We start from the raw sequence: 56,018 nt of genomic DNA on the forward strand, positions 1-56,018 counted from the left end.
TATCATAGTACGCGTCCATGATCGCTTCCTGATCGAGACCCAGCGCATACAGCAGGGTTGTCACAGGCAGCTTACGGCGACGGTCAATCCGCGAGAACACGATGTCTTTGGCGTCAAATTCAAAATCGAGCCAGGAGCCGCGATAGGGAATGATGCGGCAAGCGAACAGCAATTTGCCCGAAGAGTGGGTTTTGCCTTTGTCGTGGTCAAAGAACACGCCGGGCGACCGGTGCATCTGGGAAACGATGACCCGCTCGGTGCCGTTCACGACAAAGGTGCCGTTCGGCGTCATCAGGGGCATGTCGCCCATGAACACGTCTTGTTCCTTGATATCCTTAACGGATTTCGCGCCAGTATCTTCGTCGATATCAAACACGATCAAACGCAGCGTCACCTTGAGCGGCGCAGCGTAGGTCAGATCACGTTGCTGACATTCTTCAACGTCGAACTTCGGCTTTTCCAGCGCGTAGTCAACGAATTCGAGAACCGCAGTCTCGTTGAAGTCTTTGATCGGAAAAACCGACTGGAAGACACCTTTGATGCCTTCGCCGTCCATCGGTTCCAGCTGATCGCCGGACTTCAGGAACAGGTCATACGACGATTTCTGAACTTCGATGAGGTTCGGCATTGCCAGAACTTCACGGATTTTGCCGTAGTACCGGCGAAGACGTTTCTGGCCAAGGAAGCTTTGCGCCATGAGGGGAGTGCCCTTTCGATTTTCTCTGCCTGAACGCGCGCAGTGCCGGGGCTGCAACGGCGCATTCTCGTCAGTGACGGCGTGAAACGGATCCATTCTCGGCGCGCGTCCCACCGCGTGCCACTCGATCCCTGTTTCCCTGCCTTGGAAAACCCCCGCGATGTGGGGCTTGCCAAGATGGGCAACGCGACTGGACCTAATCTTTTGTCTGATGAGGTCCGGATATGGGGGTTTGATACGATTACTTCACTGCGCGGAAACCACCTCATATTCGGAACGAAAAAGCACGGGTTCGAATCGGTCGAACCCGCGGGAGACTTCCGAATATTCGGTGACAGGCGCGAAGGCAAGACCCCTTTAGGAGGGTATTGCGCTTTCGTGATCTCAGACGACTTTGACAAAATCTGCGGCGTTGGTCAAGCCGCGAGGGAGATATGAGATTTCCAACCCGACCGATGTTGCCAAAAAACGTGCACGCATAAGGGCCTAGGCGGCCATGGCGCAGCTTAAAAACGCAACAAGCGCCCCCGATTGGGAGCGCTTGCCGTAATCCAGCCATCGCAGCGAGAGAGCCGAGCGCAAGCCCGAAACACCCGCCCCGATGCGGGAATTACTTGAGTTCGACTTCGGCGCCAGCCGCTTCGAGCTTTTTCTTGATCTCTTCAGCTTCGTCTTTGGAGACTTGCTCTTTGACCGCTTTGCCACCAGCTTCAACAAGCTCTTTGGCTTCTTTGAGGCCCAGGCCGGTGATGCCACGGACTTCTTTGATGACGTTGATCTTTTTGTCGCCAGCGGCTTTCAGGATCACGTCAAATTCAGTCTGCTCTTCAGCAGCTGCTGCGCCAGCACCGTCTGCGGGGCCAGCCATCATCACTGCGCCGCCAGCTGCGGGCTCGATGCCATACTCGTCTTTGAGGATGGTTTTCAGTTCTTGTGCTTCGAGCAGGGTCAGACCAACGATGTCTTCTGCCAGTTTTTTCAGATCAGCCATTTTTGACTCTTTCCGTAATTAGATGTGTTCCAACGTGTAAGCGAATGCCCCACGAAAGTTTCTCGGTTTGCCTTACGCCGCTTCGGCCTTTTCCTCGATAGTCGAGAGGATGGAAGCGATGTTCGAAGCAGGTGCGCCAATGGCCCCGGCAATGTTCGAAGCAGGTGCGCCGAGACAGCCAACGATCGAAGCAATAAGCTCATCACGCGACGGCATTTTCGACACGGCCTCAACTCCGGCCCGGTCCAGTGCGGTTTCACCCATTGCACCGCCAAGGATTTCGAACTTTTTGTTCTCCTTGGCGAAGTCTTCGGCCACCTTGGCTGCTGCCACGGGGTCCTCGGAATAGGTGAGCACGGTCATACCCGAAAGGAAGTCAGCAATGCTTGCGCAGGGCTTTCCCTCAAGGGCGATCTTGGCGAGCCTGTTCTTGGCGACACGTACAGAGCCACCCGCTTCGCGCGCACGCGAACGGAGGTCTTGCATCTCGGCAACCGTGAGACCTTCGTAGTGGGATACCACCACGACGCCAGAGCTTTCGAAGATCTGGCCGAGCTCTTCGACCAATTTCTCTTTCTGGGCTCTATCCACAGTTTCACTCCAAATTTGGGGGTTGCCCCCCGGCTCGTTTTTGCCGGGCTGGTGCCCGACACTCAGGTCCTTTTTTACGGGGGTCCGCCAAGAGCGCCCGAGGTGCAAAAGCCCCCGGTCAATCTGGTCTTCTCCCGTCTCAGGCAGGGAATTAAGGAGCAAGGCTCCACCCACCGTCTTGGACGAAATGCACCACAGCCGCGAATCGAGGATGTGATACAGGTAGGGTCACTATGCCGGATCGGGGTCAGGATCAAGGGCAGTGTTGCTGCGATACGGCGGCGTTTGCCGTGTGCCTTGTTGCGGACGCTCTTTACTCCGACCGGGCTCCGCCTATTTGCCAGTCTACGCTGCGCTGTCCGCCCCATTCATTGCCGTGAGGATCGATTTTGGAACCTGTTAAAATTCTCATGGGCCAGCTTAACGCCATCGCGCGGTCTTCGATTGCCCTGCTGCCGCAGATTGCGGTCGCTGTGCTGGTGCTTGTCCTGACGTGGTTGCTGGCGATGGCCGCCAATGCGCTGCTGTCGCGGACCCTGCGGCGCACAAAGCTGCGGCCGAGCCTGAAAGAGCTGTTCACCCTGCTGATGTCGATCTTTGTCTGGACGCTGGGCATCATGGTGGCGGCCGTCATCGTCTTTCCCGGCCTCACACCGGCGAGCATTCTGGCGGGGCTTGGCATCGGCTCAGTCGCAATCGGTTTTGCGTTCAAAGACGTGTTCGAGAATTTCCTCGCCGGGATCATCATCCTGTTTCGCCGCGAAATGCGGATTGGCGATTACATCGAATGCGAAGGGATCGAGGGCAAAGTCTCGCGCATTGCCATTCGGGAAAGCCACATCCGCCAGACGGATGGCCAGCTGGTGATTGTGCCGAACTCGATCCTGTTCAAGAACCCGGTGATCATCCGCACCGATCTTGATCTGCGCCGGGTGACGGTGATCTGTGGCGTCGCTTATGACGTGGATGTTGATGCCGCGCGCACGGTGATCACCGATGCGGTGGCGGGCTGCTCGACAGTGGCGCAAGACAACAAACCGATTCAGGTCTTTGCTCAGGAATTCGCCTCGTCCTCGATCAATTTCGAGGTGACATGGTGGACCACATCCAAGCCAGTCGATGTGCGCCAATCCAAGGATCAAGTCGTCTCGGCGGTGAAGCGGGCGCTTGACGATGCGGGCATCGAAATCCCGTTCCCCTATCGCACGCTGACCTTCAAGGAGCCGCTGCCGATTGCCGGACGGACCAGCCCGGCGACGGACGACGCATAACCGGGCGAGACGGCAAGGCCCCCTGCCCCAATCGAACCTGCCCCAAACGAAAAAGGCGGACCGCAAGGCCCGCCTTTCCCACATCCAACGATGTCAGCAGATCACTCGGCGTTGGCCGAATCCACTGCAACCGACACGCCCGGGCCCATTGTGGAGCTGAGCGAGATCTTTTTCATGTAGGAGCCTTTGGCGCCCGCAGGCTTGGCTTTCGACACGGCACCAACAAAGGCACGGATGTTTTCAACCAGCTTGTCGGCGTCGAACGAGGCTTTGCCCACACCGGCGTGAACCACACCAGCTTTTTCGACCTTGAACTGAACTTCGCCGCCTTTGGCCGCTTTCACGGCCTCGGCCACGTCCATTGTCACTGTACCGACTTTGGGGTTCGGCATCAGGTTACGCGGGCCGAGAACTTTACCCAGACGGCCAACGATCGGCATCATGTCCGGGGTCGCAATGCAGCGATCGAATTCGATCTTGCCGCCTTGCACGATTTCCATCAGGTCCTCTGCGCCAACGATGTCCGCACCAGCGGCCTGGGCTTCTTCGGCTTTGGCGCCACGCGCAAACACAGCAACGCGCACGTTTTTGCCGGTGCCGTTGGGCAGGCCGACAACGCCGCGAACCATTTGGTCTGCGTGACGGGGATCAACACCAAGGTTCAGCGCGATTTCAACGGTTTCGTCGAATTTCGCATTGGCGTTGGACTTGATCAGTGCAACAGCGTCCTCAACGGTGAGGTTGGTTTTGCCAGCAAAGGCTTCACGGGCGGAGCGGGTGCGTTTTCCAAGATTTGCCATCTTACTTCACCTCGATGCCCATAGAGTTGGCGGAGCCAACAATGATTTTCATCGCCGCTTCGATATCGTTGGCGTTCAGGTCTTTCATCTTCGCTTCGGCGATTTCACGCACCTGCTTGACGGTCACCGAACCCACAACTTCACGCGAAGGGGTCTTGGCGCCGGATGTCAGCTTAGCCGCTTTTTTCAGGTAATAAGACGCGGGGGGCGTCTTGATTTCCATCGTGAACGACTTGTCCTGATAATAGGTAATCACGGTCGGGCACGGCGCGCCGGGCTCCAATTCCTGCGTCTTGGCGTTGAACGCCTTGCAGAATTCCATGATGTTGATGCCGCGCTGGCCCAGTGCGGGGCCGACGGGGGGGGACGGGTTTGCCTTCCCGGCGGGAACTTGCAGCTTCATGCTGCCTACGAGCTTCTTGGCCATTGGCCTTCTCCTTTGTCATCGGTGTGCCCTGCGGCGCACCCTATGAGACCGAAACGCGTTCCGGCCTCTTTCCTAGCGTGGTGTGGCTTTGGCGCGCGTGCCTCTGCCTCCCACAAACGAACGGACCTCTCGGCCCGCGGGGTGCGCATTTACAGCGCACCGTTCTCTCACATCTGCTTGGCGACCTGAGTGAATTCCAGTTCGACCGGAGTTTCGCGCCCAAAGATGGACACCGAAACCTTGAGCCGTTGGTTGTCTTCGTCGACCTCTTCAATCAACCCGTCGAAATCCTCGAACGGACCATCCGAGACCTTCACCCGTTCGCCGACCTCGAAATGGATCAGCGTGCGCGGTGTTTCTTCGCCCTCGGCCACACGGCCCAGGATCGCCTCGACTTCGGCATCACGCATCGGCATCGGGCGCCCCTGTGGACCCAAAAAGCCGGTGACGCGGTTGATCGAGTTGATCAGGTGATAGCCCTGATCCGACATTTCCATCCGCACCAGAACGTAACCGGGCATAAAGCGCCGCTCGGTCGAGACCTTCTTGCCGCGACGGACCTCGATCACTTCCTCGGTCGGCACCATGACCTCTTCGATCTGATCCTCGAGGCCCTGTTCTTCCACCGATTGCTTGATCTGTTCGGCAATTTTCTTCTCGAAGTTCGAGAGAACACTGACCGAATACCACCGCTTTGCCATCTGGCGCTTACCTTCGTTCTGCCCGGCTTCGCTGAACGAAAACCGCGAATTTACGCTTCTCGACTGACGCTCTGTCAGTCACTCCTACCCAGTCGCTCCAAAATACAAAAGCGGCGCGCAACCGATTCGCCACACGCCTTATATCTTGGGATTAGGCGCGTCTTTACCGCCCGACCTGCCCAAGTTCAAGGGGCTTCTGGCGCTGGGCTTCCTCTGACCCTTCGGGCCTACTTCAGGCCGAACCGATGCAGGATGGCCGCGACACGCTCTTTGCGCCGCCACATCTCACCCGCCTCAATCCGGCGCATGCCTGCGTCCGAAATCTTCCACGTCGCAAAGCTCGCCCGGTTCTTGGCCGCTGGCAGCTGCACAACATGCGAAAAATGCGCGTTGATGCGGGCCATCCACCATTCCGGCGGCTGCACCGTGGCATGGGCATTCTCGCCGCTGGCCAGAACTTTCGACGCCGGCGCCGTGGCAATGTTGAAATAGGCGTGATCGGTCAGCCCGCGCACATCCGACAACAGCAATTCGACTTCGTTTTCGTCAAGATGCTCAAGCACATCGGTGTTCATCACGATGTCGGCCTTGTCGACCGGCAGCGTTTCACGCCCCGGAATCGCCGGGTCATACAGGTAATGCGTGATGCCCAGCTTCTTGGCCACGCGCTCGGCGGCCTGCGATTTGCCGCAACCGAAATCCAGCAAGGTCTGCGGCTTCCAGTTGGAATCCGTGGCCTGCCCGGCCCGCACCGCATCCGCAATCAGCCCAACAAGCTTTTGCGACGACCGGCCATAGCGCGCGTCAGAGCGGTGGATCTCGCGATATTCATCGAGATTGCGTGTGCCCGAACTCTTTAATTCAGCCATGATTCCCCCGGTAAATTTCTTTCTGGATAATATTATTGCATTTTGCAAAGTCATCGGCAGATTTCGCGTGCGGTCAGAGCAACCCGCCGCACCGCGCCCAAGACACTGTCCGCAAGGGCAGGTCTGTAATCAGAACATGCCCAGAACGGCCTGAAGCCCGCCCCGGATCAGCAGATCGACAATCGCGAAAAAGATCGCGGTCAGCGTCGCCATGATGAACACCATCACCGTGGTCAACAACACCTCGCGACGGGTCGGCCAAACGACCTTAGAGATCTCGGCGCGCACCTGCTGGATGAACTGAATGGGGTTGGTCGTTGCCATGTCGGTAGTCCTTGAAAGGGTCAGAGGGGCAAATACGCGCCGCGGGCACAGAAATCAAGACCCGGCGCTCTGGCCTGCGCGATGGGAAGTGCTCATTATTCAGGCATACCCCGGAAAGTGCACCACGATTGTGCATGCCACCTGTGGCACCCGCCCGGAACCCGACTTATCGTGGGATCATGACACAGCCTTTGCCCCTGCTCATCTTCTCCGATCTCGACGGCACATTGCTCGATCATGAGACCTATTCTTTCGCCGCCGCCAAGCCTGCATTGGCAGCACTGGGTACGATGGGCGCAGGTGTCATCCTCGCCACCAGCAAGACCGCCGCCGAAGTTGGCCCCCTTCGGGCCAAGATGGGGCTGGCGCAATGGCCCGCGATTGTCGAGAACGGCGCCGGGCTGCTAGAGCCGGGCAAAGACACCGCATTCGACGACAGCCAATATCACCACCTCCGCCAAATTTTGCAGGACTTGCCGCAGGCCGGCGCGTTCCAGGGCTTTGGCGACATGACCGACACTGACATCATCGCCATCACCGGGCTGAACCGCACGCAAGCCGCGCTGGCCCGCCGTCGCGCCTTTAGCGAACCGGGGTTGTGGAGCGGCAGCGAGACCCAGCTTGAGGATTTCCGTGCCGCCGCCCAAGCCGCTGGGCTGCACGCACGGCGCGGTGGGCGGTTCCTGACCTTCTCGCTCGGTCAGACCAAGGCCGACCAGATGGCGGCTCTGATCACCCGGTTGCGCCCGGGTGTGACCATGGCCTTGGGGGATGCGCCGAATGACACCGAAATGCTGGAAACCGCGGATTGCGGCATTATCATTCCCAATCCGCACAGCCGCCCCCTGCCCCGCCTCCCCGGCGAAAACTCTGGCCGCATTCGGCGCGAAGACAGGCCGGGACCGGAGGGCTGGAACGCTGCCGTGCTGGCACTGGTCCAAGACCTCTCACTGAAGACCCCCGAATAGACACTGACTGACACGACTGACACTGACTGATAAAGGCGCACCCCGATGGCTGATTTTCACCAGAACGGCAATATCACCACGCTGCACAATCTGCGCACCCGCGGTCTTGATGATCTCGAATACGAACTCACAACTTACGCGCAGACCCGGCGCATCTCGCTGATCCTGCCCTCGCTGTTTTCTGAACTGGAGGGCGAGGCGCTGCCCAATATCCTGAGCGAGTTGGGAAAGGTGCCCTATCTGCACCGGATCATCATTGGCCTCGACCGGGCCGACGAAGCGCAGTATCGCCACGCCCGCAAGTTCTTTGCCGCCCTGCCGCAAAACCACACTGTGATCTGGAACGACAGCCCCCGGATGCAGGAGCTTGGTGCCAGGCTGGAACGGCGCGGGCTGGCCCCGCAGGAACCGGGCAAGGGCAAGAACGTCTGGACCTCGATCGGCTATCTTTTGGCCTGCGCTGACAGTGCGGTGCTGGCGCTACACGATTGCGATATCATCACCTATGAGCGCGAAATGCTGGCGCGGCTGGTCTATCCGGTGGCCAACCCGTCTTTCCCCTATCAAATGTCCAAGGGCTATTATCCGCGCATCGGCGACGGCAAACTGAATGGCCGGGTGACGCGGCTGTTGGTGTCGCCGCTGCTGATCGCGCTGAAAAAGGTGATCGGCGACCGCGATTACCTCGATTATCTGCGCTCGTTCCGATATCCGCTGTCGGGCGAATTTGCCATGCGCACGCCGGTCTTGCCGGACCTGCGAATCCCGTCGGATTGGGGGCTGGAGATCGGCACCCTGTCCGAAGCCTGGCGCAACCTCGCCCCGAAATCCGTCTGTCAGGTCGAGATTTCGGACGCCTACGATCACAAGCATCAGGTGCTGTCCCCCGAGGACGCCTCGCAAGGGCTTAGCCGGATGTCGACGGACATCTGCAAGGCGATCTTCCGCAAGCTGGCCGCAGATGGCACGGTGTTCACCCCGAATGTGTTCCGCACGCTGAAAGCCACCTATTACCGCTCGGCGCTCGACCTGCTCGAAGGCTATTACAACGATGCCAAGATGAACGGCTTGGCGCTCGACCGCCACCGCGAGGAGAAATCCATCGAGCTGTTTGCGGAAAACATCATTCGCGCCGGGCAGGTCTTTCTCGACAACCCACATGAGACGCCATTTATCCCGACGTGGAACCGGGTGCATGCGGCCGAACCGGAGTTCCTGACCGACCTCAAAGCAGCGGTCGCGGCGGATGAAAAAGACTTCGGGTTCGACTAACTAGGTTCAACGAGACGGGTTCAACGAGACGGGGGAAAAGTCATCAATGACTTTTCAAAAATCCATCAATGGATTTTCCCCCACCCCGCCCAAAGCCCAGCACAACCGCGCAAACAAACCACACCGCCCCCACACAAGCGACCAAAAGTCATCAATGACTTTTGCAAAATCCATCAATGGATTTTCCTCCGCTACAGCGCAGGCCGGTTCGTGATCCACCGACATTGGTAGGGCGCGAACCGGATGTCCGCGTCCGCCGCATCGATCCGCTCTCCAGACAACAGATCCACCCAGTCCTCCCCCTCGATCAGGTTCACCTCGGACGGCGCAATATGCACCTCATCCGCGCTCACATTGTGCAGCGCAAAAATCGATTGCGCCCGGTCAAGGCTCTGGCGCCAAAGGCCAAAGATCCTGTCATCCAGCCGCAGCGTGAACTGTGTCGCATTGGGGTGGAACGCCGTCTGCCGCGCCCGCAGCTTCAGCCGCGCCGACATATGCGCCAACACCTGCGCCTGGTCGCTCTCGGGATCGGCCAGATGCGCAATCAGCGAAGGATAATCCAAACGGTGCCGATTGATCGCCCGGTTCATACCGCGCCGCTCGACCCCGGCATGATCGTTGGGCGTGGCCAGCATCGAGTGGATGTAAAACGCCGGAATACCCTCAAGCGACATCACAATCGTCTGCGAACACAGGAACCGCTCGATATGATGCGCATCCGCCCCATCAAACGTATGCCGCACCGCCTCAAAGAACGCACAGTTCAGCTCATACGGCTCTTCCCCGCCCCCCGGCAAAGACCGCATCGACACCAATCCGCCGGCCTCTTGCACCGTGGCAATCATCCGCGCCTTTTCCTCGGGCGGCAGCACACCATCGGCGGGCCGCATCCCGATACCATCATGCGAGGCGGTAAAGTTGAGATAGGCACAACCCAGCTGCGCCGGAGGCATCGCCGTCTGCCAGCGGTGCAGATACCGCACCGACCCCGACTGCATCGCATGCAGGATCAGCGGCGGCAGCGGAAAATTGTAAACGATATGCGCTTCGTTGCGATTGCCGAAATAGCTCAGGTTCTCGGTCCGGGGCACATTGGTTTCGGTCAAAAGCACCACGGTCTCGGTCGCAAAATCACACAGCAGCCGCATCAACTGCACCACGGCATGGGTCTCGGGCAGATGGATGCAGGAGGTGCCGAACTCTTTCCACAAAAACGCCACCGCATCGAGCCGCAGAATACGCACACCATTGTCGACATGCAGCCGGATGATCCGCAACATCTCGAGCAACACCTCGGGATTGCGGAAATCAAGATCCACCTGATCGTGGCTAAAGGTACACCAAACATGGCGCGCGCCCGAGGGCGTCTCGATCTCCTGCAACAGCGGCGTGGTCCGTGGCCGCACAACCTCCCCCACGTCATCCTCGGGCGAGGCCTCAAAGAAGAACCGGTCATAAGGCGCCTGCCCCTGCCGATAGGCATTAAACCACGGCCCCTGCGACGACACATGGTTCAGCACCAGATCCGACATCAGGTGAAATTCCCCCGCGATCCGCTGGATATCGGCCCAGTCGCCCAGCTCGGGATTGACCGCGCGGTAATCGGTGACGGCAAAGCCATCGTCCGACGTAAAGGGAAAGAACGGCAGGATATGCACACCGTTCACCACCCCCTTCATATGCCGCAGCAGGAAATCATGCAGCAAATCCAGCGGCTTATGCGCCCCATCCACGATCGAATTGCCATAGGTGATCAGCACCGCATCCTGCTCTGACCACAAATTGTTCGACGGCGGCCGCCCACGTTTTCGGCGCGCGCCTTCGTCGGGCCAAAACGCCTCGATGATCTGGCTCGACAGGATATCTGCGTCGAGATCGGGATAAATGGTGCGCACCAGATTGGTCAGCCGGGTGCTAAATGCCGCGGACAAATGGGCCATGTGCTGCGTCCTTATTCCTGTCGACAGCGGTCGCCCCTGCCAGTTCAGGATCAGTTCACGTCAGCCCCGGCGTGCTGTCAAACCCAAGACCGATGCCATCGTCCGAGATCCGGGAAATCGTTGCACAAAACCCGGTCGCTGCCCGAAAAACCGGCGCTGGCCGCGCCAAACCCCGCGCATTCAGCAGGGTCACATCAGGGCCCGAGGCCAAGCCACTGGGCGCATAAAAGCGCCCGAGCACTGTGCCAAGAGTTCACAGTGGCCAGAACGTCCGACGTTCAAAAAAGTATCGATTTGAAAGTGGTGCGGGCGGGGGGACTCGAACCCCCACGGGCATACGCCCCTCAGATTTTAAGTCTGGTATGTCTACCATTCCATCACGCCCGCACTGGCGCGTCGGGGTGCCAAAGCACTCCGCGCCGCGACCATATGCCGAGGCGGCAGGCGAGAAAACCGCAAAATGATCCGCAGGCGGCAATGTCCGCACTTTTAAGCTCAATCCCGGTTATTCATGTTTATTAACATACGTTTACGTCTTACCCGCGGGTAAGGTTTTCGGCGGCAACGCTAAAGTTCGGTCTCGTCCACATCCGGCGCAAGCTGAGGCAGAAATCGCCGCTCGGGCACCCACGGATTAAGCGCCATCGCCGCCAACAGATCGGCCCGCGCCGCGCCATCACGGCCCATAGCCATGAACGTCAGTGCCCGCCCCGAAAGCGCCCCAATATGGCGCGGGCTCAGGGCGATCACCCGGTCGAGATCACGCAACGCCGCGGTGTAATCCTGCTGGATAAACCGGATAAAGCCGCGCTGGTTGTACCCCTCGGCGTAGTCCGGACAATACCCAATCAGCACCTCAAAGTCCTGCAAAGCCCCAACAAAATCGTAAGACGCCCGCCGCCTAAGGCCCCGGTCAAGCACCTCTTGCGCTCGTGCATCGGGCGCGTCGGCCCAAAGCTCCCACATCCGGTTGACAACGGGTTGGGCGGCGGCTTCGCTCGGGGCCGCAGTCACCTCTGCAAACAAGGTGTCGAACGTGGCGGCGTGATTGGGCGCAGCAGGACAGGTTTCGGCTCCGGCCTCAAGCGGCAAGAGCAGGGCGACGGCGGAAAGGGTCAGGCGCAACATACCCCCATCGTGCCACGCCCTCCACACAGATCAAGTCACATCGCCGAGACCGCTCTCCTTGATCGCCTGCATCGCCACATAGGTCGAGGTGTTAGAGACATGCGGCAAGGTCGATATTTTCTCGGCCAACACCTGCCGATAGGCGCGCATATCACTGGTGCGCACCTTCATCAGATAGTCGAAATTGCCAGCAATAAGATGACATTGCTCGATCTCCGGTATCCGCGCCACCGCCTTGGCAAAGGCGGCCAGCGCGGCCTCGCGGGTGTCATCCAGCCGCACCTCGACAAAGGCCACGTGATCCAGCCCCAGCCGGATCGGATCAAGCAGCGCGCGATAACCGCGGATCACCCCCGCCTCTTCAAGCCGCCTAAGCCGCGCCTGGGTCGGCGATTTTGACAGCCCGATACGCTTGGCAAGGTCGGTGATCGAGATCCGGCCATCCTCGGCCAGAACGGTCACAATAGAGCGGTCAAACCGGTCAAGTTCAATCTGATCAAGTTGCACTGTCAAATCCTGAAAAATCAATTCGTTTGACTGGCAGTATCCCCGCAATCGGGAGATATGACCAGTGCATTAAGGATACAGTGGGAACAATGGTAAGTGAGGAATCGCATGACACTGGATCGGGCAACGGCGCTGCGTGCGCAGATCGATGAAATGACCTATGCCGATGAGGCCGAGAATGTCATGAATTTGATCAAGACGGCAAGACTTTCGAAAGAAGATCGTGCGAGAATTTCGGCGTCAGGCGCTGAGCTTGTCCGGCGGATCAGAGACAATTCCGATCCCGGTTTGATGGAGGTTTTTCTCGCCGAGTATGGCCTGTCGACCGATGAAGGCGTGGCGCTGATGTGTCTGGCCGAGGCGCTGTTGCGCGTGCCCGATCCCGAAACCATAGACGCCCTGATTGAGGACAAGATCGCGTCGTCCGATTGGGGCCGTCACATGGGGCATTCGACCTCGCCGCTGGTGAATGCCTCGACTTGGGCCCTGATGCTGACCGGTCGCGTGTTGCGCGAAGAGGCCGAGCCGGGCCCGGTGGGGCATCTGCGCGCCGCGGTCAAACGGCTGGGCGAACCGGTGATCCGCACCGCCGTTGGCCGCGCGATGAAAGAGATGGGGCGGCAGTTTGTGCTGGGCGAGGATATTCGCGCGGCGATGAAACGCGCGAGCGGCATGGAGGCCAAGGGCTTTACCTACAGCTACGATATGCTGGGCGAAGCCGCGCGCACCGACGCTGACGCGATGCGCTATCACGCCGCGTATGGCCGCGCGATCGAGGCGATTGGCAAGGGCTGCGTGCATGACGATGTGCGCCGAAATCCGGGCATTTCGGTCAAGCTTTCGGCGCTGCATCCGCGCTATGAAGAGGCGCAAAAAGATCGGGTGATGACCGAGCTTTACCCCCGTCTGCGCGATCTGGCGCTGATGGCGCGTGGCCGCAAGATGGGCCTGAACATTGATGCGGAAGAGGCCGACCGACTGTCGATCTCGATCGATCTGATCGAGAAACTGATGCACGATCCGGCGCTTGCCGGCTGGGATGGCTTGGGCGTTGTGGTGCAGGCCTTCGGCCACCGCTGTGGCGCGGTGCTCGAGCACCTCTATGCGCTCGCCGATGAGGCCGACCGCAAGATTTCCGCGCGGCTGGTTAAAGGCGCCTATTGGGACACCGAGATCAAATTGGCGCAGGTCGAGGGCTTGGAAAGTTTCCCGGTGTTCACCTCCAAACCCGCGACCGATGTGAGCTATATCGCCAATGCGCGGCGTTTGTTGGGCATGACCGACCGGATTTATCCGCAGTTCGCCACCCACAACGCGCATACCGTCGCGGCGATCCTCGATATGGCCGAGGACAAGGAAGCGTTTGAATTCCAGCGCTTGCACGGCATGGGCGAGGCGCTGCACACTATGGTGCTTAAGGACAACGGCACCCGCTGCCGGATCTATGCCCCCGTCGGCGCGCACAAGGATTTGCTGGCGTATCTGGTGCGGCGGCTGTTGGAAAACGGCGCGAACTCGTCGTTCGTGAACCAGATCGTTGATGAAGATGTGGCCCCCGAAATCGTGGCGCGCGATCCGTTTGAGGCCCTGAACGACACCAAGCCATTCTTGCCCACCGGACCAGAGCTGTACCAGCCCGAGCGGGTGAATTCGCGCGGCTGGGATTTGGCGCATCGTCCGACATTGGCGGCGATTGACACGGCGCGCGCGCCTTGGCGCGACCATCAATGGGACGCCGGGCCGTTGCTCGCCAAAGACGCTAATCCGGAAACGGCCACTGCGATACGCAACCCTGCGCGCACAGACGACACTGTGGGCACAGTCAGATTTGCCAGCGCCGCCGATTGCGACACCGCGCTGGCCCGCGCCAAGCCGTGGACCGCGACGCCCGCCGAGCGTGGCGCGATTCTAAGCAAAGCCGCCGACCTTTACGAAGCCAACTACGGCGAATTGTTCGCTTTGCTGGCGCGCGAGCCGGGCAAGACGCTGCCCGATGCAGTGGCGGAACTGCGCGAAGCGGTTGATTTCCTGCGCTATTACGCGGCCAACGCCCCGGAAAAGGCTCCCGTAGGCGTGTTCACCTGCATCAGCCCGTGGAACTTTCCGCTGGCGATTTTCACGGGCCAGGTCTCGGCCGCGCTGGCGGCGGGCAACGCTGTGCTGGCCAAACCAGCGGAACAGACGCCCCTGATCGCGGCGCGGGCTGTTGCGCTTTTGCATGAGGCTGGCGTGCCGCGCGAGGTGCTCCAGTACCTGCCGGGTGCGGGCGGCGTGGGTGCCGCGCTCACCTCGGATGCGCGCGTCGGCGGGGTGGCCTTTACCGGTTCGACCGACACCGCGATGATCATCCGCCGCGCGATGGCCGAAAACCTCGCCCCCGGCGCGCCTTTGCTGGCGGAAACCGGCGGGCTGAATGCGATGATCGTCGACAGCACCGCGCTGCCGGAACAGGCTGTCGCCTCGATCGTGGAAAGCGCGTTTCAATCGGCGGGCCAGCGCTGCTCGGCCCTGCGCTGCCTGTATGTGCAACGCGACATTGCCGGGCATTTCGTCGAGATGCTGATCGGCGCGATGGAGGCGTTGCGGCCCGGACAGCCGTGGGATCTGTCGACCGATCTGGGGCCGGTGATTGATGCCGAGGCGCAAAGCAGCATTGCCGCGTATATCGCCAAGGCCCGCGCCGACGGCCGCGTGATCAAACAGACCAGCGTGCCGAAACAGGGGCATTTCATTGCGCCAACGCTGCTGCGGGTGAATGGCATCAACGAGATGGAGCGCGAGATTTTCGGGCCCGTCCTGCATCTCGCGACCTTTGAGGCCGATGAGTTGGACAAGGTGATCGATACGATCAACGCCACCGGCTTTGGCCTGACGTTTGGCCTGCACACCCGGATCGACGACCGGGTGCAGCATGTCTCGGAGCGTATTCACGCGGGCAATATTTACGTCAACCGCAACCAGATCGGCGCGATTGTCGGTTCGCAACCCTTTGGCGGCGAGGGGCTTTCCGGCACCGGACCCAAGGCGGGCGGGCCGAATTACCTCGCGCGGTTTGGCAGCCATCCGGCAGAGGCATCGCGTGAGGCCCCCGGCGCGCAGGTCGATCCGCTCGCCCTGCAAGAGGCGCTGAAGGCACGCGAGTTGCCGCAACCGCAAGCGCCACTGTCGCTGCCCGGCCCGACCGGCGAATCAAACCGGCTGACGGCGCTGCCGCGTCCGCCTGTGCTGTGCCTTGGCCCCGGCGACGGCGCGGCGCAGGCGCAGAAAGAGGCGGTCGAACGGCTTGGCGGTGTTGGCGTGCGTGTCGGCGGCGCGCTCGAGCCCGAGGCGCTGACCACGCTCAGCCAGATCTCAGGCGCGCTTTGGTGGGGCGACGCGGCGACGGCGCGCCGCTATGCGCAGGCGCTGTCCAACCGCAAAGGTCCGATTTTGCCGCTGATCACCGGGATGCCGGACAAGGGCCATGTCACCCACGAACGCCACGTCTGCGTTGATACCACGGCGTCGGGCGGCAATGCGGCGCTGTTGTCGGGGATGTCCTGACCAATCAGTGACTTGACGTTCCGGGGGAAAGCAACAAGCTTTCCCCCATGTTTCCAATCCGCGATCATAACCCCTCGGGCCGCACGCCCTATGTCACCTACGCGCTCATGGCGATCAACATCGTCGTGTTCCTGCATTCCGTCGGGCTCGAGGATCGGGCGCTGTCGTATTATTACTGGGAGTATGCGCTGCTTCCCGGGCGGGTCAGCGCGGGTGAGGGCTATCTTGGGATCCTGACCTCGATGTTCCTGCATGGCGGGTTCATGCATATCGCCGGTAACATGCTGTTTCTGTTCATCTTCGGCGACAATATCGAGGATGAGATGGGCCACGGCCCTTACCTTGTGTTCTACCTCGCCTGTGGTCTTGCCGCATCGCTGTTGCAATGGGCCAGCGCGCCAGAGTCCATGGTGCCGGTGGTCGGAGCTTCGGGGGCGATTGCCGGGGTGATGGGCGGGTATCTGCTGCTGTATCCCAAGGCCAAGGTCGATATCCTGATCATCTTTATCGTGTTTTTCAAGGTCTTGCCGCTGCCCGCGTGGATCATGCTGGGTCTGTGGTTTGGCCTTCAGCTTTTCGGCGGATTTGGCACCACAGGTGACGAAGGCGGCGTGGCCTATTGGGCGCATGCCGGGGGCTTTATTGCCGGGATGGTACTGTGTGTGCCGTTATGGATGCGGCTCGGCGGGGTCCGGTTTTGGACCAGAACCGACGGCCATCCGCCCCACCCCGATGCCACATATACCCTGACGCGCAGCTCTATTCCCCGCGCCGGGCGGCGGCGCTGATTAGGTGAGCGCGCGGGTGATCATCACGCCCGACCACGCGGCAAAGCCGGTCAGAACAGTGCCCCACGTGAGATCGGTCAGGACCATCGGCCAGGACCAGCCCTTGAGCGTTGCGAGATTGGTGAATTCATAGGTGCCATAGGCCAGCGCGCCGAAAAACGCCCCGCCCAGCGCCGCCTGCATCGGGGCGTTGGCCTTAAGCGCGGGCAGGCTCACGAACCAGAGCACGCCGACGATGTAGAACAGGTAAAACAACAGCGCCGGGACAAAGCGGAAGCTGTCGACCAGCAGATTGCCAACATGGCGTTCAAACACCGGACGGATGAGAAAGCGCAGCCCGATGACATCAAGGCCAAGGAACACGACGGCGGTGGCGATATAAAGCACGATCATTTGCATGCCGGGTTAGCTAGCGTCTTTCTCCGACAAAGCCAGTATATCCGCCCACAAAGCCTCGGGCACCGCGACCGGATCGCGCTGTGCCTTGCGCTGCCCGGGCAGCCGCGTGCCGGGATCGCTCGCCACCGCCTCGGCCAATGCGGCCATGCGCGCGGCAAAATCGGGCGCGGTGGAAGGGTCGATCAGGATGTAATATTGCCCAAGGTCATGCGGCGCGCCTTCGGGCGCTTTCAGTGGTTTGACGTCACGCGAAAACACTGACCCGGTGAGCGCCGCGGCCAGCACTTCGGCCATCACACCAAAGCCCCAGCCCTTGTGCCCACCCGCAGACACCAGTGACCCGGCCAAGGCGGCCTCGGGGTCGGTCGTTGGATTGCCATCGCTGTCAAGCGCCCAGCCCTCGGGGATCTTTTCGCCTGCCGCCTTGGCCATGGTGATCCGGCCCAGCGCCACGGCGGTGGTGGATTGATCGAATTGCACCGCAACGCCGCCCTGTCCGTCGGGCACCGCAAAGGCGATGGGATTGGTGCCAATCACGCGGGCCTTGCCGCCCGGTGCCGCGACGATGGGCGAGGCATTGGTAAACCCAAGGCCGATCATGCCCTGCTGCGCGATCTGTTCGGTAAAGAACCCCAGCGCCGTGCAAGTATGCGCATGCGACACCGCCAGCGTGGCCACCCCCGCGTTGCGCGCCGCCGCCAGCGCAGGTGCCAGCCCGGCGGCAAAGGCCGGCTGGGCAAAGCCAAATCGCGCGTCGACCTGCACCAAGCCGGGGCGCGGCGTCGTGACCAAAGGCAGCGCCGTGCCATCAACCCGACCGGTCAGCAACTGCTGGCAGTAACTCTCAACATAGTAGAGGCCGCAAATGCGGTTGCCATAGCCTTCGGCGCGACGCACGGCACGGGCCACATGCTCGGCCACTTCGCTTGTGGCCCCATGCACAGACAGCGCCCTCGCGGTCACGGCTTCAATTTGGTCCAATGAAATCTCAGTCACCACGGGCCTCCAACAGCGCCACAGGCAGGGCCTCGGCAAAGATATCCAGCATCTCCGGCGGTCCGGCGCTGATCCTGATGCAGCGGTTCTCGGGCGCAACAAACGGCATCCGCACGAACACCCCCGCCGCCTGCAACCGCATCAGAACGGCGCGGGCATAGGCCCCATCCCGACCGCAATCCACCGCAACGAAGTTGGTGGCCGAGGGCAGCGCGCGCAGCCCATTGTCGCGTGCAATCCCGGTAATCCGGTCGCGCGCACGGGCCACTTCGCCCTGCACATGCGCCAGCCAGTCTTGATCACGCCAAGCCGCCAGCGCCCCGATCTGCGCGGTGCGGTTCATGCCGAAATGGTTGCGCACCTTTTCATAGGCCGCAATCACCTCCGGGTGCCCAAGCGCATAGCCCACCCGCGCCCCGGCCATGCCATGCGCCTTGGAAAAGGTGCGAAACCGCAGCACCGCCCGGTCGGTCATATCCAACGCCGGGATCGCGTCGGCAGGCGCAAACTCGGCATAGGCCTCGTCTAGCACCAGCACACAGCCCGCGGGCAAATCGGCACTCATCGCCTCGATCCGCGCGGCGCTGTGCCACGTGCCCATCGGATTGTCAGGATTGGCCAGATAGACCAGCTTCGCCCCGACCTCATGCGCCTTGGTCAACAGCGCCTCAAGGTCTTCGTGATCGTCGCGATAGGGCACCTTGTGCAGCGTGCCACCATAGCCCGACACATGATAATTGAACGTGGGATAGGCCCCGTCCGAGGTCACAACAGGGTCGCCCGGCCCAACCATCAGCCGCACGGTGGAATTCAACAGCCCGTCGATCCCGGCCCCGACAACGATGCACTCCGGCGCGATCCCCAGATCCTCGGCCAAGGCATGGCGCAGATCGTAACTGGTGCTGTCGCCGTATTTCCAGATCTCAGCCGCCGCCCCCTGCATCGCGGCAATCGCGGCGGGGGATGGGCCAAAGACGCTTTCGTTCGCACCAAGACGGGCGCGAAACGGGGCACCCCGGTCACGCTCCATCTGTTCGGGGCCAATAAAGGGCACCGTGGGCGGCAGGGCATCGACTATCGGGGTGAAAAGGGGTCCTCTCATGGGGCGCACTATGGCAGAGCCGCGATCCGATGCAAGCACCCGAACCACGCCGCGCGCCAACGCGTGAGAGGATACGTCACCGCGCCACTTGCTGAAACTCAGCGCGCGGAAGCGCTCATTTTGGAAACCTCTGCGTTAAAAGGACAGCGCGATCCGCGAGCAGGCACGCGCCGATCACATCATTGTTGCAAAGGGCGCTTGACCCGCCCTGCCCCAATGCGCACTTTCCGCGCGAAACAAGGAAAGCCGATGAGCAGAGCCACCCCCCGCCCCCAAACGCGCCCACATACGCGCCCCCAGCCCCGCACTCCGGCCCCTTTTGCGGCTTTTGAGTGGATGATTGCTTGGCGGTACCTCCGGGCCAAACGCGCCGAAGGCGGGGTCAGCGTCATGACCTGGATCAGCCTGGTCGGCATCACGTTGGCGGTCTTTGCGCTGATCGCGACGCTCGCCGTGCGCTCGGGCTTTCGTGAGGAGTTTGTCGACACGATTGTCGGCACCAACGCCCATGTCACCGTGTATTATCAGGCCGATGTGAACGAATTTGGCCAGCTTGATCGCACCGTCGGTGATTTTGAGGCCCTGCGCGACCGCATTGACAGCCTCGGCTTTGTCACCCGCGCCGCGCCTTTGGTCAAAGGTCAGGTCATGGCCACCGCCAATGGCCGCAATTCGGGGGTTGAGGTGTTTGGCATCACCGCCGCCGATCTCTCGACCATCCCGCGCATCGCCAATCCCGAGGAAAAACAAGGCGATCTGCGTCGGTTTGACGAGGGTATCGCCATCGGCTCTGGCATCGCGCGCGAGTTGGGTGTGACCGTGGGCGACAGGCTCAAGCTGATCTCACCCGATGGGGTCAAAACGCCGTTCGGCACCTCGCCCCGCGTGCAGGCGTTTGAAGTCACTTATGTTTTCACCGCCGGACGTTATGACATCGACCGCACGCGGATCTACATGCCCTTCACCGAGGCGCAGGTTTACTTCAACCGCGAAGGCGTGGCTGATGAGCTTGAAGTCATGGTTGATGATCCCGACGCCGTTGACAGCTATGCCCTGCCCCTGCTGCAAGCGGCGGGCGAGCGGGCCTTGGTCTGGACCTGGCGGGATGCGAGCGGATCGTTCCTGCGCGCTTTGGAAATCGAGGACAACGTGATGTTCATCATCCTGTCGATCCTCGTGCTGATCGCGGCGATGAACATCGTCTCGGGTCTGATCATGCTGGTCAAGAACAAGGGCCGCGACATTGGCATTCTGCGCACCATGGGCCTGTCGGAAGGCTCGGTTTTGCGGGTGTTTTTCATCTGCGGCGCCTTCACCGGGCTGATCGGTACGGCGCTGGGCGTGGCGCTGGGCTGCCTGTTTGCGATCTACATCGATACGATCTTTTCCGTGGTGAACTATGTCGCCGGTGGCGGCGTCTGGGATCCGTCTATCCGGGGGCTCTATTCGGTGCCGGCCAAGCTTGAGCTGGGCGATGTGCTCTCGGCGGTGGCCTTGTCGCTGGGGCTGTCCTTCATTGTCACGATCTTTCCGGCCCGCCGCGCGGCGCGGCTAAACCCGGTGGAGGCCCTGCGGTATGAGTGATCCGGTGCTGGCGCTGGAAGGCGTGCAAAAAGCCTATGAAAAGGGCCGTCACAATGAAGTGGCGGTGCTGAAAGGCATCGATCTCAGCCTTGCTGCGGGCGAGGTTGTCGCGCTGGTCGCCCCCTCGGGCGCGGGGAAATCCACGCTTTTGCACATCGCGGGGCTGCTTGATACAGCCGACTCCGGCTCGGTTCGGATCGATGGGCAAGAGATGACCCGCCTGAGCGACCGCAAGCGCACCGCCGCGCGGCGACGCGATGTGGGGTTTGTCTATCAGTTTCACCACCTGCTGCCCGAGTTCACCGCCGCCGAGAATGTGGTTCTGCCGCAGCTTGCCAATGGCACAGCGCGCGGTGCGGCGGATGCGCGAGCGCAGGCGCTTCTGGCCTCGGTCGGGCTTGCGGATCGCGCCAGCCACCGCCCCGGTGCCTTGTCGGGTGGCGAACAGCAGCGTGTGGCGTTTTGCCGGGCGCTGGCCAACCAGCCGCGTATCTTGTTGGCGGATGAGCCGACCGGCAACCTTGACCCCGCCACCTCGGACACGGTGTTTGACGCGTTGATGCAGCTGGTGCGCGACACCGGCCTGTCGGCGCTGATTGCCACCCACAATCCGGAGCTTGCCGCCCGGATGGACCGGCGCGTGGCGCTTCTGGATGGGCATCTTACCGCGATGTAGGGCGGCCCGCCAAAGCCTGTCCCGGAAACTTTACCTGACATTCATCCCCTCTGCGCTATCTTTACGCAGAGGACCGTTTCAGGTGAGGTGTCTCATGTATGATCGTGCCAATGACCGCCCCGTGGGCCGCGCGCCCAATTACACCGCCGCCTGCGTGGTGATGTTTGGCGTCAATCTGCTTTGGGTTCTGATCGCGCTCTTGGCCACCTTTGGCCTCGCGGCGGTACTGCTCGCGGGCGTCGCATTGAACGGCTGGATCAACTGGCTGGCGTCGCGGCCGCGCTGATCACTCGGGTTGCCGCCTGAATGCCGCCCGGCTGGTGCGGGATATCTAGGGCTGCAAGCCCGGCCTCGATTGACGCCAAAACCCCCAGAATCATGTGCGTGTTGACGTGCCCCATGTGGCCGATCCGGAAAAACCCGTGCCGCTCTTCGCTGTCGGGCGGGGCCATACCGAGCCCGATGCCCAGCGTCACGCCGGCATTCTGCTCACACCAGTCGCGCAACCGTTGGCCATGCGGCGCACCAATCGCGAGCGCGGTTACTGCGTGGCTGCGATAGGCCGGATCAGCGATATTGAGGTGAAGCGGCCCCTCCTGACCCCAATGTTCGACCGCCGCCCAGATCGCGCGGGCCAGCGTTTCATGACGATGCCAGATCGCCTCACGGCCCTCGGCGCGCATCATGTCTAGCGCGGCGCGCAGCCCATGCAGATGGTGGGTCGGCGCGGTGCCACCGAAGTATTGATAAAACATCCCCGGATTGGCGCGCGGCTGCCAATCCCAATAGCGCGACACGCGCGATGGGCGATGCGCGGCGGCCTTGGGATTGAAGAACACAAAGCCCATGCCCGGCGGCACCATCAGCCCCTTTTGGCTGCCCGTCACCATCACATCCACGCCCCAGGCGTCCATATCGAACCGGTCACAGCCCAATGAGGCCACGCAATCGGCCATCAACAGCGCCGGGTGGCCCGCCGCAGCCATCGCCGCCCGCAGGCCGGCAATGTCGCTGCGCACCGAGGTTGCGGTGTCGACCTGAACCGCCAGTACCGCCTTGATCTGATGCTCGGTGTCGGCGCGCAAACGGGCCTCGACATCGGCGGGGTCAAATGGGCTTTTCAATCCGTATTCGATGATCTCGGATTCGATGCCTAGCCCTTCGGCCATCTCGGTCCAGCCGTGGGAAAACCGCCCGGTGGCGGGCACAAGCACCCGGTCGCCGGCCTCGAGCACATTGGCCAGCGCGGCCTCCCATGCGCCGTGGCCGTTGCAGATATACATCGCGACGTTATGCGCGGTGCCCGCAATCCAGCGCAAATCGGGGATCAGGCTTTCGGTCAGATCGAATAGATCGCCTTCGTAAATATTCACAGAAGACCGGTGCATGGCACGCTGTACGTCGTCCGGGGTCTCGGATGGGCCGGGGATCGCCCGGTATGTGCGGCCATTTGCGAGGGACATAAATCATACTCCAGAGATTGCAGTGCAGCTAACCCCGGCAATGTGTCGCCGTCAATTGCCACCCCGAAACCTTGCCAGCACCGCAGCACTCGCCTAAACCCGGCAAGCGAAACCCTTGGGGCGGCAAGGACCGGTGTTCCATGTTCAAAGCGATAATGACCTGGCTTGAAGACCGCAATCGGCAGTTCAGCCGCTCGTTCGGGAAGGATATTACAACGCCGAAAGGCCGATTCATGGGGGCGGTGCATTCCCACGTGGTCGATCACGCCTTTCTGCGCATCCTGTGGACCAACTTCTTTGAAATCGCGCCCGGTGTGTACCGGTCGAACCATCCCAGCCCACGGCGGCTTGCCCGCTATAAGGCGCTGGGGATCAAGACGGTTGTGACCCTGCGCGGTGAAGAGAAGTTTGCCCATTTCAAATTCGAGAAAGAAGCCTGCGAGGCGCTGGGGCTGGAATTCCGCGTCACCAAGCTTTGGGCGCGCAATGCCACCAAGCGCGAGCGGCTGATTTCAGTGCTCGACACCTTTCGCGATATTGAAAAGCCGTTTGTGTTTCATTGCAAATCCGGGGCCGACCGGGCCGGCGTTGTAGCGGCGATGTACCTGATGGTGTTTGAAGGCGTGCCGGTGGAAGAGGCCCGCGCGCAATTGGGCATGAAGTATCTGCACATGAAATGGACCAAGACCGGGGTGCAGGATTACATCCTTGATGTCTATGAGGCACGCAAGAACGCCGATCCCATCGACTTTGAGACCTGGCTGCGGACCGAATATCGCGCCGCACGTTTGAATGACGGCTGGGATGCCGGGGCCACCCCGGCCGAAACCGCCGAGATGCTGCGTGCGCGTGCGCTATCCGACGCTGCCGAGGCTGCCGACGGCGAGACAGAGGCGTGAGCAAGAGCGCCCCTCCCGTTACAGACCCGCAACAGCGCGGGTTGGCGGTATGGCTGTGGCGCAAATACCTTAAGCGCCACACCGGCCTGCTGCTTGTCGCGCTGTTTTTCATGTCGCTCGAAGGGGCGATGTACGGCGCGATCAGCTATATGATGAAGCCGATGTTCGACAAGATCTTTATCGGCGGTCAGGGTGACATGCTGATCTGGGTCGGGTTGGCGATCCTTGGCATTTTCGCGCTGCGCGCCTCGGCGTCGGTGATCCAGAAGGTGCTGCTCACGCGGTTGGCGCAGGTGGCTTCGGGGCATATCCGCAAAGACCTTGTGACCCATCTGATGACGCTGGAAGGCCAGTTCCACCAGTCCCATTCGCCCGGCATTTTGATGCAGCGGATCGAGGGCGATGTCGGGTCGATCAATAAGGTGTGGAAGACCATCGTGACCGGCACGGGCCGCGATGTTGTGGCACTGGTGTCGCTGTTTGGCGTGGCGCTGGGGATTGATTGGCGCTGGACCTTGGTGGCCCTGATCGGGGTGCCGGTGATGGTGGTGCCGGTGGTGATTCTGCAACGCTATGTGCGGCGCAATGCGCGGGTGGCGCGGGACGTGGCCGCCGGGCTTTCAGTGCGACTCAACGAGATTTTTCACGGCATCGTGCCGATCAAGCTCAACCGGCTGGAGCGTTATCAATCCGACCGTTACAGCGAGCTGACCGACAAGCGGATCAACGTCGAGATCAAATCGGCGCTGGGCCAGTCGCTTATTCCGGGGTTGGTTGACCTGATGGCGGGCATCGGGTTTTTCGGCGTGCTGATTTACGGCGGGCGCGAGATCATCGACGGCACCAAGACCGTTGGCGATTTCATGGCGTTTTTCACCGCGCTCGCCCTTGCCTTTGAACCGCTGCGCCGGCTTGGCGCGGTGTCGGGCGTTTGGCAGGTGGCGGCGGCGGCGATTGAGCGTATCCGCGAATTGCTCGAGACCGAGCCGGGGCTGAAATCCCCGGCCAAGCCGAAGCCCGCCCCCACCGGCGCGCCGGAAATCGTGCTTGAGGATGTGCAGCTCGCCTATGGCGACGCGCCGATTTTGCGCGGCACATCGCTGGTGGCCGAAGCGGGCAAGACCACCGCGCTGGTCGGGGCGTCGGGGGCCGGTAAATCGACCGTGTTCAACCTGATCACCCGGTTGGTGGATGTGCAATCAGGCCGCGTGACCATCGGCGGCACCGATGTGCGCGAGATGGCGGTGGCAGACGTGCGCGGGCTGTATTCTGTGGTCAGCCAAGAGGCGCTGCTGTTTGACGAAACGCTGCGCGACAATATCGTGCTCGACGCCCGCGAGGTGAGCGACGAGAAGCTTGAGGCGGCGCTTAAGGCGGCGCATGTGGCGGACTTCCTGCCGCGCTTGGCGAACGGCCTCGACAGTCCTGCCGGTCCGCGTGGATCGAACCTGTCGGGCGGTCAGCGGCAGCGGGTGGCGATTGCCCGCGCAGTGCTGCGTGACCGGCCGATATTGCTTTTGGACGAGGCGACTTCGGCGCTCGACACAGCCTCGGAGGCGCTGGTGCAAGAGGCGCTGGACACTTTGGCCGAGGGCCGCACGACGCTGGTGATTGCGCACCGGCTGTCGACCGTGCGCAATGCCGACAAGATCGTGGTGATGGACCAGGGCCGTGTGGTTGAAGAAGGCACACATGATGCGCTTTTGGCCGCCGGTGGGGTCTATGCCGGGCTGTATCGGATGCAAGACAGCACCGCCTGAGGCAGGCGGCGTTTGGGGGCTCCGCCCCCGTCCTTTGGACTCCCCCGAGGTATTTTTAAACAGAAGAAGATCAGGACCGCGATTTGTTGTAGCGCTGCGCGAGCTTTTGCGGCGGCGTTCCAGCAAGGTAGCGCAGCAGCAGCGTGAGATTGCCCGCGCCGCGCCGGAGCCAGCCGTCGCGCTGGTAGCGGTCTGGCGAGGTCACGGCCTGCGCCGGAAGCTGGATGATCCGGCCACTGAGCGCGCGCGCGAGGGCCACATCCTCCATCAGCGGCTGATCGGGATAGCCCCCGACCGCGTCGTAAAGGTCGCGCGTGATCAACAGGCCCTGATCGCCATACGGGAGGTCGAACACCCGGCTGCGCACATTGGCCCAGCCCGCCGTGAGCCGCGCCATCGGGTGGCGGCTGGCGAAGGCCAGGCGAAAACAGGCCGCGGTGTCGTTGGTGAGGTGGCGGAGCACCGGAGCGGTCCAGTCCGGAGCCAGTTGCGTATCGGCGTGGAGGAACAGCAGCCACTGGCCCTCGGCCAGGTCGGCCCCGCGGCGCAACTGCTCGCCGCGTGAGGGCGCGCCTTCGATGATCCGTGCGCCGGCTGCGCGGGCCGTGGCCAGTGTGGTGTCGGTTGACCCACCGTCAGACACAATCAATTCGCGGATCAGCCCCTCTTGCAGCCCTTCGCCCAAGGCCAACAGGCAGCCGGGGAGCGCCTCGCCTGCGTTTAGAGTGGGTATTATGACCGAAATCGGCGCGCGCATCTTGCCCCTTCAGCTTGCTGCTGCGAGGTCTATATGTGACGCAGGTGCGGGAAGGAAACACGAAATGAACACTTACTCCGAGAACCGCCGCGTTCTCCGGCTGATGGGCGGCGATGTCCGCGATTTTCTGCAAGGGCTTGTGACCAACGATCTGGCACGGCTTGCGCAGGGGCTGGCCTATACCGCGATGCTGACGCCGCAGGGCAAGCTAATTGCGGACTTCTTTCTGCAGGCCGAGGGGGATGCGGTTTTGCTCGACACGCATGTTGATCTGGCCGAGGGGCTGGCGCGGCGTTTGGGGATGTACAAGCTGCGCGCCGATGTGACGATCGAGGCCACCGATCTGGCCGTGTCGCGTGGGCAAAGTTCTGCTCCGGACGGTGCGCTGAACGATCCGCGTGACGCGCGGCTGGGCTGGCGTTTGATTGCGGCGGAGGCGCGGCCCGAGGACGGAACCGATTGGGACGCCGAGCATGTGGCTGCGATGGTGCCGCGCTGGGGGCGTGAGTTGGGGCCAGACAGCTATATCCTTGAGATGGGGTTTGAGCGGTTGGCGGGCGTGGATTTTCGCAAGGGCTGTTACGTCGGTCAGGAAGTGACCGCGCGGATGAAGCACAAGACCGAGCTGCGCAAGGGGCTGGCGCGGGTGACGATTGAGGGCACGGCACCGCTTGGCACCGAGATCACCGCCAATGGCAAGCCGGTGGGTGTGTTGGGCACGCAGGCGGGGAACGCGGCGCTGGCGTATCTGCGGTTTGATCGCGCCGGGGACGAGATGCAGGCCGGGTCGGCGCGCGTGTCCCTTATCCCGAGCTAGCAGCATTTATGGCGGCAGACGCCGACGCAAGCGCGCGTCGATACCGCGACGGCGCCAACCGGGGGCGACGTAGAGCCGCTCGATCACCGGCGCGCCCTCGGTGCCGCGTGACCACAGAAGATAGCCGCGCAGCACGCCTTCGGTCCGATAGCTCAGCAATTCTGCGCCCTGCGCTAGGCGGTGGGCGATGGCGTCGCTGCGGCTGCGGTCTTCTGGGTGAAGGGCGGCGATGGCGGGCAGATCCGGGTGGGGTACAAGCATCAAAAAGGCCTCCTGGCAGTTATGCCGGAGGCCTTTCAATCATGTCATATGCGCCCCCGGGGAAATCGGGGGATATGCGCGCGGGCCCCGTGGTCAGGCGCGCTCGGAATAGTCCATGGTTTCGGTGTTGACGATGATCATCTCGTCCTGGCCGACAAACGGCGGCACCATGACCTTGACGCCACAGTCCAGAACCGCAGGCTTGAAGCTGTTGGCCGCGGTCTGGCCCTTGACCACCGGCTCGGTCTCGACAACCTGGCAGGTGACTTTTTGCGGCAGGGTGGCGTTGAGCGCCTCGGTGTCGTGGAATTCCACCAGAATGGTCATGCCGTCCTGCAGGAACGGGCGGCGTTCGCCCAGAATATCGGCGGGCAGCTCGACCTGATCGTAGGTTTCCGTGTCCATAAAGACCAGCATGCCGTCATTTTCGTACAGGAACTGCATGTCCTTTTGCTCGAGCCGAACGCGCTCTACCTTATCGGCAGACCGGAAGCGTTCGTTCAATTTAGAGCCATTTCGCAGGTTCTTCATCTCAACCTGAGCGAAGGCACCGCCTTTGCCCGGCTTTACGTGATCGACCTTTACGGCAGCCCATAGGCCACCATTGTGCTCCAATACGTTACCGGGGCGGATTTCGTTTCCGTTGATCTTGGGCATTGTGGCAAAACCATGTCAAAAGGTTGCAGAACGTTTGACCGCCCCTATATATCGCGTTCCGGCCCACTGCAAGCTTACCATATCTCGTAGTGCAGGTGCAGAGAGCTATGCGAATTGTGCATAAGTGCTATGCATATGTAGGGTATCCGAATCACGAAAAACCAGCCATAAGGGCCTTCACGCCGGAAACACAAGAGCAAGAACAAAGGACGCTACATGAAAGATTTCGTTGACGGTACAGCTTTTAATAGTGAACAGGGGAGCCGCGCCCGCAAGCTTTTTGCAGCGGTAGTTCTGGCTGCTCTCGACGATGCCATCGCCGACGACAAGAAGTATGGCAATGGTCCTGAACAGATTGCACGCTGGGCACGCTCGCGTGATGGACGCGAAGTGTTGTCCTGTGCCGGGATCGACCCGAACGAACGGGTTGTGAATGGCCTGATGGAATTCGTGGGTAAAGGGGTGCGTACCTCTGTTGCCCTGTCGCGTGAAGAAAGCGAGCGCCGCAATGCGGCCGCCGCTGCCGATCGTGCCGAAGCCGCCTAAACTTTTACTGTACACTCAGAACGTTACTGACGCGCCCCTCCGTGGGGCGCGTTTTTTATTGGGCAGCGCTTTAGTCGAGCTCGTGGCTGGCCAAAGCGCGATGAATCTCGCGGCGGACCAACCGGCGGACATTGCGGGTGATCCGCTCGCCGAGTGCGCCCTGAAGCTCTTCGCGGACGATATCCACGACCATTTGGCGCAGAACCGACTCGTCAATTGAGTGGTCTTCCTCCCTGCCAGGCAGAACTGCCTCATCTTCCTCCGCGTCCTCCGGACCCGGTCGCGCCTCGGCCAATGCGATGACGGGCCGCTGGATCTTGGGGGACGGAGATGCGGCGGGTGCCTCGTCTACATGATCCGAGAGGTCGGCGGCAAAATCCTCAGCAATTTCGGCCTGAGGTGGCACGTCTTCAGGCGCGTGTGCCTCTTCTGCGGCGTCAAGACCGGCCTGCTCATCCTCCAAGCCAGCCTCTGCTATCGCCGTGTCATGAACAGCAGCCGCGTCTTGCGGGGCTTCGGACGTGTCGGCTTCAGGAAGGTGATCTTCCCACTCCTGCGCCGTCTCTGCCTCATGCGCTGCTGAAGGCTGCTGTACAGCGGCTTCATTGCGGCCAGCAATCAAGGCTTCGAGCGCCGTCAGCTTTGATTCCAGCGTTTCCGCTGCGGCGGGCGGTTCGGGGAGATCATCATCCCGCGCGATGTGGGCAGCCGGTTCGGCCACAGACGGTTCAGACGCAACCTCTGCCGTGTCCGGCACGCTGTTGTTCATTGTCTCAGTGCTGTGGTCGACGGCTTCAGGTTCTTCGTCTGCGTCCTCTGGCGCATCATATTCAGCAGCCTCCGGCGCATCATACTCATCGGTGTCTGGCTTTGGCGTGGTGTCCGCGACGGGATCGATGGCCGCGGCAACCTGCGCCTCGGCCTCTTCCTCAACCACATCAGCCACCACGTTCATCACGGCGTCGCGCAGCGCGTCAGGCTCTCTCGCCACACGCCCAACCTCGGCTTCATCGCGCGACAGCCCGCCTGAATGCACCCGCAACGCAGGTGTCAGGACAAGCGCATCCGCTTCGGGGGTCTTTTCGCGGACCCGCTCTGGAACATTGGCAGGCGCCTTGGGGGCGTCGTTGCGCCGCGCCTGTTTATCACTTCTCGCCTCTTCCGAGACCAACCTGCGAATCGACGACAGGACATCCTCGATTTCCGAGGATTTGACAGGATCTGACATTTATTTCACCACTTTGCCTCAGCCACAGGATAACCTGCGGCGGCTGACCGCACAACCGATAGAGACAATTGTGCGGGCTTTGTGGCTTTTGCGCGGGTCTTATTCGCCTATGCTGCGAAGCACACGGTCAAGCTTGCTGCCCTGAAGGCTCTTTGCCGGTGCGTTCTTGATCAGGCGGTAATATTCTGCCGGATCATAGAGTTGCACGTTCAGACCAAGATGCTTGGCCGTCAAGAGCCCCATCGAGGACAGCACCTGATAGGCGGCAAAGGTCCGGTCCGCGACCGAGGAGGTATAGGCGGTCTCGGCATCGAGCAGGTCCTGCTCGGCGGTCAGCACGTCCAGCGTGGTGCGCTGGCCAAGGCTGGCCTCTTCGCGCACGCCCTGAAAGGCAACACGCGCGGCGCGGATCTGGCGTTGGTTGGCATCGATCGAGGCAACCGCCACCCGCAGCGTTGCCAGCGCAGAGCCGACATCCTGCGAGACGGAATGTTGAACCACATGCAGATTGCCGCGTTCGGCATCGGCGCGGGCCTTGGCCTGACGCGCCAGCGCCGAAAGCGCGCCGCCGCGATAGATTGGCCCCGAGAAATCAAGCGACACCGAGCCGGAATTGGAGAAGGCAGGCGAATCAAAATCGCCGGACTTGGTCAGCCGCCCGGTCAACTTGGCGGTTGGTTTCATCCCGGCTTCGGCACGGCGCACGGTGATGTCAGCCGCGCTGACCTGATGCTGGGCGCGCCGCATTGAAGGATGGTTGCGCACCGCAACCGCCCGTGCTGCATCGATATTCTGTTCGACCTGCGGCAGATTGTTCACCGGCGCGAGGTTGCCCGGTTTGTGCCCGACAACCGCCGCGTATTCCTCGATTGCCCGCAACAGATCGCCTTCGGCTGCCGCCAGATTGGCCCGGCTGGACGCCAGTTGTGCCTCGGCCAGCGACACATCCGTGCGCGTCACCTCGCCCACCTCGAACCGGTCGCGCGCGGCGCGCAATTCCTGCACCACCAGCCGCACGTTGTTCTGACGCAAACCAACGGTTTCGGAGGCGCGGCGCACGGTCACATAGGCCGCGACCGCCTGCAGCATCACCTGCTGCTCGATCACCAAAAGCCCCTCGCGGGTGGCCAGAACGGCCTCTTTGGCGGCATCAATCTGGAGCCGCGAGGCCCCGAAATCATAGACCAGCAGCTCGGCCAGAACCGAGAAACTGGCCTCATCGTTCTGGAAACCGGTGCCGACATATCTGCCGGTCGCATTGCTAAGGCTATGGGAATAGCCGAAATCGCGCGAGAAAGACGCCTGCCAGCTTAGGATCGGCCGCAGGGCCGCCACGGCGACGGCCACATCTTCGTCAGCCGCCCGCAACAAGGCGCGGTTCTGGACCAATAGCCCGGAATGCTCATAGGCGCTGGCCAAGGCATCGGCCAGAGTTTCAGCGGCAGACACCACCGGGAACAGGACGATTGCACCGGCCATCGCCAGCCGTTGCGCTGCCTTCTTGAAGGTCGAAGCGTTCATTGCGTGGCTCTCCTGCCGCAGTACATCACACGTATTATTCGTTAAACGCGTTAGAGCGCGAATTCCGTCGCCAATTCGTAGCCCGGAAGAACCGGAGCCGCCGCGTTGAAAGAAAACCGCCAGGTGATCTCGCCATGCCGCTTGTGGCCGATGCGCACGGTTCCGAGCTCGCCCTCCATAAAGAGTGCGGCAATGCGGCCGCCTTCTTTGAGCTGATCAGCGATGGCCGTAGGCAATTGCGCAATGCCGCCTTCGATGACGATCACATCATAGGGGCCATGCTCGGGTGCGCCTGCGTTCAGCGCGCCCTCTTGCATGATAACGCCATCCGCGCCGTTGTCGCTCAGTGCGCCTTGCGCCTCTGACACACGGTCCGCGTCGTCTTCAACCGCAACGACCGCCTCGGCCATGCTGGCGATGACAGCGGCGGAATAGCCGTAGCCCACGCCAATATCGAGCACCAACTCGCCGCGCGTGATGGCCAGCGCATCCAGCATCTTCGCCAAAGTCCGCGGTTCCAGCATCACCCGGCCCGGCGCGAATTCGATATTCTCGCCAACATAGGCCGCTTCGCGTTTGTCCCGCGGGGTATAAACCTCGCGCGGAATCGAGAGCATCGCGTCGATGATCGGGAATTTGGTGACGTCTGAGGGGCGGACCTGGGTATCGACCATAAAGGTCCGGCGCTGGGCATAGTCAGGCATATCTAAACTCTTCGGTTCAGGAGTATCTCATCTGTCTTGCCACAAACCCATGCCCCCGGCAATGTCTGCCGCCGCCTTTTCCCACCTGTGAGGGGGTGGTGCACCGTGAAAGAGCGGATCGGCGGCAGCCTTTTGCGTGCCGCGCCCCCTGTTTCGCGCCGCGCAGGCGACCGCTGAATGTTGTGTGCTCAGGGCTTCGGCATCGAAAACCGGCCCTGCCCGTGCGACCCTTCGCTCAGGAGGTGCGCTCTGATCGGGGTCTTTGCCAACGGCGGATCAAACGTCATGCCATTCACGCAGGATTGGCGCGAAACGGGCATCTCTCGCGGCCGTCATTGCCACACCGCAGCGTCCCGAATGCAGACGCGAACTTGTCGGACATTCACAATTGTTCCTACCCTCCGCGATATTTTAGCTTATGGGGGGAGCAACTTTTAGAAGGACGTACGATGACCGCCTCACAGACACTTCCGGAACTGGTTCACGCCGCGCAGCGCACGGCAAAGGCGTCTCAAGATCGGATGTCGGACATCTTGAAGCTTGCGGAGGGTCACACCCTGTCGGACGCACACGCCAAAGAGATGGCGTCTGAAACCGTCGCGATTGAATTGGCCGCCGTGGATATTTTCACCGTGTTCGAAGCGCGGATGCAGCGCCATTTCACACGCGGTCCGCTGTCACGTAAGGTCACGGCAGCGCTTTTGGCGGCGGGGCACGCTGACCTCGCCGAAAGGCTGCACCAGTATTATTTGGCGATCAATGTGCTGAAACACGGCCCCGGCGCGAGCCACCGCGAGCTGCTAAATTCCAAAAGTGCGATGTTGAAGCCGGCGCAGGCACCTGATGCGGGGGTAAAATCAGAGGGTGCGTCCACAGGTTTGATTGATGTGACGTCGAAGCACTTCTTTGACGGATTGGCAGAAACCATCCTTGAGGCCTACAAATTCCTCGAGAACAGAAAGGGTTAGTCGCCCTTACCGACCCGGAGGCAGCGTTCACAGGATACCCGGTGAGCGGCCACGACGTGCCATAAAAGATCGTTCGATCTTCGATCACATCTCGGATCATCACATCGCCCATCTGAGACCGAACGCCGTCGCTGCGGCGGACACCGGCGCGCACAGGCTTTACCCTCCAAACCGGTCTTCGGGCAAAGGGCGGCGACTGGCGGCACCGCACTCGAGATGCCCGATATCCTGCATCCGGCAAAGGCCCGGTACGGCAGTTTTTCCCATCAATTATTGCACCGATTGCGTAAAATGTGCGAAGGCCCAACCGAATACTTCGGAGCCGAATATCCGCGACAAAAGCAGGCCGACTGCTGACGCGATGACTCTCACCGTATTTGGCACCAGCAACTGGTGCGATCTTGTAGAAAGGTATCGCCGTGCTAACCCCGTATTATCTCATCGACAAATCACGCCTCCTTCCCAATCTCGAAAAGATCGCATGGCTGCGTGAGGCCTCCGGGGTGAAATGCCTGCTGGCGCTCAAGTGCTTTGCCACATGGTCCGTCTTTGACTTTATGGCCGAGTATATGGACGGCTCCACCTCGTCTTCCCTGTTTGAGGTCCGCTTGGGGCATGAGAAATTTCCGGGCGAAACCCATGCCTATTCCGTGGCTTACGCGGATCACGAGATTGATCAGGTTCTGAATTGTTCGGACAAGATTATCTTTAATTCCATCGGGCAATTGACCAAGTTTGCAGACAAATCCCACGGCCATATCCGCGGGCTTCGGGTCAATCCCGGCGTATCGACGTCCGGTTTTGACCTCGCCGATCCGGCGCGTCCGTTCAGCCGGTTGGGCGAACATGAGCCCGCCGCCATTGACGCGGTTGCCGATCAGATCAGCGGCCTGATGTTCCACAACAACTGCGAAAACGACAGCTTTGAGCGGTTTGACGAGATGCTGACCTTGATCGAAGATCGCTTTGGCGCGGTGCTCCACAAAATGGACTGGGTCAGCCTGGGCGGTGGCATCCACTTCACTGGCAAAGACTATCCCTTGGAGCGCCTCGCCGCGCGGCTCCAGGCCTTTGCCGGGCACTTCGGCGTGCAAGTCTATCTTGAGCCCGGAGAGGCGGCGATCACGGGCGCGGCCACGCTGGAAGTCACGGTGCTCGACACGATGCACAACGGCAAAAACCTTGCGATTGTCGACAGTTCGATTGAGGCGCATATGCTCGATTTGCTGATCTACCGTGAGCCTGCGAAGATCTCTCCGAACACCGGCGATGAGGAATGGATGATCTGCGGCAAATCCTGCCTTGCGGGCGATATCTTTGGCGAGTTCCGCTTTGACGTTCCGTTGAAGGCCGGGGATCGGCTTTCGTTTCAGGACGCCGCGGGCTACACGATGGTCAAGAAGAACTGGTTCAACGGGATCAAAATGCCAAGCATTGCGATCCGCGAACTTGATGGCAGCACACGCATGGTGCGTGATTTCAACTACGACGACTTTGCTGCGGCGCTGTCTTAACCCACAAGAATAAGAGGTCTCTTGGATACATGAAACGCAATGTCCTGATCATTGGTGCCGGTGGCGTCGCACAAGTTGTTGCGCATAAATGCGCGCAAAATAACGACGTTTTGGGCGATCTTCACATCGCAAGCCGAACACTCGCCAAATGTGAGGCGATCATTGAAAGCGTGCATGCCAAGACAGCGATGAAGCAGGACGGTGTGTTTCAGGCGCATGCGGTTGACGGGATGGACAGTGCGGCGGTGGCCGATTTGATCACCGCGACGGGTGCGCAGATCGTGATCAACGTCGGCTCGCCTTTCGTGAACATGACGGTGCTTGAGGCCTGCATCCAGACCGGTGCCGCCTATATCGACACGGCGATCCACGAAGACCCGACCAAGATTTGCGAAACCCCGCCGTGGTATGGCAACTACGAATGGAAGCGCCGCGAGGCCTGTGCCCAAGCCGGTGTGACCGCGATCCTTGGCGCGGGTTTCGATCCCGGCATGGTCAACGCTTTCGCGCGTTTTGCGGTGGATGAGTTCATGGATGAGGTGTCGTCCATCGACATCGTCGACATCAACGCCGGCGATCACGGCAAGTATTTCTCGACCAATTTTGACCCCGAGATCAACTTTCGGGAATTCACCGGCACGGTCTATAGCTGGCAACAGGGCGCGTGGCAGGAAAACAAGATGTTCGAGGTGGGCCGCGAATGGGATTTGCCCGTCGTCGGCAAGCAGAAAGCCTATATGTCCGGCCATGACGAGGTCCACTCGCTTGCCGCGAATTATCCGCAGGCCGATGTCCGGTTCTGGATGGGCTTTGGCGATCACTACATCAATGTCTTTACCGTCCTGCAAAACCTTGGGCTGCTGTCCGAACAGCCGGTGATGACGGCTGAGGGCCTCGAAGTTGTGCCGCTGAAAGTGGTGAAGGCCGTGTTGCCCGATCCGTCCAGCCTTGCGCCCGAATACACCGGAAAGACCTGCATTGGCGATCTGGTAAAAGGCACCAAGAACGGCGAAGAGGTTGAGGTATTTGTGTACAACGTGGCCGACCACAAGGACGCGTATAACGAGGTGGGCAGCCAGGGCATTTCCTATACTGCGGGCGTTCCTCCGGTGGCCATGGCGATGCTGATCGCGGATGGCACCTATGACAAAGGCGTCATGGTAAATGTAGAGGAGTTGGACCCGAAACCACTGTTCACCCTTCTCGACACCATCGGCCTGCCGACGCGCGTAAAAGACGCACAGGGCGACCGCGCATGGAACCGGACGTAACTGCGCATTGAACAGCCAACCTTGGCAAGGATTGCGGTCGGCTGTTCACTCAGGTTTCAGAGCGAGGTCGTCGCGACCGTCCGGTGTACCAGCGCCCCAGACATGCGTGCATGGTAAGCGTCCGGCCTCACTGCTCTGACGCGTCATAGAGTGTGTTGATAGTGTCCACCAACGATAGTGGACATCTTGAGGGCAGATATGGCGGGCAAGAAGGGTCAGAAGAAGCGGTTCTGGTCGGATTAGGAGAAGGTGTCGATCTGTGCGCAAACATGCGCGCCGGGGGTATCGGTAGCGCAGGTCGCGCGGCGATATGCCATGAACACCAACCTGATCCACAAATGGCTACGTGATCCCAAGTTTGCGCCTGACCCGGAGATCACTGAAGGTGAGGTTGCTGAGACGCCATGCTTTCTTCCCGTTGAGATTGTCGACCGCACCCCGGCCAAAGACACGGCCTCGACGACTGACACCAAGCCCGCACAAAATGCGATTGAGATCGATATCGCAGGCGGTCATCAGCTGAGGATTGTCGGCAGCTATGATCCCGAAGCACTGGCCCGGCTCATCCGAGGTCTTTCTGCATGATCCCTGTTCCGGCGAACACGCGTGTCTGGCTGGCGGCGGGTGTGACCGACAGTAACCGCTCCGTTGCTACCGCGGTGATTTTGCCTTGATCCGGGCGACAAGGTCGGTGTCATCGACAAAGTCGTCGAGGAAGTCGTGCCAGGTCTGGGTTGTCAGGCGTGCTTCTCTGATCATGTCAGCCAGCTCTTCGATGCCGTAATCGGTGAGGCCAGTCATGCCCTCCTCTTGCCCTGTATAGATGCGGATGATGCTGCCGTAGGTCAGATTATCATCGTTGCGGATGATTGCCTCGAGGAGGTCTTGGTCTTCGCCAAGCATTTTCGCGACGTGGGCGATTGTGCAAACATGCGTCACTGCTGCCATCAGGCTGCCTTCGATTGCGCGGTTCCAACGGGCACCCAATTCCAAGGTAGCAATTCGTCGAGACGGTTGATCTTGTGATCATGGATGCGGTCGAGAATGTTGGCCAGATAGGCCTGCGGATTGAGGCCGTTGAGCTTGGCGGTCTCAACGATCGTCATGGCCCGGACAAGGGTTTCCGCACCGGTATCGGCCCCGGCAAAAAGCCAATTTTTGCGGCCTATGCCAATCGGTCTCAGGGCGCGTTCGGCCGGGTTGTTGTCGATTGCCACGCGGCCATCCTCAAGGAACAAGCAGAACGGCGTCTGACGGCTCAGACCATAGCGGAATGCCTTGGCGAGATCGCCTTTGCCGGGGATGCGCAGGAGCTGTTGTTCCGACCAAGCGAGGAAGGCTTCGACCTTCGGTTTGCTCAGCTTTTGGCGCGCGGCAAGGCGCAGATCGGCAGGCTGGCCTGCGATGTCGCGCTCGATATCGTAGAACGCCCCAATCCGGTCGAGCGCTTCACGGGCGATCTCGGATTTGGTGGATGCCCAGACGTCATGGAAGTCGCGTCGCAGGTGCGCCCAACAGGCGGCCTCGCGGAAGCGCGTGGTTCCGTCCGGTTCTGGGTCATAAAGCTTGGCATACCCCTTATAACCGTCAGCCTGCAGGATGCCGCAGCCTTCCGAGAGGTGCCGCAAAACATGCTCTTCTTTCCAGTCCGGGGCGAAGTAATAGATCGCCCCCGGTGGCGCTGAACCCGCCCATGGGCGCTGATCACGAACATAGGCCCATATCCGGCCCCTTTTTACGCCCTTGCCGAGGCCCTTGTCGCGCAAGGACCGGTCCAGCACACGGATTGGCGTGTCGTCCGCATGCAGCAGATCACTGCCCATAATATCAGCCTCGATCCGCTCGATAAGCGGCTGGAGGGTTTTCATGGCACGTCCACACCAGCTGACAAGCGTGCTTTCGGGAATATCTGCGCCCATGCGGGCAAAGATCTCGTGCTGGCGATACAAAGGAAGATGATCGTCAAACTTTGAGACCAGAATATGGGCCAGCAGGTTCGGACCCGCCATGCTGCCGGGGATCGGGCGGCTTGGAGCGGGCTCCTGCACCATCTTCTCGCAGCGACGACAGGACTTTTTGATGCGGGCAATCTGGATCACCTTCATCTGGGCTGCGATCATATCAAGCAGTTCGCTGACATCCTCGCCCACTACACGTAAATCACCACCGCAATCAGGGCAGCAAGTGCCAGGATCGAGTTCACGACGCTCGCGCGGCGTTGCGTCAGAGACGCGCGGACGACGGCGGAGCTTCGGAACTGCCGTCTCATCGGGTGCTGGCTCATTCTGACCTTCATCGATGAGGTCATCATCCCCTTCGGCGACAGCGACCAACAGGTCTTCCAGCGCCAGTTCCAATTGTTCGATCTCGCGCTCGATCTTTTCCGACGTTTTGCCAAAGGCCAGTTTCTGCAGCTTGGCGATCCGCAAACGCAGTGCCTGAACAAGTTGGTCATGGACACGCAACGTGGCCGATATCTTGGCATTCTCTGCCTGCAAAGCAGCGATCATTGCCTTCAGAACAGCGGGATCATCAGGAAGATTTACAACATGGTTTGACATGCGTCCAACTACCATGGCGCAAGTGGAAGCGCCATAAAAACAAGGCTAATCAGGCGGATAATTCACCCAACTCGAGCCGGTGGTGCGCCCCAGTTCGGGCGACGCCAATCTATCCCTTCCCACAACATTGCCAACTGCGCCGAGGTCAGCCGCGCCGCGCCCTCTGTCGCTGCGGGCCAGGGAAATCGACCGCGTTCGAGCACTTTGTAATAGAGGCAGAACCCCTGACCGTCCCAATAGAGAAGCTTCAGCCGGTCGCCCCTGCGCCCCCGGAAGGCAAAAACCGCACCGCCTGTCGGCTTCTGGCGCAAGACATCTTGGACCAGAGCTGCCAGACCGGCGATGCCCTTCCTCATGTCCGTGACGCCGCAGGCCAGATACACCCGAACGCCGGTCCCCGGGCCGATCATGCCGCCTCCACCGCTCGGATCAGCAGCGTCAGCAACGCCGCGTCCATGTTGCTGTCAAAGCGCAGGCAGCGCCCGCTGCGTAGACGCAATTCGACCGGCTTGGGCTCTGCTCCGGGGGACGCTTCGGAGATGGCGGGAACGCGGTGCGCGGGTGGAATATCGACAGCAAGGAACAGCACGCCGCTCTCCGGCGGCAAAAGCCCTTTCTTCTTCAGATCATGGCGCCAGGCATAAATTTGTTGCCGTGTCACATCATGGCGCTGCGCAACTTGCGTCACTGTCGCATTATCGATCCCGACCGACATGACGATCCCGAGCTTCTCTTCATCGCTCCACCGCCGCCGCCGCTCAAGTCCAAGAATTTCACCCCGCATCAACACCCCCGCATAAGACACGTCGCAAACGACGTCGTTATGCACGTGTCTTAGCCCATCACGCCAAAATCAGGCAGGCGGTAGCAACGGAGCGGTTACGACCGACATGCGGCGCGGGTTCACTACGCTGGCGGCCCAAGCTGAACAAACACTCAAGCAAGATCCGTTCACCGGGCATCTGTTTGTCTTTCGTGGTCGGCGCGGTGACCTGCTCAAAATTATCTCCCTCCCATGGTTTGCAGGCAAACCACTGCCGGGCAGCGGGTGGGATGGCCAAGGCGCGTGCCTGTTCAGCAAGCGGCTTGAGAAAGGCCGTTTTGTTTGGCCATCCGCCAAGGAAGGTAAGATCGCTTTGACGGCGGCCCAGTTGGCGATGCTGTTAGAGGGGATCGACTGGCGTGTGCCACAGCGCAGCTGGACACCGCTCAAGGCAGGATAAACGCCCGCATGGGATTCCCGTCGTGCTGTTGTTTTGCTATGGTTTGGCCATGCTGGACGTCAACAAATCTCTGCCGAAAGACCCCGATGAACTGAGGCAGTTCACGGCTCTTTTGCTGGCCGAGGTGAAGTCGCAGGCAGTCCTGATCGAGAAGCTACGACATCAGTTAGCAGGTCAGCGTCATCATCGGTTTGGAGCATCATCCGAGAGAATCGAACAGCTTCAGCTGGCCTTAGAGAACAGTGAGATTGTCGTCGCCAAGATGACGGCAAAGCTGCGCCTTCCGGACGAAGAACCAAAAGATAAGCCCAAGCGCCGCCCGATCCCAGATCATATCCCGCGTATGGAGGTCGAACTGACCACTGGTGACGACAACTGCGCTCGATGCGGTGGCGGATTACGTCGTCTGGGGGAAGATGGCGAGACCTTGTTCGCCATTGGTTCGAGAACAATGGTCGAGCGAAGAACTGGAGTACGTTCCGGGCCGCTTCATCGTGAACCGCATCGTGCGGCCGCGCTTTGCCTGTTTGGGTTGTGAGGCCTTCACACAAGCCACATTACCATCGCGCCCGATTGAGCGCGGAAGGCCCGGCCCAGGCTTGCTGGCCCATGTTCTGGTCAACAAGTACGCAGACCATCTGCCGCTCTATCGCCAAAGCGGCATCTTCGAGCGCGACGGGATCGACATTGACCGTTCAACGCTGGCCGACTGGGTCGGCAAGTCCACCGCGCTGCTGGAACCGCTGGCGGATGCCATTGGCCGCCATGTTCTGACTGGGCAGGCCATCTTCGCCGATGACACCCCGGTCAAGATGCTTGCCCCCGGTACCGGCAAGACCGCGACGGCGCGATTGTGGGCCTATGGGCGCGACGAGAGGCCGTGGGCCAGCGACGTCCCACCGGCCAGCTGGTATCAGTTCTCGCCAGACCGCAAAGGGCGGCACCCCAAGGATCATCTCGCAAGATATCAAGGCTGGATGCATGCAGATGGGTACGCCGGGTTCGAAGACCTCTACCGTTCTGGCGACATCCGGGAGGTGGCCTGCATGGCGCATATTAGGCGTAAGTTCGTCGATGTTCACCGCGCCCAAGGTTCGGCCATCGCCGATGAGGCCATCAAGCGCATCGCGCAGCTGTATGCGGTCGAGAAAGAAGCGCGCGGATCGCCACCAGATATGCGTGTCGCACTGCGGCAAGCGAAGGCGAAACAGATCTTCGATGATCTGGAAGTATGGCTGCACGCCCAACTGCCCAGTATCTCCGGCAAATCGCCGCTGGCAGGTGCAATCCGCTATGCCCTGACGCGCATGGCACGGCTGCGGCCCTACCTCGATCACGGCATCTTGGAACTGGACAACAACACTGCCGAACGGGCGATGCGGTCTGTCGCCATTGGACGTAAAAACTACCTATTTGTTGGGTCACAAACCGGCGGCAAGGCCGCCGCTATCGCCTACACCTTGATCGAAACAGCCAAGCTGAATGGTATGGATCCGCAGGCTTGGCTGGCCGACACCTTGGCACGCATCCCAGACTACAAAATCAACCGCGTCGATGATCTGCTGCCATGGAAGACCAAAACGTAGGGCGGTCAGACCGGACGCTTACCGTGCATCTCGAGGCGCGCAAATACTTACCGTCCTGTCGGCCGTAAATCTGCCAAAGGCCCTCCGTGATCACTGACAGCATTGGGCATCGCCTTGGCCGCATACTAAATGGGGCATTGTCAGCAGTCTGCCGCAGAAAGACAGGCTTCCCGGTGTTGGCTTCCACACAGACGTGTCGCGGGTGCGAACTGCGGCCACCGCCCTATTGCGAGCGGGCCATTCGCTCAACAAAATCGCGGGGGCCATGGGCTGGGGTCTGCGTCACGCCGCGACCATCATCAAGACCCACGCGGCCCTTGAGCCAGAAGTCATCGATGACGTGAATAGCAAGCTGGCAGCCGCCCGCAGCGCGGAACTTCAAGACGACACAAAGAAGTAGGCCTTCGCGGCACCGTTCAACCAACTGCAATCATGTCAGGCCGCAGAGAAAAGCCTGCGGCCTATCCGCGTTCCTGACCCTTCAACACGGGGACTCAAACTCCTTGTTGCCGAGCCGAATTGTAAACTGGCCAGTTTCGAAGCTCTCGGGAGGCCCGTCGAAACGTCAAGATGTCTAGTGAAGTGAGGTGGAGGCGAGTACCGGAATCAAACCGATGTGGACGGATTTGCAATCCGGAAATTTTCGCTGATTTAACAGGAAAAAATTGTAAACGGACTTGTTTCGTTCACGGGCACTTTTCAATAGGTTACGAGGCCGAGGTAAACGGTTTTTCGCAGGTCAAAAGGCAAAGAAAAACCGCTGAGGGGGCGGCCACCCACCTCAACGGCATAAAAGAATTTTTCTACCCTCATCTGTACTCGAATTTCGACCTGACCTCAAGCCAATTGGCGGTGAGATTATGAGTTGGCGTGTTGCAAATGAATGTGCAGAGCGTCGATTTGGTAGCGCCGCGCGCAAACAGATCATCATGTTTCTAGCTGACAAAGCGAGCGATGACGGTTCGGGCATCTGGTGCTCCAAAGGAACGATCCAGCGCCACACAGAGCTCAGCGAGAGCACCGTCAAACGTACCATCATCGACTTCCTACGTGAGGGTATCTTGATCGTGACGGGGCGGCGGCAATGCCAGAACGGTTACACGGTCTTTTACCAGATTGTTCTCGAACGCGTGGCGGCGATAGAAACCACTGCCGAACCCGATATCGGGACGGGGGTCACTGTGAACCCCGTCCAGCCTGAACCCGGTACAGGGTCCACTGTGACCGGGGTAGGGGGTTCACGGTGGACCCCAAACCATCCTAAAACCATCCATAAACCACCTACGCGCAGGCGCGAGGCGGGGGAGGAGGTTGAAGATCTTGAATCTGAGAAGATTCTGGCCGCCTATCCCGAGGACAGGATCCGAGACCGGCGGACCAGTCTGCGTCTGGTCGCAGCGGCCTTGAAGGCCGGTATTGCGCCCGATGACCTGCTCCAGACGGTCAAAGCCTACGCGAAAGAAAGCGAGGGCTACACACGCAGCAAGGTTTGCTTCTCGGACAACTGGTTCAAGATGCGTCGATGGGAGAAGGGGCTTACCCAGGTACAGGCGGACCGTGAGAAGGCGCGAGAGGTTGAAGCCAAAGGCCGCGCCAGCCTCGCTGAGTGGATTCACGAGCGCCACCCCCTGTGCCGCCATATCACCAATCGGCAGATCGAGGATCTGATCGGTTTGAAGCTTGTAACGCCTGAGCAGGTGCGCGCGGTAGGGCTGCAGGCGTGAGAGTCATGGCTCAATTTGAGATAGGGTTGTCGTTATGTCAGAAACGGCATTGTTTTCTGAGATACAGCTCATGTTGCAGTTGCCGCTTATGGTCTTCGGATCATATATATCAATTATGACTTGGGGATCATATTGACATATTATGATCTAAGGGTCATATTGTTTGGCGGGAGAACAGTCATGAAGCACCTCGTTCGTACGTCAAAAAACTTGGGCCACGCAATTCGCGAGGCTCGGAAGGCCAAGAACCTGACCCAGAAGGAGCTCGCCTCGATGAGCGGGGTCTGGCAGGAGACGATATCCAAGATCGAGAACGGCAGCGGGGGCACCAAACTGGAAACGCTTTTTGATTTGATCGCGGCCTTGGACCTAGAGATCACGGTGACCGAGCGCACCAAGGGCCCATCAGACGGGCTTGAGGACATATTCTGACATGGGCCGCAAGCGCAGCTACATACCTCTGAATGTCTTTCTGAACTCGCGGCTCGTGGGCCAATTGGTGCGCGAGTCCTCAGGCGGCGTCAGTTTCGCCTATGCACGAGATTGGCTCAACTGGGAGCACCGGATGCCGGTCTCGTTGTCGTTGCCATTGCAAGAGGCCCGCTACAGCGGCGCGCCTGTGATGGCCGTCTTTGACAACCTGTTGCCCGACAGTGACCTCATCCGCCGAAGGGTCGCGGAACGCGTGGGGGCCGAGGGCGTAGATGCCTTCAGCTTGCTGTCACAAATTGGACGCGACTGCGTTGGAGCGCTTCAGTTTCTACCCGATGGGCAAGAGCCACAACCGATGTCTGAGCTGACTGGGGAACCTGTTGACGAGGATCAGATTGGAGCAATCTTGAGCGACCTCGATCTCGCGCCTCTTGGTATTCGCCGCGAGAATGACTTCCGGATTTCTGTAGCTGGCGCACAGGAAAAAACGGCCCTTCTTCGCAAAGACGGCCGGTGGATTGAGCCAACCGGTACAACGCCCACCACCCACATTATCAAGCCGCAAATCGGCAGGCTGCCCAACGGCATGGACCTGTCCGACAGCGTAGAAAATGAATACCTTTGTCTCAAGCTGATGGATGCGTTTCGGCTTCGGGCAGCGAACGTCGAGATGGCGAAATTTGGCGACAAGAAAGCCTTGGTTGTTGAGCGTTTTGATCGGCGCTGGACGTCCGATGGCCGCTTGATCCGTCTGCCGCAGGAAGATTGCTGCCAAGCGCTATCTGTTGTGCCCACGCAAAAGTACCAGAACGAAGGTGGCCCCGGAATTTCGGACATCATGGAACTCTTTTTGGGGAGCGATGATCCCAACAAAGACCGGTACGACTTTTTCAAAGCCAACGTCCTATTCTGGTTGCTTGGCGCGACTGACGGGCATGGCAAGAATTTCAGCGTCAGTATTTTGCCCGGAGGGCGTTTTCACATGACGCCACTGTACGACGTTTTGACGGTGCAGCCGACAGTCGACGCCCGGCAGATAGAGCGAAAATATTTCAAGCTCGCTATGAATTTCGGCAACTCGAACCACTACAAGGTGGCGAATATCGTGGGCCGCCACATCGTGGAGACCGGAGTTCAATCTGGCTTATCCCGGGCAGTTGTGCAGGGCCTGTTCGAAGAACTGCAGGAGACCTCGCACGCGATCGTTGAGGCCACGTTCAACCAGCTTCCAGAGGGTTTCCCAGAGGTGTTGCTTGCTTCGATCGACGGCGCGCTGAAGGCGAGGTTGCACCTGTTGAACTAAAGCTGGTCGCGCTTGCCTGGTGCGAAGATGCGTCTTCTCCGGATCAAACGAAATCAGGCCAGGTCGCAGTAGCCGTAAGCAGTTCCTCAAAGATGTATTTCTGATTGCTGAACATAAGCGGGCAGCCGTGACAGACGCGGAGCAAGCCCCGCTTCAACAAGAAAATTCCCCTGCGCCAGCGCATTCCTCACGAGGCAAGTTTCTCGCTGACATCCCCTTGTTGCCCGCTTTGGTCATGTTCATCGAAACACCTAAAATGAGGATCAAAAAAATGGCTACTCAAACTCTAAAACTGAACGTCAAATCCGGCGAAAAAGATGGCAAGAACTTCTGGGACCGCTGCGGAGTCCTCTTTGTCAACACCGATGACACCGGCAACATCACGTCGATCAACGTCAAACACAGCATGTTCCCCGATGTCGAAATGGTCGCCTTCCCGCGCCGCGTCGATGATCCGGTCACCGAGTGACAAGTGCGCCGGGGCGGGTTTCCCGCCCTGGCTTTCTATAAATCTAGGGTCAGGACTCGTTCTCGTTTCATAGCCAGAACATGACGGTTGCGGCGAGGGCGATGGCGGAGAGGAAGACTTTCGGGCATCGGTCGTAGCGTGTGGCAATCCTGCGCCAGTCCTTCAGGCGCCCGAACATGATCTCGATCCTGTTGCGGCGTTTGTAGCGGCGCTTGTCGTATTTGACGGGCTTGGCGCGGGACTTCCGGCCAGGGATGCAGGGCTTTATCTCCTTGTCTTTCAACGCTTCCCTGAACCAGTCGGCGTCATAGCCCCGGTCGGCCAGAAGCCATTGTGCCGATGGCAGGCTGCCAAGAAGGGCCGCAGCGCCGGTGTAGTCGCTGACCTGGCCCGCGGTCATGAAAAACCGGATCGGTCGTCCCTCGGCATCGGTGACGGCATGCAGCTTGGTGTTCATGCCGCCTTTGGTTCGGCCGATCGCGCGCCCCCGCTGGTCGTCGGGCCCCCCTTTTTCGACCGCAGACTGCTCGCCGTGCGGTGCGCCTTCAGATAGGTCGCGTCGATCATCACCGTCTTTGGAACCGCTGCCTCCGACGCAAGGCCGTGCATCATCCTCGCGAAAATGCCCTTGTCGCTCCATCGTTTCCAGCGGTTATAGAGCGTTTTGGCCGGGCCGTATTCCGCGGGCGCGTCGCACCAGCGCAAGCCATTGCGATTGATGAATATTATCCCACTCAGAACACGCCGGTCATCCACCCGCGGCTTGCCATGGCTCTTGGGAAAAAACGGCCGAAGCCGGTCCATCTGCGCGTCCGTTAGCCAGAAAAGGTTGCTCATCATCACCCCCGTCAGTTTGGGAGCTTGAATCACGCTGCCGACGTAGCCTCAAGCAGATCAATGGGTCCTGAGCCTAGCCCTAGCTTTGATTTCCAGCACCGCTCCACAAGCGGCAAAGGCCTATCAAGTTGATTGTGCTATTCTGCTTTGCCTTGCTGGTGGATGGCCAGCTTCAGCAGAATGTGAGCATGCCCGTGCCGTGTTCATCAGGCGGATCACGCCTTGGCCGATCGAGCCACCGTTGCAGATTTGGCGATGTCCGATGGGTGTGGCGCAACTGGGTCCTCTTCAAAGCACGGCTCCTGATGTTTGGCAGACAAGTGTTCAGGACGACGTGGGTTTTGCTCAGGTCATCCTGGCCCAGGTAGTGGAGGGTCGTGCTGATGTCGACATTAGCGGCTTGGACTTCGATTTCGTGCGCTCGATCCGCGTATGGGACGTACGCCACTATAGCCATCGTGAACGTGGCCGCGATGACGATTGCTCAGAAAGTTACAATATGCACCTGGGCACCTATGGCACGCAGGGAGAATTTAGTTGGCAGCGCACCACGCCTGCGGCCGCCCCGCAATGGGTTCTACCATCGCATCGTTGCTTTTCGTCAAATTGGCGGCGAGGCGTTGGTGTTGAATGGGAAGATCACGAGGGCAACCACGGATATGAGTGGGTGGCCTATTGAGGCTCGTCCCCGATGTCCTTCATGCGCTCGGCGATATCACCAGCAATGCGCTCATATAAGGTAGCTTGTTTGTCTCTGGCCGAACCCGGTTTAGGATTTCGACGACGAATCCTTTTGGCGAGCCAAAACAACATCCTAGCAGCCGGATCGGAGGTCGCATCCGGTTCTGCTGCAGGATATTTTTCTTCCAGTGCCACAACGATTTCCTGAGACAGGCTGCGCCTGTTCATCGTGGCATGCGTTTCCAACCGCTTTTTGAGCGCGGCGGGGAGCAACAGTTTAAATTGGAGCAATGCTTCATCTTTCATATTTGCATGATGGACAATATTTGTCCCCAATGGTATGGACATTTTGTGTCCCTTTGTCGAGGTGTAAATATGAAAACAACCCAGTTCAAACTTAACTTGCCAGCGGACGTGAAGGCCTGGCTGGAAGAGGAGGCGGTGCGGAACCTGCGCTCGCAGGGGTCGCAAGTCGTGTCCTGCCTACGGGCGGCGATGTCGCGACAAGAGACGCTCCGCGAGGGGGCTGAGAAATGAGCCTAAGCCAAATTCAACTGATTCCGACGCCGGAACTGGCGCTCTTGTTCGGGTACAATGAACCAAGCGCGTCATTCTACGATTTCTGCCGCCGGACGGGCATCGCCCCCGTACCAGGACGACGGGGTTGGTATGATCCGAAACTCATTCGGGCGCGATTGGATGCTGTTCAGGGCATAAGCGCCGCCGAGCGCGAGGCAGCTACGCAACCGAGCCTTGTTGCCCAGCGGAGAGCGCGCCATGCCCAGAAGTAACTTACCAAAAGGGGTTCACCGTGTGCGGCGCAAAGTCGTGACCGGTGTTCGATATCATTTTTATGCTTGGCGAGGTGGCCCCAAATTTTGGGAAGGGACCGAGCCGAATCCCAAAGAACCAGAATTTTTCCATGCCTTTTCACAGTGCGGCATGCCGATCAGTCCTGCCGAATATCTGACGACCCATTTGGTCGACGATTTTCTCTCCAGTGCGACTTTGCCCAAAGCCGAGCGGTCCAAAGCAGATATTCGAAAGTGGCTGGAATTCTTTCGCGAGGAGTTCGGGGCGGATCCCATTGCAATGTTCGAAGAGCGCGCTTCAAGGGGCGAAGTGAACAATTGGCGAAAAAAATGGCTACATTCGCCCAAGCAACACGACATGGCGGGGACACATGCGACGCGCGTTTTGAATTGGGCCGTAGAAGAGGGTAAGCTGAAAGAGCACCACTGCCACAAGCTCAAGAAGCTCTATAAATCGAACCGTACAGAAATTATCTGGACGAGCGGCGATTTCGCTCAGTTTAACAAGCATGCGCCCAAATGGGTCCAGCGGATCTTAAGGGCAGGTTGCGAAACCGGTTTGCGGGCGGCCGATCTGGTTCAAGTCAAGATGGACCAGTTCGAAGACACACCTCACGGCAAGCGACTTCGCTTTCGCACCAGTAAGCGCGGGCAGATCGCATATATCCCTGCTACTGCAGCCCTTGAGAAACTAATAGTCGAAACGCCAGAACATCAGGAAATGTTGCTTGTTTCTGAGTTGGGGCGGCGTCTCACGGCTCGTTGGGCGTCGAACCAGATCACGAAATGGCGTCGCGAAGCGCAGATACCTCCGTGGATTGATGGTCGCGAAAAAACTCTGTCCGATACACGCGGCACGGCTGCCACAAGATTGCTGAACGCAGATCTGTCTTTGCGCCAAATAGCGGTCCTGATGGGGTGGTCTGTGCGCTACGCCGCGCAGGTTATCGAACATTATGCGCAGGTTAGCCCTGACGAAAGCGATGCGGTTTTGCGCAAGCTGAATCGGGCAAAATCACTGTCTCAAGACATAAAAATGTAAACGCCCCTGTAAACGGTGGGGCCCAAGCATGGGAAGGAATACTCTAAGTGGTTGATTTTAAATGGAGGCGAGTAGGAGAATCGAACTCCTGTACACGGATTTGCAATCCGCTGCGTCACCACTCCGCCAACTCGCCTTACCAGTGGCATAGGTGTGTCTGGTGGTGTCCTGCCACACTGCCTTGCACGGCCTTTTATTTGCGTTCCGGGCGGTTCGCAAGCCCAATCTCTTCCTCTTGCCGCGACAAGTCACCAAGCCTGCGGCGCGTAATATTGCCCCCCGAGGCGGGGCGTTCGCGCGCGGTGCCCCCATCAGCAGCCCCTTATGCGCGGCCCCCGAACCCATCCCGGTTGTTTTTTATCCGCCCCCCTCCCCCGCCAAAACCGGCTATTTTTCAAGCGCCGCGCCTGTCTCACTGCCAAAATCAGCCACTTTTCCTCCCTTCTCCAATTTTTTACCGTTTGATAAAATTCTGAGTTGTGGCAGGCTGTGAAAAACCGACAGGGAGATCCAATGACACGCCCTCATACACCCGGCCTGGCGACAGGCCGTCTGAGCCCCGAGGAGGTCGCCGCGAATTTTGGCGATCTGCATGCACCCTATGATGGCCACGAGGCGGATGTTGCCGCCGACCGCTGTTATTTCTGCCACGATGCGCCGTGCATCACGGCCTGCCCCACCGACATCGACATCCCGCTGTTCATCCGACAGATCGCGACCGGGCAGCCGGAAGCGGCGGCGCAAACGATCTTTGAGCAGAACATTCTTGGCGGGATGTGCGCCCGTGTCTGCCCGACGGAAACGCTGTGCGAAGAGGCCTGTGTGCGCGAACTGGCCGAGGGCAAACCGGTCGAGATCGGGCGGCTGCAACGCTTTGCCACCGATGCCGCAATGGCGCGGCAGGGGCATCCGTTCACCCGCGCCGCCGCGACGGGCAAGAGCGTCGGCGTTGTCGGCTCTGGCCCGGCGGGGCTGTCCTGCGCGCACCGGCTGGCGATGAAGGGACACGAGGTTACGATTTACGAGGCGCGCGAGCGGGCCGGAGGGCTGAATGAATATGGCCTCGCCGCCTATAAAACCGCCGATAACTTCGCCGCGCGCGAGATTGACTGGCTGCTTGGCATTGGCGGCATCACCATCGCGACCGGCAAGGCGCTGGGCCGCGACATCGATCTGGCCACGCTGCAACAGGCGCATGATGCGGTGTTTCTGGGCGTGGGCCTTGGGGCGGTGAATGGCGTCGAACTTGCGGGGGCATCCGCACCGGGCGTGCGCGACGCTGTCGATTTCATCGCCGAGCTGCGGCAAGCCGAAGACAAGACCACTGTGCCGGTGGGCCGCACTGTCGTGGTGATCGGTGGCGGCATGACGGCGGTTGACGCGGCGGTGCAGTCGCGCCTGCTCGGGGCGCAAAACGTCACACTGGCCTATCGCCGGGACCGCGCGGCGATGGGGGCCAGCGGCTATGAGCAGGATCTGGCCGCGCGCAACGGCGTGCAGTTGATGATGAATGTCACCCCTGTTGCGGTGCACGCAACCGGCGCGCAGCAGGAGATCGAGCTGGAATATACCGAGACCGTTGACGGCAAACTTGCCCTCACCGGCGAACGTATCCGCCTGCCTGCCGATCAGGTGCTGCTGGCGATCGGTCAGACCTTGGCAGACAGCGCCGGGCTGGCAACAGATCGCGGCAAGATCACGGTGTCGGGCAGCGGCCGCACCAGCCTTGCCGGTGTCTGGGCCGGAGGAGACTGCACAGCGGGCGAAGATTTGACCGTCGTCGCCGTTGCCGAAGGCCGCGACGCAGCCGAAGACATGCACGCCGTCCTGAGCGGCTTAGCGTGACCCGGTCCCGGAGTTGATCCGGGACCGCATCGCCCACGCCGCCCCTGAGGCCCCGGATCACGACCGGGGCGCGACACCAACATATTCGGAGACCCGAGACATGGCTGACCTGACAACAGATTTTCTGGGCATCAAAAGCCCCAACCCCTTCTGGCTTGCCTCCGCCCCGCCCACCGACAAGGAATACAACGTTCGCCGCGCGTTCGAGGCCGGCTGGGGCGGCGTGGTGTGGAAAACGCTGGGCGAAGCCGGCCCGCCCGTCGTCAACGTCAATGGTCCGCGCTACGGCGCAATTCACGGCGCGGACCGGCGGCTTTTGGGCCTCAACAACATCGAACTGATCACCGACCGCCCGCTTGAGGTGAACCTTGAAGAAATGGCGCGGGTCAAGGCCGACTATCCGGATCGCGCGCTGATCGCCTCGCTGATGGTGCCCTGCGAAGAGGCCGCGTGGAAAGCCATCCTGCCCCGCGTGGCCGAGACCGGCGCCGACGGCATCGAGCTGAACTTTGGCTGCCCGCATGGGATGAGCGAACGCGGCATGGGCAGCGCCGTGGGCCAAGTGCCGGAATACATCGAGATGGTCACGCGGTGGTGCAAGGAAAACTATGATCGCCCGGTGATCGTGAAACTGACGCCCAACATCACCGACATCTGCAAACCCGCAACAGCGGCCCACAACGGCGGCGCGGATGCGGTCAGCCTGATCAACACGATCAACTCGATCACCTCGGTCGACCTCGATATTTTCGCCCCCGAGCCGACGATCGACGGCAAAGGCAGCCACGGCGGCTATTGCGGCCCGGCGGTCAAACCGATTGCCCTGTCGATGGTATCGGAAATCGCCCGCAACCCGGTGACGCGCGGAATGCCGATTTCGGGCATTGGCGGCGTTACCACATGGCGCGATGCGGCAGAATTTATCGCGCTGGGCTGTGGCACGGTGCAGGTCTGTACCGCCGCGATGACCTATGGCTTTAAGATCGTCGATGAGCTGACCCGTGGGCTGGCGCAATATATGGACGAAAAGGGCTATGCCACCATCGAGGATTTCCGCGGCCGCGCCGTGCCCAACGTCTCGGATTGGAAAAACCTCAACCTCAACTACGTCACCAAAGCGCGGATTGATCAGGACGCCTGCATCAAATGTGGCCGCTGTTATGCCGCCTGCGAAGACACCTCGCATCAGGCGATCACCATGAGCGCCGACCGGGTGTTTGATGTGGATGACAGCGAATGCGTGGCCTGCAACCTCTGCCTTGATGTCTGTCCGGTTGAGGATTGCATCACGATGGAGCGCCTCGCCCCCGGCACCACCGATCCGCGCACCGGACGGGTGGTTTCAGCCGAGCATGCGGATTGGACCAGCCACCCCAACAACCCGATGGCGCAGGCGGCGGAATAGGCGCTGAAAGCAGCGCGAGTTTGGCCGAAGGGCCTCAGGAAAAGCGCGCGATGCCCTATGCTGGTGTGATCTTCAGACCGGCGTCAACATCCGGCGGAACAGCGTATCAAGATGCTGTTCCGCACCGGGAAACGGGTCTTCTCCACCATTCACCGCCCGCACCTGAACGTCGAAGTCGGCGTAGTGCTGTGTCAGCGCCCAGACCGAAAACATCAGATGTTCGGGGTCGACCGGGGCGATGCGGCCCGCTTTGACCCAGCCCTCAATCGTCTTCGCCGTCTGGGCGACAAGCGATTTCAGATCCTCCTCGAGATAGGGCAGAATCCGTGGCGCGCCTTGCAGGATCTCATTGGCGAAAATCCGGCTTTCGCGCGGGTAATCCCGCGCCAATTGCAGCTTGCGCTGGACGTATTCGAGGATCTCCTCCAACGGCTCCCCGCCGTGGTCGAGCTCTTTGAGCGGATCCAGCCAAGTGTCGAGCAACTGGTGCAGCAAAGCACTGTGAACCGCCTCTTTTGACGGAAAATAATACAGCAGGTTCGGCTTGCTCAATCCCGCCTCAGAGGCGATCTGGTCTAGCGTGGCACCGCGAAAGCCGTTGCTGGAAAACACCTCTAGCGCGGCTTCGAGAATGGCCTCGCGGTTGCGTTTCTGAATCCGGGTGCGGGGCGGGTTGGCGGGGCCGGATTGCTCTTGCGCTGATCTTTTCGTCACTGCCCAACTTCCTTTGCCAAAATTTCATGCGATTGCACCGATCCTCGGCACCGCTCTTGACTGACCACTCCCCCGTGGTAGCGTGACTTTGACCGATTGGTCAAATCATGAAGTGGCGGCACGCACCACAACGACCGGGGGTACCATGAACGCACCATCTGCAAACCTGACGATTAACGGCGACCGACTGTGGGATACGCTCATGGAGATGGCCAAGATCGGCCCCGGCGTCGCGGGCGGCAACAATCGCCAGACGCTGACCGACGAAGACGCCGAAGGCCGCGCGCTGTTTCAGCGCTGGTGCGAAGAGGCGGGATGCACGATGGGCCTTGATCAGATGGGCAACATGTTTGCCCGCCGCGAAGGCACCGACCCCGAGGCTCTGCCGGTTTATGTTGGCAGCCACCTCGACACCCAGCCGACCGGCGGCAAATATGACGGGGTGCTCGGCGTGCTCGGCGGGCTAGAGATCATCCGCACGCTGAACGACCTTGGCATCCAGACCAAACACCCGATCGTTGTCACCAACTGGACCAACGAAGAAGGCACGCGGTATGCGCCCGCCATGCTGGCCTCGGGCGTGTTTGCCGGGGTGCATACGCAGGATTGGGCCTACGGGCGCGAAGATCATGAGGGCAAAGCCTTTGGCGACGAGCTGAAACGCATCGGCTGGCGGGGCGAAGAAGAGGTCGGCGCGCGCAAGATGCATGCGTTCTTTGAACTGCACATCGAGCAGGGGCCGATTTTGGAGGCCGAGGGCAAGGACATCGGCGTTGTCACCCACGGTCAGGGCCTGTCCTGGACGCAAGTCACGGTGACGGGCAAGGACGCGCACACCGGGTCAACCCCGATGCCGATGCGCAAGAACGCCGGGTTGGGCATGGCGCGCATCCTTGACAAGGTCGACGAGATTGCCTGGTCGCACAAACCCCATGCTGTGGGCGCAGCGGGGCATATCGAGGTCTTCCCAAATTCGCGCAATGTGATCCCCGGTAAGGTGGTGTTCACCGTCGATTTCCGCTCGCCCACCCTCGCGGTGATCGAGGATATGGAGGCGCGGCTCAAGACCGAGGCGCAGAAGATTTGCGACGACATGGGGCTTGAGGTGGCATTCGAGAAGGTCGGCGGGTTTGATCCGGTGGAATTTGACGAGACCTGTGTCACCGCCGTGCGCAGCGCAGCCGAGCGGTTGGGCTATTCTCACCGTGACCTGATCTCTGGCGCGGGGCATGATGCCTGCTGGATCAATCAAGTGGCCCCGACGGCGATGGTGATGTGCCCTTGCGTCGACGGGCTGTCGCACAACGAAGCGGAAGAGATTTCCAAGGACTGGGCCAAAGCGGGGGCAGATGTGCTGTTTCACGCCGTGGTCGAGACTGCGGGGATTGTCGTCTGATTGCACACACCGGACCGGGGGCCAGCCCCCGGACCCCCGGGATATTTTCGAGCCAGAGAAATACTGGACCTGACATAACAAAGGCGCAGACACATGCGCCGACGCAACGGGAGAAAGAGCGATGAGCAAGGTCATCAAGAATGGCACCATCGTCACGCATGACATGAGCTATAAGGCCGATGTCCGGGTTGAGGGCGGCAAGATCACCGAGATCGGGCCTGACCTCAGCGGCGGTGAAACGCTGGATGCGACGGGCTGTTACGTCATGCCCGGCGGGATTGACCCGCATACCCATCTTGAGATGCCGTTCATGGGCACCTATTCCACCGATGATTTCGAGAGCGGCACCCGCGCCGCTTTGGCCGGCGGCACAACGATGGTGGTCGACTTCGCGCTGCCGGCACCCGGTCAGGGCCTGCATGATGCGCTTCAGATGTGGCACAACAAATCGACACGTGCGAATTGCGATTATTCCTTTCACATGGCGGTCACCTGGTGGGGGCAGCAGGTGTTTGACGAGATGCAGAGTGTGATCGAGAAGGAGGGCATCACCACCTTCAAGCACTTCATGGCCTACAAAGGCGCGCTGATGGTCAATGATGACGAGATGTACGCCAGCTTTAAACGCCTGTCCGAACTGGGCGGCACCGCGATGGTGCATGCCGAGAACGGCGATGTGGTGGCGGAATTGCAGGCCAAGCTCTTGGCCGAGGGCAACACCGGCCCCGAGGCGCATGCCTATTCGCGGCCTGCGCAGGTTGAGGGTGAGGCCACCAACCGCGCGATCATGATTGCCGATATGGCTGGGGTGCCGCTTTACGTCGTGCACACCTCTTGCGAGGACAGCCACGAGGCCATCCGCCGCGCCCGCCAACAAGGCAAGCGGGTCTGGGGCGAGCCGCTGATCCAGCACCTGACGCTGGACGAAAGCGAGTATTTCAACACCGATTGGGACCATGCCGCGCGCCGCGTGATGTCACCGCCGTTCCGCAACAAGAAGCATCAGGACAGCCTTTGGGCCGGCCTGCAATCCGGCTCTCTGTCAGTTGTGGCCACCGATCACTGCGCCTTTACCACCGAGCAGAAACGCACCGGTTTGGGCGATTTCACCAAGATCCCCAATGGCACCGGCGGGCTGGAGGATCGGATGCCGATGCTCTGGACCCACGGCGTGGCGACCGGGCGGCTGACGCCCGAGGAGTTCGTTGCCGTCACCTCGACCAACATCGCCAAGATCCTCAATTGCTATCCTCGCAAAGGGGCCATTCAGGTGGGGTCGGACGCTGATATCGTTGTATGGGACCCCGAGAAGGGCAAGACCATCGCAGCCGACAGCCAGCAAAGCGCGATTGATTACAACGTGTTCGAAGGCCAAAAGGTAAAGGGGCTGCCGCGCTTTACCCTGACCCGCGGCAAAGTCGCGGTGATGGACGGCGAAGTGCGCACCGAGGAAGGCCACGGCGAATTTGTCCGCCGCGAACCCAACACCACGGTCAACAAGGCGTTGTCGACGTGGAAGGAACTGACCTCGCCGCGACCGGTCGAGCGCTCCGGCATTCCGGCGTCGGGGGTGTGATGACAGGGTATCAAGCAACCGAAGTGCGCGCCGCATGAGTATGACCGACGTTGATCTGGCAACCGGTGCGACAACAGCCGCGCCCGTGATCTCCGCCAAGCACCTCGATCTGACTTTTGAGACCGCCGACAGCCCGGTGCATGCCTTGAAGGACGTGAGCCTTGATGTGCCGCCCGGCTCTTTCGTCAGTTTCATCGGCCCGTCAGGCTGTGGCAAAACCACCTTGCTGCGCTGTATCGCCGGGCTTGAAACGCCGACGGGTGGCGATTTGACCGTCAATGGCATGAGCGCCGATGCGGCGCGGCAAGCGCGGGCCTATGGCTATGTGTTTCAGGCGGCAGGGCTGTATCCATGGCGCAGCATTGGCGGCAACATTCGCCTTCCGCTGGAGATCATGGGGTTTTCCAAAGCCGAACAACGCGAACGTGTGTCGCGGGTGTTGGAATTGGTCGAGCTCTCGGGGTTTGAG

At 60.5% G+C, this 56,018-nt stretch carries 57 protein-coding genes, 2 tRNA genes and 1 pseudogene (2 of these 60 cut by a window edge); 29 read left to right on the top strand and 31 right to left on the bottom strand.

Features of this window, described 5'->3' with window-relative positions; all coding sequences use genetic code 11:
* The 3 genes from rpoB to rplJ all read right to left on the bottom strand — a co-directional run.
* Positions 1-697, bottom strand: the 5' portion of a protein-coding gene (gene rpoB, locus ACW9UO_RS08505) for a DNA-directed RNA polymerase subunit beta (RefSeq protein ID WP_457088533.1). Its footprint begins 3,440 nt before the window's first position; 697 of the gene's 4,137 nt are visible here — the first part of the coding sequence; it begins with the start codon at positions 695-697; its stop codon lies beyond the left edge, outside the window.
* A gap of 610 nt (positions 698-1,307) precedes the next feature.
* Complete coding sequence (gene rplL, locus ACW9UO_RS08510) at positions 1,308-1,688, bottom strand: 50S ribosomal protein L7/L12 (protein ID WP_303472598.1); 381 nt, start codon at positions 1,686-1,688, stop codon at positions 1,308-1,310.
* 72 nt (positions 1,689-1,760) lie between these two features.
* Positions 1,761-2,279 carry a 50S ribosomal protein L10 gene (rplJ, locus tag ACW9UO_RS08515; protein WP_457088534.1) on the bottom strand — a complete coding sequence of 173 codons (519 nt, stop codon included), beginning with the start codon at positions 2,277-2,279 and terminating at the stop codon, positions 1,761-1,763.
* 389 nt (positions 2,280-2,668) lie between these two features.
* Here rplJ and ACW9UO_RS08520 point away from each other — a divergent pair, with 389 nt between their 5' ends.
* Entirely contained in the window at positions 2,669-3,550 is an 882-nt protein-coding gene (locus ACW9UO_RS08520; protein ID WP_457088535.1) for a mechanosensitive ion channel family protein, read from the top strand.
* 101 nt (positions 3,551-3,651) lie between these two features.
* Here ACW9UO_RS08520 and rplA read toward each other — a convergent pair whose 3' ends face one another.
* The 5 genes from rplA to secE form a co-directional block, all read right to left on the bottom strand.
* Positions 3,652-4,350, bottom strand: coding sequence for a 50S ribosomal protein L1 (gene rplA / locus ACW9UO_RS08525; RefSeq protein WP_457088536.1), 699 nt, complete (start codon positions 4,348-4,350; stop codon positions 3,652-3,654).
* A 1-nt stretch (position 4,351) separates the two neighbouring features.
* A complete protein-coding gene (gene rplK, locus ACW9UO_RS08530; protein ID WP_457088537.1) occupies positions 4,352-4,777 on the bottom strand; it encodes a 50S ribosomal protein L11 in 426 nt (141 codons plus the stop codon).
* Between the two features lie 167 nt (positions 4,778-4,944).
* The gene (gene nusG / locus ACW9UO_RS08535; RefSeq protein ID WP_457088538.1) at positions 4,945-5,478 is read right to left on the bottom strand and encodes a transcription termination/antitermination protein NusG; all 534 of its coding nucleotides are present in this window, start codon (positions 5,476-5,478) and stop codon (positions 4,945-4,947) included.
* Positions 5,479-5,705: 227 nt separating this feature from the next.
* The gene (locus tag ACW9UO_RS08540) at positions 5,706-6,347 is read right to left on the bottom strand and encodes a class I SAM-dependent methyltransferase (protein ID WP_457088539.1); all 642 of its coding nucleotides are present in this window, start codon (positions 6,345-6,347) and stop codon (positions 5,706-5,708) included.
* Positions 6,348-6,476: 129 nt separating this feature from the next.
* Positions 6,477-6,671, bottom strand: coding sequence for a preprotein translocase subunit SecE (gene secE, locus ACW9UO_RS08545; RefSeq protein ID WP_457088540.1), 195 nt, complete (start codon positions 6,669-6,671; stop codon positions 6,477-6,479).
* Between the two features lie 179 nt (positions 6,672-6,850).
* Between secE and ACW9UO_RS08550 the strand changes: the two genes are divergently transcribed.
* Together ACW9UO_RS08550 and ACW9UO_RS08555 are read left to right on the top strand one after the other, a co-directional pair.
* Positions 6,851-7,639, top strand: a complete 789-nt coding sequence (locus tag ACW9UO_RS08550) for an HAD-IIB family hydrolase (RefSeq protein ID WP_457088541.1) — start codon at positions 6,851-6,853, stop codon at positions 7,637-7,639.
* A gap of 45 nt (positions 7,640-7,684) precedes the next feature.
* On the top strand, positions 7,685-8,911 hold the full coding sequence (locus ACW9UO_RS08555) for a glycosyltransferase family protein (RefSeq protein ID WP_457088542.1): 1,227 nt from the start codon (positions 7,685-7,687) through the stop codon (positions 8,909-8,911).
* A 191-nt stretch (positions 8,912-9,102) separates the two neighbouring features.
* Here ACW9UO_RS08555 and ACW9UO_RS08560 read toward each other — a convergent pair whose 3' ends face one another.
* From ACW9UO_RS08560 to ACW9UO_RS08580, 5 genes are all read right to left on the bottom strand, one after another.
* Positions 9,103-10,854, bottom strand: coding sequence for a sugar phosphorylase (locus ACW9UO_RS08560; RefSeq protein ID WP_457088543.1), 1,752 nt, complete (start codon positions 10,852-10,854; stop codon positions 9,103-9,105).
* A 55-nt stretch (positions 10,855-10,909) separates the two neighbouring features.
* Entirely contained in the window at positions 10,910-11,095 is a 186-nt protein-coding gene (locus ACW9UO_RS08565) for a hypothetical protein (protein ID WP_457088544.1), read from the bottom strand.
* 60 nt (positions 11,096-11,155) lie between these two features.
* Positions 11,156-11,241: transfer RNA gene (locus ACW9UO_RS08570), tRNA-Leu, on the bottom strand.
* A gap of 180 nt (positions 11,242-11,421) precedes the next feature.
* Complete coding sequence (locus ACW9UO_RS08575) at positions 11,422-11,982, bottom strand: tetratricopeptide repeat protein (RefSeq protein WP_457088545.1); 561 nt, start codon at positions 11,980-11,982, stop codon at positions 11,422-11,424.
* Positions 11,983-12,012: 30 nt separating this feature from the next.
* Entirely contained in the window at positions 12,013-12,489 is a 477-nt protein-coding gene (locus ACW9UO_RS08580; RefSeq protein ID WP_457088546.1) for an Lrp/AsnC family transcriptional regulator, read from the bottom strand.
* Between the two features lie 108 nt (positions 12,490-12,597).
* On the opposite strand from ACW9UO_RS08580, the gene putA reads away from it, so the two are divergent.
* Both putA and ACW9UO_RS08590 read left to right on the top strand, forming a co-directional pair.
* Positions 12,598-16,032, top strand: a complete 3,435-nt coding sequence (putA, locus tag ACW9UO_RS08585; RefSeq protein WP_457088547.1) for a bifunctional proline dehydrogenase/L-glutamate gamma-semialdehyde dehydrogenase PutA — start codon at positions 12,598-12,600, stop codon at positions 16,030-16,032.
* 47 nt (positions 16,033-16,079) lie between these two features.
* Positions 16,080-16,820 (top strand): rhomboid family intramembrane serine protease, encoded by a 741-nt coding sequence (locus tag ACW9UO_RS08590; protein ID WP_457088548.1) that lies wholly within the window; start codon positions 16,080-16,082, stop codon positions 16,818-16,820.
* On the opposite strand, the gene ACW9UO_RS08595 is transcribed toward ACW9UO_RS08590, so the two are convergent.
* From ACW9UO_RS08595 to ACW9UO_RS08605, 3 genes are read right to left on the bottom strand one after another with little or no spacing between them, the layout of a single operon-like run.
* Entirely contained in the window at positions 16,821-17,219 is a 399-nt protein-coding gene (locus ACW9UO_RS08595) for a DUF2177 family protein (protein WP_457088549.1), read from the bottom strand.
* 6 nt (positions 17,220-17,225) lie between these two features.
* Positions 17,226-18,215: an Ldh family oxidoreductase gene (locus tag ACW9UO_RS08600; RefSeq protein ID WP_457088550.1), complete on the bottom strand. Its 990-nt coding sequence runs from the start codon at positions 18,213-18,215 to the stop codon at positions 17,226-17,228.
* On the bottom strand, positions 18,208-19,317 hold the full coding sequence (locus tag ACW9UO_RS08605; protein WP_457088551.1) for a pyridoxal phosphate-dependent aminotransferase: 1,110 nt from the start codon (positions 19,315-19,317) through the stop codon (positions 18,208-18,210). The genes ACW9UO_RS08600 and ACW9UO_RS08605 overlap by 8 nt, the downstream gene beginning before the upstream one ends.
* Before the next feature lie 336 nt (positions 19,318-19,653).
* Between ACW9UO_RS08605 and ACW9UO_RS08610 the strand changes: the two genes are divergently transcribed.
* From ACW9UO_RS08610 to ACW9UO_RS08620, 3 genes are all read left to right on the top strand, one after another.
* Positions 19,654-20,901, top strand: coding sequence for a lipoprotein-releasing ABC transporter permease subunit (locus ACW9UO_RS08610; protein ID WP_457088552.1), 1,248 nt, complete (start codon positions 19,654-19,656; stop codon positions 20,899-20,901).
* Complete coding sequence (locus ACW9UO_RS08615; RefSeq protein ID WP_457088553.1) at positions 20,894-21,577, top strand: ABC transporter ATP-binding protein; 684 nt, start codon at positions 20,894-20,896, stop codon at positions 21,575-21,577. The genes ACW9UO_RS08610 and ACW9UO_RS08615 overlap by 8 nt, the downstream gene beginning before the upstream one ends.
* A 94-nt stretch (positions 21,578-21,671) precedes the next feature.
* A complete protein-coding gene (locus ACW9UO_RS08620) occupies positions 21,672-21,863 on the top strand; it encodes a hypothetical protein (RefSeq protein WP_457088554.1) in 192 nt (63 codons plus the stop codon).
* On the opposite strand, the gene ACW9UO_RS08625 is transcribed toward ACW9UO_RS08620, so the two are convergent.
* Positions 21,835-23,040, bottom strand: a complete 1,206-nt coding sequence (locus ACW9UO_RS08625; RefSeq protein ID WP_457088555.1) for a pyridoxal-phosphate-dependent aminotransferase family protein — start codon at positions 23,038-23,040, stop codon at positions 21,835-21,837. The genes ACW9UO_RS08620 and ACW9UO_RS08625 overlap by 29 nt on opposite strands.
* Positions 23,041-23,180: 140 nt before the next feature.
* Between ACW9UO_RS08625 and ACW9UO_RS08630 the strand changes: the two genes are divergently transcribed.
* Together ACW9UO_RS08630 and ACW9UO_RS08635 are read left to right on the top strand one after the other, a co-directional pair.
* Positions 23,181-23,939, top strand: coding sequence for a tyrosine-protein phosphatase (locus ACW9UO_RS08630; protein ID WP_457088556.1), 759 nt, complete (start codon positions 23,181-23,183; stop codon positions 23,937-23,939).
* Between the two features lie 41 nt (positions 23,940-23,980).
* Complete coding sequence (locus tag ACW9UO_RS08635; RefSeq protein ID WP_457088557.1) at positions 23,981-25,699, top strand: ABC transporter ATP-binding protein; 1,719 nt, start codon at positions 23,981-23,983, stop codon at positions 25,697-25,699.
* Positions 25,700-25,769: 70 nt separating this feature from the next.
* On the opposite strand, the gene ACW9UO_RS08640 is transcribed toward ACW9UO_RS08635, so the two are convergent.
* The gene (locus ACW9UO_RS08640; protein ID WP_457088558.1) at positions 25,770-26,456 is read right to left on the bottom strand and encodes a TIGR04283 family arsenosugar biosynthesis glycosyltransferase; all 687 of its coding nucleotides are present in this window, start codon (positions 26,454-26,456) and stop codon (positions 25,770-25,772) included.
* Between the two features lie 64 nt (positions 26,457-26,520).
* On the opposite strand from ACW9UO_RS08640, the gene ygfZ reads away from it, so the two are divergent.
* The gene (gene ygfZ, locus ACW9UO_RS08645) at positions 26,521-27,273 is read left to right on the top strand and encodes a CAF17-like 4Fe-4S cluster assembly/insertion protein YgfZ (protein WP_457088559.1); all 753 of its coding nucleotides are present in this window, start codon (positions 26,521-26,523) and stop codon (positions 27,271-27,273) included.
* Between the two features lie 6 nt (positions 27,274-27,279).
* Here the strand turns inward: ygfZ and ACW9UO_RS08650 are convergent, their stop codons facing one another.
* Positions 27,280-27,534 carry a hypothetical protein gene (locus tag ACW9UO_RS08650; RefSeq protein WP_457088560.1) on the bottom strand — a complete coding sequence of 85 codons (255 nt, stop codon included), beginning with the start codon at positions 27,532-27,534 and terminating at the stop codon, positions 27,280-27,282.
* Between the two features lie 93 nt (positions 27,535-27,627).
* Positions 27,628-28,191, bottom strand: a complete 564-nt coding sequence (efp, locus tag ACW9UO_RS08655) for an elongation factor P (RefSeq protein WP_457088561.1) — start codon at positions 28,189-28,191, stop codon at positions 27,628-27,630.
* Positions 28,192-28,407: 216 nt separating this feature from the next.
* Here efp and ACW9UO_RS08660 point away from each other — a divergent pair, with 216 nt between their 5' ends.
* Complete coding sequence (locus ACW9UO_RS08660; protein WP_457088562.1) at positions 28,408-28,737, top strand: DUF6280 family protein; 330 nt, start codon at positions 28,408-28,410, stop codon at positions 28,735-28,737.
* 70 nt (positions 28,738-28,807) lie between these two features.
* On the opposite strand, the gene ACW9UO_RS08665 is transcribed toward ACW9UO_RS08660, so the two are convergent.
* The 3 genes from ACW9UO_RS08665 to ACW9UO_RS08675 form a co-directional block, all read right to left on the bottom strand.
* Positions 28,808-29,965 (bottom strand): hypothetical protein, encoded by a 1,158-nt coding sequence (locus ACW9UO_RS08665; RefSeq protein WP_457088563.1) that lies wholly within the window; start codon positions 29,963-29,965, stop codon positions 28,808-28,810.
* Between the two features lie 99 nt (positions 29,966-30,064).
* Positions 30,065-31,486, bottom strand: coding sequence for a TolC family outer membrane protein (locus tag ACW9UO_RS08670; RefSeq protein ID WP_457088564.1), 1,422 nt, complete (start codon positions 31,484-31,486; stop codon positions 30,065-30,067).
* 50 nt (positions 31,487-31,536) lie between these two features.
* Positions 31,537-32,190: a protein-L-isoaspartate O-methyltransferase family protein gene (locus tag ACW9UO_RS08675; RefSeq protein ID WP_457088565.1), complete on the bottom strand. Its 654-nt coding sequence runs from the start codon at positions 32,188-32,190 to the stop codon at positions 31,537-31,539.
* Between the two features lie 371 nt (positions 32,191-32,561).
* Here ACW9UO_RS08675 and ACW9UO_RS08680 point away from each other — a divergent pair, with 371 nt between their 5' ends.
* The 4 genes from ACW9UO_RS08680 to tnpA (ACW9UO_RS08695) all read left to right on the top strand — a co-directional run bounded on the left by ACW9UO_RS08680 (position 32,562) and on the right by tnpA (ACW9UO_RS08695) (position 36,528).
* Positions 32,562-33,158: a hypothetical protein gene (locus ACW9UO_RS08680; protein WP_457088566.1), complete on the top strand. Its 597-nt coding sequence runs from the start codon at positions 32,562-32,564 to the stop codon at positions 33,156-33,158.
* Between the two features lie 419 nt (positions 33,159-33,577).
* The gene (locus ACW9UO_RS08685; protein ID WP_457088567.1) at positions 33,578-34,672 is read left to right on the top strand and encodes a carboxynorspermidine decarboxylase; all 1,095 of its coding nucleotides are present in this window, start codon (positions 33,578-33,580) and stop codon (positions 34,670-34,672) included.
* A 29-nt stretch (positions 34,673-34,701) separates the two neighbouring features.
* Positions 34,702-35,943 carry a saccharopine dehydrogenase family protein gene (locus ACW9UO_RS08690; RefSeq protein WP_457088568.1) on the top strand — a complete coding sequence of 414 codons (1,242 nt, stop codon included), beginning with the start codon at positions 34,702-34,704 and terminating at the stop codon, positions 35,941-35,943.
* 249 nt (positions 35,944-36,192) lie between these two features.
* The gene (tnpA, locus tag ACW9UO_RS08695; RefSeq protein WP_457088569.1) at positions 36,193-36,528 is read left to right on the top strand and encodes an IS66-like element accessory protein TnpA; all 336 of its coding nucleotides are present in this window, start codon (positions 36,193-36,195) and stop codon (positions 36,526-36,528) included.
* 66 nt (positions 36,529-36,594) lie between these two features.
* On the opposite strand, the gene ACW9UO_RS08700 is transcribed toward tnpA (ACW9UO_RS08695), so the two are convergent.
* The 4 genes from ACW9UO_RS08700 to tnpA (ACW9UO_RS08715) form a co-directional block, all read right to left on the bottom strand.
* Positions 36,595-36,891: a hypothetical protein gene (locus ACW9UO_RS08700; RefSeq protein ID WP_457085819.1), complete on the bottom strand. Its 297-nt coding sequence runs from the start codon at positions 36,889-36,891 to the stop codon at positions 36,595-36,597.
* Entirely contained in the window at positions 36,891-38,504 is a 1,614-nt protein-coding gene (gene tnpC / locus ACW9UO_RS08705) for an IS66 family transposase (protein WP_457085818.1), read from the bottom strand. The genes ACW9UO_RS08700 and tnpC (ACW9UO_RS08705) overlap by 1 nt, the downstream gene beginning before the upstream one ends.
* A gap of 62 nt (positions 38,505-38,566) precedes the next feature.
* Positions 38,567-38,914, bottom strand: coding sequence for an IS66 family insertion sequence element accessory protein TnpB (gene tnpB / locus ACW9UO_RS08710; RefSeq protein WP_457085817.1), 348 nt, complete (start codon positions 38,912-38,914; stop codon positions 38,567-38,569).
* On the bottom strand, positions 38,911-39,288 hold the full coding sequence (tnpA, locus tag ACW9UO_RS08715) for an IS66-like element accessory protein TnpA (RefSeq protein WP_457085816.1): 378 nt from the start codon (positions 39,286-39,288) through the stop codon (positions 38,911-38,913). The genes tnpB and tnpA (ACW9UO_RS08715) overlap by 4 nt, the downstream gene beginning before the upstream one ends.
* A gap of 106 nt (positions 39,289-39,394) precedes the next feature.
* On the opposite strand from tnpA (ACW9UO_RS08715), the gene ACW9UO_RS08720 reads away from it, so the two are divergent.
* The 6 genes and pseudogenes from ACW9UO_RS08720 to ACW9UO_RS08745 all read left to right on the top strand — a co-directional run bounded on the left by ACW9UO_RS08720 (position 39,395) and on the right by ACW9UO_RS08745 (position 45,241).
* Positions 39,395-39,727: a transposase gene (locus ACW9UO_RS08720; protein ID WP_457088570.1), complete on the top strand. Its 333-nt coding sequence runs from the start codon at positions 39,395-39,397 to the stop codon at positions 39,725-39,727.
* A 49-nt stretch (positions 39,728-39,776) separates the two neighbouring features.
* Positions 39,777-41,313, top strand: a pseudogene (gene tnpC / locus ACW9UO_RS08725) (IS66 family transposase).
* Positions 41,314-42,173: 860 nt separating this feature from the next.
* Positions 42,174-43,037, top strand: a complete 864-nt coding sequence (locus tag ACW9UO_RS08730; protein ID WP_457088571.1) for a hypothetical protein — start codon at positions 42,174-42,176, stop codon at positions 43,035-43,037.
* A gap of 180 nt (positions 43,038-43,217) precedes the next feature.
* Positions 43,218-43,469, top strand: coding sequence for a helix-turn-helix domain-containing protein (locus ACW9UO_RS08735; RefSeq protein WP_457088572.1), 252 nt, complete (start codon positions 43,218-43,220; stop codon positions 43,467-43,469).
* A gap of 1 nt (position 43,470) precedes the next feature.
* A complete protein-coding gene (locus ACW9UO_RS08740) occupies positions 43,471-44,772 on the top strand; it encodes a type II toxin-antitoxin system HipA family toxin (protein ID WP_457088573.1) in 1,302 nt (433 codons plus the stop codon).
* Positions 44,773-44,899: 127 nt separating this feature from the next.
* The gene (locus tag ACW9UO_RS08745) at positions 44,900-45,241 is read left to right on the top strand and encodes a hypothetical protein (protein WP_457088574.1); all 342 of its coding nucleotides are present in this window, start codon (positions 44,900-44,902) and stop codon (positions 45,239-45,241) included.
* A 67-nt stretch (positions 45,242-45,308) separates the two neighbouring features.
* On the opposite strand, the gene ACW9UO_RS08750 is transcribed toward ACW9UO_RS08745, so the two are convergent.
* Positions 45,309-46,078 (bottom strand): IS5 family transposase gene (locus tag ACW9UO_RS08750; protein ID WP_457088577.1). Its coding sequence is split into 2 segments (ribosomal slippage): positions 45,309-45,742 and positions 45,742-46,078, totalling 771 coding nucleotides; the frame shifts between segments, so codons are not numbered across the junction.
* Positions 46,079-46,166: 88 nt separating this feature from the next.
* On the opposite strand from ACW9UO_RS08750, the gene ACW9UO_RS08755 reads away from it, so the two are divergent.
* A complete protein-coding gene (locus ACW9UO_RS08755) occupies positions 46,167-46,757 on the top strand; it encodes a hypothetical protein (protein WP_457088626.1) in 591 nt (196 codons plus the stop codon).
* Here the strand turns inward: ACW9UO_RS08755 and ACW9UO_RS08760 are convergent.
* Complete coding sequence (locus tag ACW9UO_RS08760; protein ID WP_156477444.1) at positions 46,751-47,065, bottom strand: hypothetical protein; 315 nt, start codon at positions 47,063-47,065, stop codon at positions 46,751-46,753. The genes ACW9UO_RS08755 and ACW9UO_RS08760 overlap by 7 nt on opposite strands.
* A 471-nt stretch (positions 47,066-47,536) precedes the next feature.
* Here ACW9UO_RS08760 and ACW9UO_RS08765 point away from each other — a divergent pair, with 471 nt between their 5' ends.
* On the top strand, positions 47,537-48,613 hold the full coding sequence (locus ACW9UO_RS08765; protein WP_457088575.1) for a tyrosine-type recombinase/integrase: 1,077 nt from the start codon (positions 47,537-47,539) through the stop codon (positions 48,611-48,613).
* Positions 48,614-48,675: 62 nt separating this feature from the next.
* On the opposite strand, the gene ACW9UO_RS08770 is transcribed toward ACW9UO_RS08765, so the two are convergent.
* Positions 48,676-48,749: transfer RNA gene (locus ACW9UO_RS08770), tRNA-Cys, on the bottom strand.
* A 377-nt stretch (positions 48,750-49,126) separates the two neighbouring features.
* Here ACW9UO_RS08770 and ACW9UO_RS08775 point away from each other — a divergent pair.
* Positions 49,127-50,458 (top strand): NAD(P)-dependent oxidoreductase, encoded by a 1,332-nt coding sequence (locus ACW9UO_RS08775; RefSeq protein ID WP_457085441.1) that lies wholly within the window; start codon positions 49,127-49,129, stop codon positions 50,456-50,458.
* A gap of 100 nt (positions 50,459-50,558) precedes the next feature.
* On the top strand, positions 50,559-51,863 hold the full coding sequence (preA, locus tag ACW9UO_RS08780) for an NAD-dependent dihydropyrimidine dehydrogenase subunit PreA (RefSeq protein WP_457085442.1): 1,305 nt from the start codon (positions 50,559-50,561) through the stop codon (positions 51,861-51,863).
* Between the two features lie 72 nt (positions 51,864-51,935).
* On the opposite strand, the gene ACW9UO_RS08785 is transcribed toward preA, so the two are convergent.
* Complete coding sequence (locus tag ACW9UO_RS08785; RefSeq protein WP_457085443.1) at positions 51,936-52,577, bottom strand: TetR family transcriptional regulator C-terminal domain-containing protein; 642 nt, start codon at positions 52,575-52,577, stop codon at positions 51,936-51,938.
* Positions 52,578-52,722: 145 nt separating this feature from the next.
* On the opposite strand from ACW9UO_RS08785, the gene ACW9UO_RS08790 reads away from it, so the two are divergent.
* The 3 genes from ACW9UO_RS08790 to ACW9UO_RS08800 form a co-directional block, all read left to right on the top strand.
* On the top strand, positions 52,723-53,973 hold the full coding sequence (locus tag ACW9UO_RS08790) for a Zn-dependent hydrolase (protein ID WP_457085444.1): 1,251 nt from the start codon (positions 52,723-52,725) through the stop codon (positions 53,971-53,973).
* A 121-nt stretch (positions 53,974-54,094) separates the two neighbouring features.
* On the top strand, positions 54,095-55,549 hold the full coding sequence (hydA, locus tag ACW9UO_RS08795; protein ID WP_457085445.1) for a dihydropyrimidinase: 1,455 nt from the start codon (positions 54,095-54,097) through the stop codon (positions 55,547-55,549).
* Positions 55,550-55,583: 34 nt separating this feature from the next.
* Positions 55,584-56,018, top strand: partial view of an ABC transporter ATP-binding protein gene (locus ACW9UO_RS08800; protein ID WP_457085446.1) — the 5' portion only. It continues 381 nt past the right edge of the window; 435 of the gene's 816 nt are visible here — the first part of the coding sequence; its start codon is at positions 55,584-55,586; the stop codon falls past the right edge of the window.

It is taken from the genome of Marinovum sedimenti (assembly GCF_054052205.1).

Bases quoted from the DNA above. Each gene is read 5' to 3' on its own strand.
- rplL (WP_303472598.1), bottom strand. From the start codon at position 1,688: ATGGCTGATCTGAAAAAACTGGCAGAAGACATCGTTGGTCTGACCCTG.
- rplA (WP_457088536.1), bottom strand. From the start codon at position 4,350: ATGGCAAATCTTGGAAAACGCACCCGCTCCGCCCGTGAAGCCTTTGCT.
- rplK (WP_457088537.1), bottom strand. From the start codon at position 4,777: ATGGCCAAGAAGCTCGTAGGCAGCATGAAGCTGCAAGTTCCCGCCGGG.
- nusG (WP_457088538.1), bottom strand. From the start codon at position 5,478: ATGGCAAAGCGGTGGTATTCGGTCAGTGTTCTCTCGAACTTCGAGAAG.
- ACW9UO_RS08540 (WP_457088539.1), bottom strand. From the start codon at position 6,347: ATGGCTGAATTAAAGAGTTCGGGCACACGCAATCTCGATGAATATCGC.
- secE (WP_457088540.1), bottom strand. From the start codon at position 6,671: ATGGCAACGACCAACCCCATTCAGTTCATCCAGCAGGTGCGCGCCGAG.
- ACW9UO_RS08550 (WP_457088541.1), top strand. From the start codon at position 6,851: ATGACACAGCCTTTGCCCCTGCTCATCTTCTCCGATCTCGACGGCACA.
- ACW9UO_RS08555 (WP_457088542.1), top strand. From the start codon at position 7,685: ATGGCTGATTTTCACCAGAACGGCAATATCACCACGCTGCACAATCTG.
- ACW9UO_RS08560 (WP_457088543.1), bottom strand. From the start codon at position 10,854: ATGGCCCATTTGTCCGCGGCATTTAGCACCCGGCTGACCAATCTGGTG.
- ACW9UO_RS08575 (WP_457088545.1), bottom strand. From the start codon at position 11,982: ATGTTGCGCCTGACCCTTTCCGCCGTCGCCCTGCTCTTGCCGCTTGAG.
- putA (WP_457088547.1), top strand. From the start codon at position 12,598: ATGACACTGGATCGGGCAACGGCGCTGCGTGCGCAGATCGATGAAATG.
- ACW9UO_RS08590 (WP_457088548.1), top strand. From the start codon at position 16,080: ATGTTTCCAATCCGCGATCATAACCCCTCGGGCCGCACGCCCTATGTC.
- ACW9UO_RS08595 (WP_457088549.1), bottom strand. From the start codon at position 17,219: ATGCAAATGATCGTGCTTTATATCGCCACCGCCGTCGTGTTCCTTGGC.
- ACW9UO_RS08605 (WP_457088551.1), bottom strand. From the start codon at position 19,317: ATGAGAGGACCCCTTTTCACCCCGATAGTCGATGCCCTGCCGCCCACG.
- ACW9UO_RS08610 (WP_457088552.1), top strand. From the start codon at position 19,654: ATGATTGCTTGGCGGTACCTCCGGGCCAAACGCGCCGAAGGCGGGGTC.
- ACW9UO_RS08615 (WP_457088553.1), top strand. From the start codon at position 20,894: ATGAGTGATCCGGTGCTGGCGCTGGAAGGCGTGCAAAAAGCCTATGAA.
- ACW9UO_RS08620 (WP_457088554.1), top strand. From the start codon at position 21,672: ATGTATGATCGTGCCAATGACCGCCCCGTGGGCCGCGCGCCCAATTAC.
- ACW9UO_RS08625 (WP_457088555.1), bottom strand. From the start codon at position 23,040: ATGTCCCTCGCAAATGGCCGCACATACCGGGCGATCCCCGGCCCATCC.
- ACW9UO_RS08630 (WP_457088556.1), top strand. From the start codon at position 23,181: ATGTTCAAAGCGATAATGACCTGGCTTGAAGACCGCAATCGGCAGTTC.
- ACW9UO_RS08640 (WP_457088558.1), bottom strand. From the start codon at position 26,456: ATGCGCGCGCCGATTTCGGTCATAATACCCACTCTAAACGCAGGCGAG.
- ygfZ (WP_457088559.1), top strand. From the start codon at position 26,521: ATGAACACTTACTCCGAGAACCGCCGCGTTCTCCGGCTGATGGGCGGC.
- ACW9UO_RS08650 (WP_457088560.1), bottom strand. From the start codon at position 27,534: ATGCTTGTACCCCACCCGGATCTGCCCGCCATCGCCGCCCTTCACCCA.
- efp (WP_457088561.1), bottom strand. From the start codon at position 28,191: ATGCCCAAGATCAACGGAAACGAAATCCGCCCCGGTAACGTATTGGAG.
- ACW9UO_RS08660 (WP_457088562.1), top strand. From the start codon at position 28,408: ATGAAAGATTTCGTTGACGGTACAGCTTTTAATAGTGAACAGGGGAGC.
- ACW9UO_RS08665 (WP_457088563.1), bottom strand. From the start codon at position 29,965: ATGTCAGATCCTGTCAAATCCTCGGAAATCGAGGATGTCCTGTCGTCG.
- ACW9UO_RS08670 (WP_457088564.1), bottom strand. From the start codon at position 31,486: ATGAACGCTTCGACCTTCAAGAAGGCAGCGCAACGGCTGGCGATGGCC.
- ACW9UO_RS08675 (WP_457088565.1), bottom strand. From the start codon at position 32,190: ATGCCTGACTATGCCCAGCGCCGGACCTTTATGGTCGATACCCAGGTC.
- ACW9UO_RS08690 (WP_457088568.1), top strand. From the start codon at position 34,702: ATGAAACGCAATGTCCTGATCATTGGTGCCGGTGGCGTCGCACAAGTT.
- ACW9UO_RS08700 (WP_457085819.1), bottom strand. From the start codon at position 36,891: ATGGCAGCAGTGACGCATGTTTGCACAATCGCCCACGTCGCGAAAATG.
- tnpC (WP_457085818.1), bottom strand. From the start codon at position 38,504: ATGTCAAACCATGTTGTAAATCTTCCTGATGATCCCGCTGTTCTGAAG.
- tnpB (WP_457085817.1), bottom strand. From the start codon at position 38,914: ATGATCGGCCCGGGGACCGGCGTTCGGGTGTATCTGGCCTGCGGCGTC.
- tnpA (WP_457085816.1), bottom strand. From the start codon at position 39,288: ATGCGGGGTGAAATTCTTGGACTTGAGCGGCGGCGGCGGTGGAGCGAT.
- ACW9UO_RS08720 (WP_457088570.1), top strand. From the start codon at position 39,395: ATGCGGCGCGGGTTCACTACGCTGGCGGCCCAAGCTGAACAAACACTC.
- ACW9UO_RS08730 (WP_457088571.1), top strand. From the start codon at position 42,174: ATGAGTTGGCGTGTTGCAAATGAATGTGCAGAGCGTCGATTTGGTAGC.
- ACW9UO_RS08735 (WP_457088572.1), top strand. From the start codon at position 43,218: ATGAAGCACCTCGTTCGTACGTCAAAAAACTTGGGCCACGCAATTCGC.
- ACW9UO_RS08740 (WP_457088573.1), top strand. From the start codon at position 43,471: ATGGGCCGCAAGCGCAGCTACATACCTCTGAATGTCTTTCTGAACTCG.
- ACW9UO_RS08760 (WP_156477444.1), bottom strand. From the start codon at position 47,065: ATGAAAGATGAAGCATTGCTCCAATTTAAACTGTTGCTCCCCGCCGCG.
- ACW9UO_RS08765 (WP_457088575.1), top strand. From the start codon at position 47,537: ATGCCCAGAAGTAACTTACCAAAAGGGGTTCACCGTGTGCGGCGCAAA.
- ACW9UO_RS08775 (WP_457085441.1), top strand. From the start codon at position 49,127: ATGACACGCCCTCATACACCCGGCCTGGCGACAGGCCGTCTGAGCCCC.
- preA (WP_457085442.1), top strand. From the start codon at position 50,559: ATGGCTGACCTGACAACAGATTTTCTGGGCATCAAAAGCCCCAACCCC.
- ACW9UO_RS08790 (WP_457085444.1), top strand. From the start codon at position 52,723: ATGAACGCACCATCTGCAAACCTGACGATTAACGGCGACCGACTGTGG.
- hydA (WP_457085445.1), top strand. From the start codon at position 54,095: ATGAGCAAGGTCATCAAGAATGGCACCATCGTCACGCATGACATGAGC.